Annotated in this window: 49 protein-coding genes (1 of these 49 running past the window's edge); 9 read left to right on the top strand and 40 right to left on the bottom strand. The window is 47.5% G+C overall.

Annotation, left to right across the window (positions count from 1 at the left end; genetic code table 11):
* Nucleotides 1-312: 312 nt before the first annotated feature.
* The 11 genes from MH144_RS25240 to MH144_RS25190 form a co-directional block, all read right to left on the bottom strand.
* The gene (locus MH144_RS25240) at nt 313-771 is read right to left on the bottom strand and encodes a GNAT family N-acetyltransferase (RefSeq protein ID WP_239305059.1); all 459 of its coding nucleotides are present in this window, start codon (nt 769-771) and stop codon (nt 313-315) included.
* On the bottom strand, nt 761-1,948 hold the full coding sequence (gene purT / locus MH144_RS25235; RefSeq protein ID WP_239305058.1) for a formate-dependent phosphoribosylglycinamide formyltransferase: 1,188 nt from the start codon (nt 1,946-1,948) through the stop codon (nt 761-763). Before purT ends, MH144_RS25240 begins: the two co-directional genes overlap by 11 nt.
* A gap of 136 nt (nt 1,949-2,084) precedes the next feature.
* A complete protein-coding gene (locus MH144_RS25230) occupies nt 2,085-3,935 on the bottom strand; it encodes an ABC transporter ATP-binding protein (RefSeq protein WP_239305057.1) in 1,851 nt (616 codons plus the stop codon).
* Nucleotides 3,932-5,704: an ABC transporter ATP-binding protein gene (locus MH144_RS25225; RefSeq protein ID WP_239305056.1), complete on the bottom strand. Its 1,773-nt coding sequence runs from the start codon at nt 5,702-5,704 to the stop codon at nt 3,932-3,934. Before MH144_RS25225 ends, MH144_RS25230 begins: the two co-directional genes overlap by 4 nt.
* 268 nt (nt 5,705-5,972) lie before the next feature.
* The gene (locus MH144_RS25220; RefSeq protein WP_239305055.1) at nt 5,973-9,647 is read right to left on the bottom strand and encodes a dynamin family protein; all 3,675 of its coding nucleotides are present in this window, start codon (nt 9,645-9,647) and stop codon (nt 5,973-5,975) included.
* Between the two features lie 313 nt (nt 9,648-9,960).
* Entirely contained in the window at nt 9,961-10,233 is a 273-nt protein-coding gene (locus MH144_RS25215) for an NAD/NADP transhydrogenase alpha subunit (protein ID WP_095292936.1), read from the bottom strand.
* 23 nt (nt 10,234-10,256) lie between these two features.
* Nucleotides 10,257-10,952 carry an endonuclease III gene (gene nth, locus MH144_RS25210; RefSeq protein WP_239305054.1) on the bottom strand — a complete coding sequence of 232 codons (696 nt, stop codon included), beginning with the start codon at nt 10,950-10,952 and terminating at the stop codon, nt 10,257-10,259.
* Nucleotides 10,953-11,114: 162 nt separating this feature from the next.
* Nucleotides 11,115-13,853, bottom strand: a complete 2,739-nt coding sequence (locus MH144_RS25205; RefSeq protein WP_239305053.1) for an S-layer homology domain-containing protein — start codon at nt 13,851-13,853, stop codon at nt 11,115-11,117.
* Nucleotides 13,854-13,925: 72 nt separating this feature from the next.
* Entirely contained in the window at nt 13,926-14,627 is a 702-nt protein-coding gene (locus MH144_RS25200; protein ID WP_239305052.1) for a GerMN domain-containing protein, read from the bottom strand.
* A gap of 34 nt (nt 14,628-14,661) precedes the next feature.
* Nucleotides 14,662-16,071, bottom strand: a complete 1,410-nt coding sequence (locus MH144_RS25195; RefSeq protein ID WP_239305051.1) for an N-acetylmuramoyl-L-alanine amidase family protein — start codon at nt 16,069-16,071, stop codon at nt 14,662-14,664.
* A gap of 258 nt (nt 16,072-16,329) precedes the next feature.
* Complete coding sequence (locus MH144_RS25190; protein WP_239305050.1) at nt 16,330-17,736, bottom strand: N-acetylmuramoyl-L-alanine amidase family protein; 1,407 nt, start codon at nt 17,734-17,736, stop codon at nt 16,330-16,332.
* 327 nt (nt 17,737-18,063) lie between these two features.
* Between MH144_RS25190 and MH144_RS25185 the strand changes: the two genes are divergently transcribed.
* Nucleotides 18,064-18,633, top strand: coding sequence for a hypothetical protein (locus MH144_RS25185; protein WP_239305049.1), 570 nt, complete (start codon nt 18,064-18,066; stop codon nt 18,631-18,633).
* Between the two features lie 141 nt (nt 18,634-18,774).
* Here MH144_RS25185 and leuD read toward each other — a convergent pair whose 3' ends face one another.
* Nucleotides 18,775-19,377, bottom strand: a complete 603-nt coding sequence (gene leuD, locus MH144_RS25180; protein WP_095292742.1) for a 3-isopropylmalate dehydratase small subunit — start codon at nt 19,375-19,377, stop codon at nt 18,775-18,777.
* A 31-nt stretch (nt 19,378-19,408) separates the two neighbouring features.
* Nucleotides 19,409-20,830: a 3-isopropylmalate dehydratase large subunit gene (leuC, locus tag MH144_RS25175; RefSeq protein WP_056696989.1), complete on the bottom strand. Its 1,422-nt coding sequence runs from the start codon at nt 20,828-20,830 to the stop codon at nt 19,409-19,411.
* A 340-nt stretch (nt 20,831-21,170) separates the two neighbouring features.
* Between leuC and MH144_RS25170 the strand changes: the two genes are divergently transcribed.
* Nucleotides 21,171-22,115: a LysR family transcriptional regulator gene (locus MH144_RS25170; protein ID WP_239305048.1), complete on the top strand. Its 945-nt coding sequence runs from the start codon at nt 21,171-21,173 to the stop codon at nt 22,113-22,115.
* 191 nt (nt 22,116-22,306) lie between these two features.
* Here MH144_RS25170 and MH144_RS25165 read toward each other — a convergent pair whose 3' ends face one another.
* The 4 genes from MH144_RS25165 to MH144_RS25150 form a co-directional block, all read right to left on the bottom strand.
* Nucleotides 22,307-22,492 (bottom strand): hypothetical protein, encoded by a 186-nt coding sequence (locus tag MH144_RS25165; RefSeq protein ID WP_095292751.1) that lies wholly within the window; start codon nt 22,490-22,492, stop codon nt 22,307-22,309.
* A gap of 86 nt (nt 22,493-22,578) precedes the next feature.
* On the bottom strand, nt 22,579-23,400 hold the full coding sequence (locus tag MH144_RS25160) for a carbon-nitrogen family hydrolase (RefSeq protein ID WP_239305047.1): 822 nt from the start codon (nt 23,398-23,400) through the stop codon (nt 22,579-22,581).
* 112 nt (nt 23,401-23,512) lie between these two features.
* Nucleotides 23,513-25,135, bottom strand: a complete 1,623-nt coding sequence (locus tag MH144_RS25155; protein WP_239305104.1) for an AraC family transcriptional regulator — start codon at nt 25,133-25,135, stop codon at nt 23,513-23,515.
* A gap of 188 nt (nt 25,136-25,323) precedes the next feature.
* Entirely contained in the window at nt 25,324-26,346 is a 1,023-nt protein-coding gene (locus MH144_RS25150; RefSeq protein ID WP_239305046.1) for an ABC transporter substrate-binding protein, read from the bottom strand.
* Between the two features lie 255 nt (nt 26,347-26,601).
* Here MH144_RS25150 and MH144_RS25145 point away from each other — a divergent pair, with 255 nt between their 5' ends.
* From MH144_RS25145 to MH144_RS25115, 7 genes are all read left to right on the top strand, one after another.
* On the top strand, nt 26,602-27,810 hold the full coding sequence (locus MH144_RS25145) for a pyridoxal phosphate-dependent aminotransferase (RefSeq protein ID WP_239305045.1): 1,209 nt from the start codon (nt 26,602-26,604) through the stop codon (nt 27,808-27,810).
* A gap of 364 nt (nt 27,811-28,174) precedes the next feature.
* Entirely contained in the window at nt 28,175-29,278 is a 1,104-nt protein-coding gene (gene proB / locus MH144_RS25140) for a glutamate 5-kinase (protein WP_239305044.1), read from the top strand.
* A 60-nt stretch (nt 29,279-29,338) separates the two neighbouring features.
* Nucleotides 29,339-30,586, top strand: a complete 1,248-nt coding sequence (locus MH144_RS25135) for a glutamate-5-semialdehyde dehydrogenase (protein ID WP_239305043.1) — start codon at nt 29,339-29,341, stop codon at nt 30,584-30,586.
* 36 nt (nt 30,587-30,622) lie between these two features.
* Nucleotides 30,623-31,483 carry a pyrroline-5-carboxylate reductase gene (gene proC, locus MH144_RS25130; RefSeq protein WP_239305042.1) on the top strand — a complete coding sequence of 287 codons (861 nt, stop codon included), beginning with the start codon at nt 30,623-30,625 and terminating at the stop codon, nt 31,481-31,483.
* Entirely contained in the window at nt 31,480-32,703 is a 1,224-nt protein-coding gene (locus tag MH144_RS25125) for a 2,3-diketo-5-methylthiopentyl-1-phosphate enolase (RefSeq protein WP_239305041.1), read from the top strand. Before proC ends, MH144_RS25125 begins: the two co-directional genes overlap by 4 nt.
* A complete protein-coding gene (locus MH144_RS25120; RefSeq protein ID WP_239305040.1) occupies nt 32,700-33,377 on the top strand; it encodes a 2-hydroxy-3-keto-5-methylthiopentenyl-1-phosphate phosphatase in 678 nt (225 codons plus the stop codon). The genes MH144_RS25125 and MH144_RS25120 overlap by 4 nt, the downstream gene beginning before the upstream one ends.
* Nucleotides 33,378-33,379: 2 nt before the next feature.
* On the top strand, nt 33,380-34,033 hold the full coding sequence (locus MH144_RS25115) for a methylthioribulose 1-phosphate dehydratase (RefSeq protein ID WP_239305039.1): 654 nt from the start codon (nt 33,380-33,382) through the stop codon (nt 34,031-34,033).
* Between the two features lie 120 nt (nt 34,034-34,153).
* On the opposite strand, the gene MH144_RS25110 is transcribed toward MH144_RS25115, so the two are convergent.
* From MH144_RS25110 to dapB, 23 genes are all read right to left on the bottom strand, one after another.
* Nucleotides 34,154-35,443, bottom strand: coding sequence for a multi-tm2 domain protein (locus MH144_RS25110; RefSeq protein WP_481857394.1), 1,290 nt, complete (start codon nt 35,441-35,443; stop codon nt 34,154-34,156).
* A gap of 27 nt (nt 35,444-35,470) precedes the next feature.
* A complete protein-coding gene (locus tag MH144_RS25105; RefSeq protein WP_239305037.1) occupies nt 35,471-35,923 on the bottom strand; it encodes a hypothetical protein in 453 nt (150 codons plus the stop codon).
* Entirely contained in the window at nt 35,916-36,554 is a 639-nt protein-coding gene (locus MH144_RS25100; protein ID WP_239305036.1) for an RNA polymerase sigma factor, read from the bottom strand. The genes MH144_RS25105 and MH144_RS25100 overlap by 8 nt, the downstream gene beginning before the upstream one ends.
* 129 nt (nt 36,555-36,683) lie before the next feature.
* Nucleotides 36,684-37,385 (bottom strand): DnaD domain-containing protein, encoded by a 702-nt coding sequence (locus MH144_RS25095; RefSeq protein WP_239305035.1) that lies wholly within the window; start codon nt 37,383-37,385, stop codon nt 36,684-36,686.
* A 17-nt stretch (nt 37,386-37,402) separates the two neighbouring features.
* Nucleotides 37,403-38,698 carry an asparagine--tRNA ligase gene (gene asnS, locus MH144_RS25090; protein WP_095292784.1) on the bottom strand — a complete coding sequence of 432 codons (1,296 nt, stop codon included), beginning with the start codon at nt 38,696-38,698 and terminating at the stop codon, nt 37,403-37,405.
* Between the two features lie 101 nt (nt 38,699-38,799).
* Entirely contained in the window at nt 38,800-40,005 is a 1,206-nt protein-coding gene (locus MH144_RS25085) for an acetate kinase (RefSeq protein WP_239305034.1), read from the bottom strand.
* Nucleotides 40,002-40,874, bottom strand: a complete 873-nt coding sequence (locus tag MH144_RS25080; protein WP_239305033.1) for a 3-hydroxyacyl-CoA dehydrogenase family protein — start codon at nt 40,872-40,874, stop codon at nt 40,002-40,004. The genes MH144_RS25085 and MH144_RS25080 overlap by 4 nt, the downstream gene beginning before the upstream one ends.
* Before the next feature lie 133 nt (nt 40,875-41,007).
* The gene (locus tag MH144_RS25075; RefSeq protein ID WP_239305032.1) at nt 41,008-42,510 is read right to left on the bottom strand and encodes an AAA family ATPase; all 1,503 of its coding nucleotides are present in this window, start codon (nt 42,508-42,510) and stop codon (nt 41,008-41,010) included.
* Nucleotides 42,503-43,030 carry a hypothetical protein gene (locus MH144_RS25070; RefSeq protein WP_095292793.1) on the bottom strand — a complete coding sequence of 176 codons (528 nt, stop codon included), beginning with the start codon at nt 43,028-43,030 and terminating at the stop codon, nt 42,503-42,505. Before MH144_RS25070 ends, MH144_RS25075 begins: the two co-directional genes overlap by 8 nt.
* A 302-nt stretch (nt 43,031-43,332) precedes the next feature.
* Nucleotides 43,333-43,863, bottom strand: a complete 531-nt coding sequence (locus tag MH144_RS25065; protein ID WP_239305031.1) for a hypothetical protein — start codon at nt 43,861-43,863, stop codon at nt 43,333-43,335.
* A gap of 44 nt (nt 43,864-43,907) precedes the next feature.
* Nucleotides 43,908-45,212 (bottom strand): amidohydrolase, encoded by a 1,305-nt coding sequence (locus MH144_RS25060; RefSeq protein ID WP_239305030.1) that lies wholly within the window; start codon nt 45,210-45,212, stop codon nt 43,908-43,910.
* Nucleotides 45,199-45,852 carry a redox-sensing transcriptional repressor Rex gene (locus MH144_RS25055; protein WP_095292800.1) on the bottom strand — a complete coding sequence of 218 codons (654 nt, stop codon included), beginning with the start codon at nt 45,850-45,852 and terminating at the stop codon, nt 45,199-45,201. The genes MH144_RS25060 and MH144_RS25055 overlap by 14 nt, the downstream gene beginning before the upstream one ends.
* Nucleotides 45,853-46,039: 187 nt before the next feature.
* Complete coding sequence (gene dinG, locus MH144_RS25050; RefSeq protein WP_239305029.1) at nt 46,040-48,910, bottom strand: ATP-dependent DNA helicase DinG; 2,871 nt, start codon at nt 48,908-48,910, stop codon at nt 46,040-46,042.
* 160 nt (nt 48,911-49,070) lie between these two features.
* Nucleotides 49,071-49,748, bottom strand: coding sequence for a tetratricopeptide repeat protein (locus tag MH144_RS25045; RefSeq protein ID WP_343226115.1), 678 nt, complete (start codon nt 49,746-49,748; stop codon nt 49,071-49,073).
* Nucleotides 49,749-49,789: 41 nt separating this feature from the next.
* Complete coding sequence (gene panD, locus MH144_RS25040; protein ID WP_095292807.1) at nt 49,790-50,173, bottom strand: aspartate 1-decarboxylase; 384 nt, start codon at nt 50,171-50,173, stop codon at nt 49,790-49,792.
* Complete coding sequence (panC, locus tag MH144_RS25035; protein ID WP_239305028.1) at nt 50,166-51,062, bottom strand: pantoate--beta-alanine ligase; 897 nt, start codon at nt 51,060-51,062, stop codon at nt 50,166-50,168. The genes panD and panC overlap by 8 nt, the downstream gene beginning before the upstream one ends.
* On the bottom strand, nt 51,059-51,934 hold the full coding sequence (panB, locus tag MH144_RS25030) for a 3-methyl-2-oxobutanoate hydroxymethyltransferase (protein WP_127540457.1): 876 nt from the start codon (nt 51,932-51,934) through the stop codon (nt 51,059-51,061). Before panB ends, panC begins: the two co-directional genes overlap by 4 nt.
* Before the next feature lie 334 nt (nt 51,935-52,268).
* A complete protein-coding gene (locus MH144_RS25025) occupies nt 52,269-53,246 on the bottom strand; it encodes a biotin--[acetyl-CoA-carboxylase] ligase (protein WP_239305027.1) in 978 nt (325 codons plus the stop codon).
* A complete protein-coding gene (locus MH144_RS25020; protein ID WP_239305026.1) occupies nt 53,233-54,564 on the bottom strand; it encodes a CCA tRNA nucleotidyltransferase in 1,332 nt (443 codons plus the stop codon). The genes MH144_RS25025 and MH144_RS25020 overlap by 14 nt, the downstream gene beginning before the upstream one ends.
* A 34-nt stretch (nt 54,565-54,598) precedes the next feature.
* A complete protein-coding gene (gene bshA, locus MH144_RS25015; protein WP_239305025.1) occupies nt 54,599-55,759 on the bottom strand; it encodes an N-acetyl-alpha-D-glucosaminyl L-malate synthase BshA in 1,161 nt (386 codons plus the stop codon).
* 96 nt (nt 55,760-55,855) lie between these two features.
* Nucleotides 55,856-56,554: a bacillithiol biosynthesis deacetylase BshB1 gene (bshB1, locus tag MH144_RS25010; protein ID WP_239305024.1), complete on the bottom strand. Its 699-nt coding sequence runs from the start codon at nt 56,552-56,554 to the stop codon at nt 55,856-55,858.
* On the bottom strand, nt 56,551-56,991 hold the full coding sequence (mgsA, locus tag MH144_RS25005) for a methylglyoxal synthase (protein ID WP_239305023.1): 441 nt from the start codon (nt 56,989-56,991) through the stop codon (nt 56,551-56,553). Before mgsA ends, bshB1 begins: the two co-directional genes overlap by 4 nt.
* An 11-nt stretch (nt 56,992-57,002) precedes the next feature.
* Nucleotides 57,003-57,671: the 3' portion of a 4-hydroxy-tetrahydrodipicolinate reductase gene (dapB, locus tag MH144_RS25000; protein WP_239305022.1), read on the bottom strand. 135 nt of this gene lie beyond the right edge of the window; the window shows 669 of its 804 coding nt (coding positions 136-804); its start codon lies off the right edge, out of view; the stop codon is at nt 57,003-57,005.

The raw sequence follows: 57,671 nt of genomic DNA, 5'->3' as shown, positions 1-57,671 counted from the left end.
GGTTTAAATGTTTAAGTCATGTTTTAAGGCATGATCATGTATCCGTAGGTGCAGCAGTATTTGAATTATAGCTGTGAAGCGTACCAAATACCTGTTAACCTCGTCGCCTGTATATGTTGAATAAGGCTTAATAGGTTTTTTCATGTGCAATGCCTACTACACTATCATATAGGAAAACCATACTTTGAGGGGCGTCCTTATTTAACCAAAAAAAAGACATCCGGGATCAATAGATCTTGTCCGAATGTCTCCAGTTACCTGTACTTCAACGATCTGGTTGAGGAATAGGTACCTTGTTTTGAAGAATCTTTTCTATAGAAGGACTTTACTAAAACGATATCCTCTCTTTTGAAAGCCAATATGCTCATAGAAAGAATACGTTGATGAAGCAACTTCACGATTCGCACCGGTGACAAACAATTGTTTCCCACCTTGCTGTCTGCCCCAGTCCTCAGCTCGAGCCATAAGACGACGGCCAATGCCGCCTCCACGGTACTCTTGCCCTACAATCAAGGACGTAATTTGAGCGGCAGGTTCTGGATAGGCATGACTTTGCACACATTGCAAGCCGATCATACCAATAATTTGTTCATCCACTTCGGCAACAAGCATGCACGCGTTTGGATTACTTTCCAAACCTTCAATGCGCTCTTTCATAACATTGGCTGTTGTCGGATAGCTGACCTCTCGCATCAGTCCCGTTACCGCTTCAGCATCTCGCAGTTCACACTCTCGGATCATCAGTACAGGGGCCTGGGCATTATTGGACATGATTTACCTCCACTTTCAGCATATTTGCGGCTTGAACCGCCGTTTTTCGAGCTTCTTCCACATCGTGGCCAGCACTAAGTGCCACAGCCATCCGGCGTCCCACTTTGACCTCAGGTTTGCCAAATACACGAACCTGCGTACGTGGAAGAGCCAGTGCTTCTTCAATCCCGCCTATAGTAAAGTCGGATGTTTCATGATTTGCTTTCAGCGTAGCTGAAGCTCCAGGTGTAAGCAGATGTACATCTGTCACAGGGAAACCCAGAATTGCACGCACATGCAGCGCAAACTCGGAGCTATCCTGCGTTACCATGGTAACCATACCTGTATCATGCGGACGAGGTGATACCTCGCTGAACACAACTCCGTCCGAAGTCAAGAATAGTTCGACACCGAACAGCCCATAACCACCTAGCTCATCGGTCACAGACTTGGCAATATGACAAGCTTGCTCCCATTGCTGTGGAGTCATTGCATGCGGCTGCCATGATTCGACATAATCCCCATCCTTCTGAATGTGACCAATCGGAGGACAAAATACAGTTCCTGATACGGATCTTACAGTGAGCAGCGTTATTTCACTCTCAAACTTCACAAAGCTCTCCACGATGACACGTACAGATTTGCCACGCGCTCCAGACAGAGCGATATCCCAGCAATTCTCTACGTCATCCGGCGTGCGGCATACACTCTGCCCTTTACCGGAAGAACTCATCAAGGGTTTGATCACACAAGGTGTACCCAGTTCACGAACGGCTTCTTGAAGCTCTTCCAAGTTGTTCGCGAAAAGATAGGCTGCTGTCGGAAGTTTCAATTGTTCTGCCGCCAAACGCCGGATGCCTTCGCGATCCATGGTTAAACGGGCAGCTCGTGCCGTCGGCACAACACAAAATCCCTCTTCTTCAAGCTCCAACAAGGCTTCTGTCGCAATCGCTTCGATCTCCGGTACGATGTAATGAGGTTTTTCCTTGCGGATCAATTGTTTCAAAGCTTCGGCATCTAACATGTCGATGCAGTAAGACCGGTGTGCTACCTGCATGGCAGGTGCATTGTCATAACGATCAACAGCAATCGTTTCAACTCCCAGTCGATGGGCCTCAATAACGACCTCTTTTCCCAATTCTCCGCTACCCAGCAGTAGCATTTTTTTGGCTTGAGCCGTAAAAGGAGCACCCCACATGTTCTTTCCAATCCTCCCAAAGAGAAATCTTCTATATCTGTCTCTCTATTTTCGGGGTTTTGGTTAAAGATTGCAAGGGTGCTCCCTATTTTTCTTGTGAATTTTACAAGATTTTTTGTGTTTTTTCGATCATTTTTTACAAAAATCTGTATTGAGCTTCTATTAATCCATTATAAACTCCTTGTTTCTGGATAAGTTGCTCATGGTTTCCTTCTTCCTTGATTTCACCGTGATCGAGCACAATAATGTTATCTGCATTCCGAATCGTCGAGAGTCGATGAGCTACCATGAAAGAAGTTCTTCCTTTAAGCAGCACTTTCAATGCTTCCTGAATTTTGAGCTCTGTCTCGGTATCAATGCTTGCTGTTGCTTCATCCAGAATAAGAATCCGTGGATCCGCGAGCAAGGCACGGGCGAAGGACAACAGCTGTCGTTGTCCCATGGACAGTACGTTTCCTCTTTCTTCAACCTCCGTATCATATCCACCGGGCAACTTCATAATAAATTCGTGGGCGTTGACTGCCTTCGCAGCCTCCTCCACTTCTTCATTGGTTGCATCCAGTCTGCCAAATCGAATATTGTCACGAATCGTTCCGGAGAAGATAAAGGTATCCTGCAAGACAATGCTTACCTGACTGCGCAGACTCTCAACCGTAATATCCTGTATATCACGGCCGTCGATCATCAGTCTTCCTCCGGTAATATCATAGAAGCGGCTAATCAGGTTGATAATTGTACTTTTTCCTGAGCCGGTGTGACCAACCAGTGCAATGGACTCGCCTGCTGCTGCCGTAAAGCTGATTCCTTTAAGCGCCTGTCTGCCCTTCTCGTATTCAAATACGACATTGTCAAAAACGATATCGCCTTTAATAGAAGGAATCGGCTTCGCACCCGGTTTGTTCGCAATGCTTGGTTCCTCATCCATGAATTCGAAAATGCGTTCGGAGGAAGCCATAGCTACCAGCAGTTGATTGTACATCTGGCCCAGACGGTTGATCGGATCCCAGAAGTTACCGACATAGTTGGCGAAGGCTACAAGCAAACCAACAGTTAACTGACCATCTTGAATCAGATAAGCACCAAACCAGAACAGGATCAATGTACCAAAACCGCCGGTAATCTCAATGAGCGGTCCAAAGCCCTGGTTCATTGCCGATGCTTTGTCCCATGATTTTTTGCTGGACAGGTTCATGTTGTCAAAGTATTTCATGTTTTCTTTTTCCTGTGTATACGCCTGAGTCACGCGGATCCCCTGAATGGATTCATTCAAGTGGGAGTTGATGCGTGAGTTCTTCATGCGTACATCCTGCCAGGCACGGCGGATCAGTACCCGCAGCTTGGTGGAGATGATAAACATGATCGGTACCGTAATAATAACGGCCAGACCGAGTTTCCAGTTGATGAGCATCAATATGACGATAATCCCCAATAACTGCACGCAGTCGATCATGACGTTGACCGCACCATTGGTGAACAAATCCTGCAATGAGTTGATATCATTCGTGACACGAACGAGTACGGACCCCGCCGGTCTTTTGTCAAAAAAGTTAAAGGACAGCTTTTGAATATGTTTGAACAGATCCGAGCGAAGGTCATAAATGACCCGCTGTCCTATAATGTTGGTTAATTTGATTCGGTACGTATTGGCGGCCCATTGAATGAGATAGAGCAGGAGTACCGAACCCCCAATGATATATAACAGGGTCATGCTTGGCAGGCCGGTCTCCGGCGCTATGGCTCTGTCAATCGCCAAACTGATCAAAAAAGGAACTGACAATTTCGTGATCGTACCCAAAATCATCATTAATATGATCAGCGGTAGGAGCTGCCTTGCGTAAGGTTTCATATAGCCGAACAAACGTCCAAATTCTTTCCAGTTAAACGGTTTTTCAATGATCTCATCATCCTGATAGACGAATCGTTCATTTATATTCTTCTCAGAGGTCCCTTTGACCTCGCGCCTGTCTGCTACCGTTTCGGCACTCATGAGTTCACCTGCTCCCCAGCCTCCCGCTTGCCGCGGGCGATGTAGTCTGCGTATTGAATTTTGTAAACATCCTGATATGGTCCAGGTTCTTCAATAAGACGTTTGTGTGTACCGCGCTGAACGACACGTCCTTCATCCAGTACCAGTATTTCATCTGCATGTCGCAGTGAGGAAATCCGGTGTGCAATGATAAATGTCGTTCTTCCTCGCATGACCTCCTGGAAGCCGGATTGGATTTCATGCTCGGTCTCCATATCCACTGCACTGGTCGCATCATCAAGTACCAGAATTTTTGGATTTTTGAGCAGAGCTCTTGCAATGGCAATCCGTTGTTTCTGACCACCGGAGAGACCCATGCCTCGTTCACCAACAACTGTGTCATATCCGTCCGGAAACTCCATAATGAAATCATGTGCTTTGGCCAGCTTCGCTGCCCGAATAATGTCATCCATGCTTACGTTTTTGAGACCATACGAGATATTGTTGCGTATGCTGGAGGAGAACAGGAACGTTTCCTGAAATACGGAAGCGATCTGGCTCCGCAAGCTGCGTATCCCCATGTCCTTAATATTTTTGCCATCCAATTTGATGGTTCCCGAATTGACGTTATACGCACGCATCAAGAGCTGAATAATGGTGGACTTACCCGAACCTGTGCCTCCCAGGAAACCGATAACCGAGCCCGGAGGTGCATCAAAATTGATATCGGTCACTGCCGCCATTTTATTGCCATACGCAAAGGTTACGGAATCAAACGTTACATGCCCCTTAACCTGATCAGCCTCAACAATGATTGGATCTTCTGTCTCCTGCACGTCCACCGGTGTATTCAACAGTTCAAGCACCCGTTCACCCGAAGCTTTGGATTGCGTATAGTTGTTGATATGGAAACCAAGGTTCCACATAGGTCCGATTATGTACCAGATCAAACTGAAAAAGGCAACGAGTTCACCAAGTGACAATGTCTGATTGATGACCATTCTTCCGCCAATGATGAGAAGCAGTACAACGCTTACAGAAGCAAGAATCTCCATGATGGGAAAATAGCGACTCCACAATGTTGCAGCATGAATCTGATTTGTTTTGTAACGCTCGTTGCGTGTGGAAAACTTCTCCACTTCGTAAGGCTCACGTGCAAAAGATTTTACGGTACGCACTCCAGTAATATTTTCCTGTACGGCTGTCGTCAATGAACTGAGCGCCAGTCGCATCTCCTGGAATGCAGGGTGGATCTGGGATTCAAATCTTAGCGCAACAAAGGCAAGCAGAGGAATACATATGAGCGTCAGCAAGGTAAGCTGCCAACTCATCGTCATCATCATGATTGCGCCGAATACGACCATCAAAACCATGTTGAGAATCTGTGCAAAGCCAAATCCGATAAAGTTGCGGATGGCTTCCAGGTCTCCCGTGAGGCGGGACATCAGATCACCCGTCTTGGCCGTATCATAATACCGGAAGGATAAAAATTGAAGCTTTTCGTAACATGCGTTACGTAGTCGGTACGCCAGAAAGTTACCAAGGCGTCCTCCATAAAACCCGTGTAAAAACTGCATTCCCGCTTTCAAAATGACAACACCTAACACGGTCAAAGCAAGTATGGGAACGTCTTCAAAATTGCGCGGTATAATTACGTCATCAATCAGTATCCTGAGCAAATTCGGATACACCAGCCCGAGCGCGGTCGCTATGGCGAGGAACAAGATTGATACAAATAAATACTTGCGCTTTTCCCAAAAAAAGGTTTGCAGTTGCCTGAGAACATCCATGTTTCTCCTCCTCTTGTCTCGTTCAAAAACAGTATGAACATTTATGAAGTTTATCACCGTCCCCCATTCGCGGCAAAGCGAATAACTGACCATATTCAGGCTACTTTCTCCTTAATGCGTCATTAACAGGAATAAAAGACCACCTATCAATCAAATGTTTGAATATTCTCTTTGTTTCAGGTTGTTCGGACAAAAAAAGGCTCCCTGTATGACCTGGTCGGTCAGGAGCCTTTTTGCAGATACATATGCATACACTTTGCGTGTATACTTATTCGTGTACGAATTGCTGCACTTGGGCTGAAAGACTGTGCCATTCCTCTGCTGGAACGCCACTTGTCATGGTCTCATTCAATGCAGCAACAGCTTCTTTCAGTCGATCTTCCAACTGGCTGGCTTGATGCTGCAGCGACTGATGCAGCTGGGCATCATAGAACTGAACCAGTTTTTCCTGTGCAGCAGGAAGGGCACCAGCCACCATTTGTTTAATGACTGGATCCAGCGCTTCCTGGAGTCGCTGTCTTCCATCACCTTCAAAGAATTGCTTGGGGTTGCGGAAGTAACTGAGATACGATTTCCATCCTGTCGGTTCCTCCAGCCGGATTTCCTCCAGCACAGGTGTGCTCCAGTTTTCATTAAAAGCAAGCGAAAGATCCATTCCCCCAGATCGTTGTTTAAGCTCCTGAACGCAATCATCGATCTGCCTCAGTAACCAACTCTTCCCTGCCTGCTCCAGTCGGAGTGTCGTCGCAAGCAATTCCTGTTCCAGCTCTACAGCGATCATACGCAGCAATTCTCGCCCGCATGCTGCAAATGCACCTTTTAGATTACCACGGTCTTCCCGCAAAACAGAGGGATGGAACGCTTCTGCCATAAACAGCCCCAATCGATAACCCAGCCGCTGTCTGACATGAAAGAGTAATTCAGTCGTCTCCTGTGCAAGCTCTTCTCTCATGGATCGCTCGGCAAGGGTTCGGATTCGTACGAGGGACTGATCCATGACGGCATGCAGTTCCTGCCTGCGCTGCTGCAGCACTTCTTCACCCTGAACCGCATCTCTTGCACGCTGATCTAACCGCTGAATAACCCTCGACAGTTCTTCGGCAGCACCTCCAACAGCAAGGTCAGCAAGTTCTGTGCCAGCGAACCGATTAAACTCTTCCTCAAAACGGATGAAACCCGATTGCTCAAGCATTACCGTATCTCCCGTGCTCTTGCCTTCCATGGCCAGCAGGCTGGAAACCGGAAATAACCGTGGGGCCCGAATCCCATTGGTTCGAAGCTGAGTACTGACATGCTCCAGTACCTGTTCAAGTTCATCTTCGGATGACGATAAGTCACTGGCATTCACCACAAAGAACATCTGGTCCATGGCCGAGCTGTCTTTCACCCGTCCCAGTTGGTTGAGAAACTGTCGATCTCCCTGGGAGAAGGCATGGTTGTAATAGGTTACAAAGATAAGCGCATCCGCATTCTTCATATAATTGAATGTTACCCCCGTATGACGGGCATTCACCGAATCGGCCCCAGGCGTATCCACCAGCACAATGCCTTGTTCCGTAATGTCACAGCTGTAGTACAGATCAATGCTGTCGACAAAGCAGGATTTTCGTTCATTGGCCACAAAATTCCGGTACCCATTCAGGTCCACCTGAACATCTTGACCAAGCTGATCCATCGTGTCATCCCAGCCTGCAGCTGCCGCCTGCAGGAAGCTATAGTGCGGCCGTCCTGCGGGATGTACATCTTGTGGCGATAAGGATTGCACCCGTTTCTGCCAATCCGCTCCCGGTTCGCCCAATCCGAGCAGACGGAAGGAATAGGCCAGATCTTCCTGAAACGCGGCCAGGGTCTTCATACGGACCCGGGCCGTTCCATGCTCCGCGCCTCCCGCTGGAGCCATGATCCGGTTAATCGCCGCTGTCGTTGGATGCGGCGATACGGGGAGTACAGCTTCGCCCAGCAACGCGTTGGCGAACGAGGATTTGCCCGCGCTGAAGGCTCCGAACAGCGCCAGGGTAAACGTGCCGCCCGCAAGCGAAGCCGCGCGTGCACGCAAATCGCGTACCGCCGACCCCATGGCGGGGTACGGCTCTACCAGTGCAGCTGCTGCTTCCAGCCGTGCCGCAGCTGCATCTAGGCGCCGGCGGCGCTGTGCGCCAGCCGCCGGCTGCATAAGCGCCGCAGCTTTGCGCGGCGGCGCTTCCGTCTGTGGCTGCGCAGCCACAGACGTGGATGTGCCCGGGTCAGAGCCGTGAGCTTCGCTCGGCTCTTGCGCGGGCACATGCGGGCCCTGCACCTCCGGCAACAGCCCGGAGGTGAGAGGGCCCGCAGGAGGCAGCAGGCTGCGAAGCCCTGCTGCCTCCGCGGCGGCGGTTCGCTGCAGCGCTGTATAGCGCGCCGCCGCCGCGGATTGCGCCAGCACCGCTGCGCGGCTGGCGTCCAGCGCCTGAAGCGCGGCTTCGCCCTGCGCGCCCAGCACCTCAAGCATCCGATCGGCCAGCATCATGGCCGACCTACGGTAGCGTGCCTCGATCTCGCCCCGCACCTCCTTACTGAATTGAAGCACATACTCGGGAGATACCTCTGCGCCAGCGCTCCGTTTCATCTCCAATAGTGCTTCATCCAGAACAGGCAGTTCGGCATTCAATGCCTGTTCCCAATCCGGACTCCACAGCTGATGTGCTTCTCCCAGCTTGCGAAGCATAGTGCGAATATGCACTTCCACTTGACCCGAAGTTTGATCCTGCAGCATTTTAACGAGCTCAGCAGCACGGCGCTGCTTTTCCTGCTCGGTCTTCCCACCTGTGAAGAGCAATCCTACCCGAAACCCAGGTTTCCGGCTCTCAAGATAGGCTGCCGCCGAGGTACGTATATCTGCGGGAGTAAGGTTTGCATTCGCTAACAGGGACTCGAGCTCCCCCCGGAACTTCTCACGCTCCCGTGAAGGCTTTGCACGAATCTCGTCTTCATCAGCCTTTAACTTATCCAGCTCTTGTTCAAGCCGTTCAATACCTTCCTGTCCTCCGATTTCCTCCAGCAGAGCTGCCTCTTCGTCCTCACGCTGTTCAGCCTGTCTGATTAAGTGCTGCTCGGTAATATGCCTCGCTGAACTTGCAAGACTATGACGAATTAGTGCCTCCTTCTTTTTCAACATGTGTTGAATCAAATCAGGGAGCACATTCCATTGGTTATAACGATGATCCTTATCACGAAGCGAAGTGAACAAGAGCCCATCATACCTGACTTCCCACGCGTCAAAAATCGCCTCTACGCCTTTCACATACTCGTCAAACGCTAGCTCCCGTTCCCTATGCTTATCAATCTGATTCACAATGAGAAACAACGGCTTCCCCCAATCCGACAAGCTTTTGGCGAAAGACAAATTGCTCTCAGACTGAACATGGTTATAATCCATCACATAAAACACTACATCAGCAAGGTGAAGCGCCGAATGTGTTGCCAAACCATGTCCCCGGTCAGTCGAGTCCACACCTGGTGTATCCAGAAGCACAGCTTCATCCGCCAGTAAAGGGATATCATCCCACACTTCAATGGAACGATACGCACCACCATTCTTGCAGTACTCTTCCAATTGTTCAGGAGATACCTCAAGCGGATCTGCCAGTCCTCCCTGATTGTCAGCGCTTTCGTTAGTCGCCGTATAAATCAGCGCTCGAGGCGCGCCATTACGAATGGACACCACATTGGCACTTGTCGGAACAGGGCTTGATGGTAGCACCCGCTTACCACATAAACTATTGATCAAACTTGATTTTCCTGCAGAGAAGTGTCCACAAAACGCGATCGTCAATTGCTTCATCTCTGCCTTGCTCATCAGATCTGTTAAAGCATGTACAGCAGTATGGTCTCCTGTTTGCTCCATTGCCTTGCGCAGTGAAAGCAGTGGTTCAGCCAATTCTACTGGGTAATCTGTTCTGGTCATGTCTGGCCTTCCCCCTGGCTCCTCTTAATTGGCATCTGCATCATGCCTTTATCTCATAATAAATGTATTTTAACATTAGACGAACCGAATTTGAACGGTTTACACCCATTTGAAGGTAAGCGATGCAGAAGAAATGCTCATTTTTGCTAAAAAAAATAAAACCGATCTGTCGGTTTTATCTAAGTTGTGGTTCTATTGATTACACAAAGTTCACTGTGCATAGCTATGTATGTCGCATTCAATGCCCGCATGAACTTATGTGATAAGCTCGATGCCAGCATTGATGCAACATGTCTTGCGTTTACCAGAAAAATTAGGAAACAGCATTCTCCAGGGATGGCAGCAAAATCTCAAATACTTGGCCATGCTGCAAAATTGTAATGTCTCTTCCTTTGTCTCTCATAACCACAACTTCCGGTTTTGTAGACATACGCTCCAAATAGTGTTCAGGCACGTCGCCAGAGTGGCTTACTGTGATGCCTTCGACTTCTTTCTCTTCGTTCTCAGCCATTTCCTGTTCAACGATTTGTTCAAAAATATCGGAGAAGGCCTCAAAATTGTCAGTGTACACGGAAATGCATTTCATGATTACTCATCCTCTTCTGGTCATTAATTTATTTTTCGTTTTGGGGTTGTAGCACGTTCCTTATCTTTCCTGATTTGGGACGTTTTCATACGCTTTTTCCCTTCCCGGCATACGTCCAGCAATGGACAAATATGACAACCGGGATTTTGCGCCTTGCAATGGTAGCGTCCAAAGAAAATAATCCGGTGGTGAGTTAAAGTCCACTCATCCCGGGGTACGCGCTTCATCAGTTTTTTCTCGACTTCAAGTACGGAGTCGTCCCAGCCTGCCAGCCCGAGCCGTTTGGATACACGTTCAACATGCGTATCCACCGCAATGGCCGGTACACCAAATGCATTGGAAACAACCACATTCGCGGTTTTCCGCCCTACACCTGGCAGCGTCACAAGCTGATCATGTTCCTGCGGTACATCACCGCCATACTGCTCTATTAAAATACGGCACATGTTCTGAATATGCTTGGCCTTGTTCCGGTACAAGCCAATACGCCGGATGTCCTGTTCCAACTCTTCGAGTGGAACCGCCAGATAGTCGGCAGGACAGGTGTACTTTTGGAACAAGTCTGCGGTCACCTTGTTTACCGTTTCATCGGTACACTGGGCAGACAACAGGACAGCTACAGTCAATTCAAACGCATTGCTGTGATTTAATTCGCAATGTGCATCAGGGAACATCGCTTCCATCGTATCGAGTATGTGCCTAACCGTCGCTGCATTCATGAAGAGCTACCTCCCACAAAATCACCACACCGTGTGGAGACTTACTTTCAAGCTTATTTCGAGTGCTCTGCGGGGACGCCAAAAAGCTTGCAAAAAAAACGTCCTGATGGGGGAAAGATCCCGCATCAAGACGGTCATTCTTTTGATCCTCGAAAAATACGATTACTGTTTTTGAATCTCCATCACTACGTTATTCAGGAGATACAATACAATATTATCATTATCTTTGAGAGATTGCACGCTTAAAGTGTTGTCACCCTGGTGAACAAATACGCCTGTACCAAGTGCAAAACGGTAATTTGTGTCTGAAGTGGACTCACGTTTAACCAGGATTTGGTTACCAACTCCATCATAAGACCAGAACTGCTTACTCATAATGGTCATCACTCTGAAGCGAGTGGAATTATCCGTATCCTTGGTCATTTCGACACGGTCACCCACCGTAAGGCTGTTTAATGTGGTCAATGTAGAGCCGGACTTGATCACTTTTACAGCACCGCTAACAGCTACGGTTTCACTCTGTCCATTAAACAACTTCAGTGTTACCGAATTCGCATCAACAGATGCCACTTCTGCCAAAGTCCGTTTCACGACCTGCACCGCTTTAGGAGTAGTTCCCTCGAAAGTCACGTTAATCAGATTGCCGGCAGTCAGTTGAGAAGCGGTAATAGTTTGTCCACTTTCACCTGTCAAAACTGCCTGATCCACGTAAAACTGGCTTGTCAGTGAGTCCGATTTCACACGAACACGACCATTGGTCTCTACAGATACGACTTCAAATTGGGCCACGGTGTTCAATGACACTTTTTGTACATAATCCTGATTGGAACCAAGCGTAACGGTTACTTTATCACCAATCTTCAGGTCACTCAGACCTGCTCCAGACTTGTTGTAGATCTCTACTGCCGGAACAGTAGAATAAGGAACCGTGATGGTTTGATTACCAGACAATACGCTGATGGTTTTTTTATTTGTATCCATTCCGCTAAGCGTACCTTCGTATTTGTAAATGACTTTTACGGACAACGCTCTAGTTCCGACATACGTCAGATCGAGTTTGCGGCCTTCATTCAATAGCGATTCCAATCCTGCAAGCGTAGGCTTGGTTGTATTGTAGTCCAGTTTCGTTTTGTCATCCAGCGTAAATACAAATGGTTTTTTATTGCTGTCCAGCACAGTCAGCACTTTGGTTTTGCTGTTGTAGGAAACTACAGAAGCTCCGTTCATCGGTTCCATCTGACGTCCAATAACCTGAATTCGTGTTACACGATCTTCCCCATTCAGCGTCAGTTCAACCTGATCACCATTCGTTGCATCCGTAATCAGATCTGACAATGATGCGTCCTGGATTCCGTTGATTACTACCTCCGGATTCTCAGCCAGCAGTTTTGCTTCGAGAGAGCCACCTTCACGTTTAAACGTCAATGTTGACTGATTGCCACCAATCTCCACCAAGGTGCCGCGCACAGACTGCTCTACACCCTGAGACAATTCGATGGTTTGCAAAACACTGTCCTTCACCGTGTATTTCACGGTACTGCCTGCTTTAAGCTCAGCCAAAGACAGAATTCGATCCTGATAACGAATGATCAGGTTATCACCATACGTAAACTGCTCTGTGGTTCCAGCAGCATTCGTGAACTTGATCGTTTTCCCGGTTGTGCTCACTTCCGCAATCACACCACTGTCACTTTTGTTGACAATGCCGGACTTCACACGGATTGCAACCGTCTTTTTGTCAGCGGAGAAGGTTTCGCGCTGCACTTCAATAATGCTGTCTGCTGTAATATCAGCCAACTTAATAGTATTTCCGTTCTGGTCGATAAAAGCCGTTGCTTCATCATACCCGTATGTTTCATAGTTCTCGCCAACAAAGATCCCAATTTTATTGCCTGACAACGAACGCGCAAATGTGCCTTCGACACTCTCCACCTGCGGTGTCGCATCGATCACTTCCACATAAGCTGCATTTCCAGCAGCTCCAACCACTTGTACTTTGGTATAGAGCTTAACATTTGGTTCTGTCACACGTGTTTCACTATCTTTTGTGAAATATGGAGTGCTGCTGTTCACCATAAAGTTTGTTACTTTCCCATCAACCAGCAGGCTGATCTGACCATCTTTTAATCCAGTTACATAACCCGTGTACGTGTTCGGATAAGCTGTATCTGTTAACGCTTCTCCTCTGCTGAAGAAAGTCGCTAATTGGGCCCTTGTAACCGATCCAGTTGGATTAAATTTGTTACCTTCCACACCTTTGGCAAGCTCCAGGCTCACTGCCAGATTGACGTAACCTTTGCCATCTTCGGAGATGCTTGCATCATCGGCGAACCCAGTGGATTGACTGTTCTGAGCTTTCGCTTCAGCTTCTTTGTTTAATGAACGGATCAGCAGTTTGGTAATCCACTCACGCGATGCTGGCTTTTGTCCCCATGTTGTTTTAGTTACGTCTGCTGTAGATTCTTCCGTTTTATCAATCAGTCCCAGTTGGAGCGCCAAAGCCACATATGGCTTGAAATAATTCCCCACTTCCATATTTGTCGGTAATGCCGTAGCCGTGCTGTCGTTCAACTGGCCTTCCTGGTTCATAAAACGGATCGCCATGGTTACAGCTTCCTGTTGTGTCACCGCATCTCCAGGACGGAACAGACCATTGTTACCGAGAAGGATCCCTTGGTTTGCCAGCTTATATACATGCTTCTCAGCCCAGTATCCAACCTTGATATCACTGAACAAACCTGCAGGTGCAGTCGTATTGCTTACAGCCGCAGTCTGGCTCTGCTCCGCTTCTGTTGATTCTGCTGCCATGGCAGCTCCGCCAGCGCTAAGGGCCATCATGCCTGCAAGCACGGCTGATACTACTTTTTTAGAGTGTGATGGATTGTTATATTTAAAAGTCACCTATGATTTCCCCTCTCATGTAAAACGGTCGATATCCATTGGAAAACGGTAAAACAACAGACTGCAGCGAAACTATTCGGATCTTGTCATTGGATGCTCAAGATCAACATGGCCCATCAAGCTCTCAGATTGCTGCCCGTCCACTAGCAAATCAAGCGATTTGACTTCATCAAACTGGAAGAATGTTTTCTTCAATGCATCAATTGCATATGCTTCTCCACCTGCACCAAGACGCGCGGTATCAGGCATATGAATATCCAATGTAAGTGCACCTGCATCAAATTTTACGGACTTCAATTCAATCTCTTTGGCCCACAGTGGTACAAGTTTGTCATCTGCCGTTTGCTGTAAAGCCGCAAATGCTGCCTTGTATTTATCATCATCTGCTGCGTAGGAGATACTTGCAGTGGCTTCATGCAGATCCAGCTCTTCCGGATCGGTATAAAACACCTTGATTGTTGTTTGCTCCGTACTCTGTGAAGTGCTGCTGGAATCCGTGGAAGTTCCTCCCGAGGAAGTTGTTCCTTCCGAACCTGAGCTGGAAGGTGTCGAATCCGGTGTAGATGTCGTACCTTCTGTTTCCACAGTTACAGGATCTGTAATTTCCGTATCATTTGTCTCATTCTCATTATTTTGATCCTCAGGGACACTAACTTCCGTACCTGCCCCTTGAGTCTGACTTGGAGCAGGAGCTGCTGTTGGCTTGCTTCCGCATCCGGCAGCAACTGCCATAACCGTTACCAACAGTGCTGCAATCCATATTTTTTTGTTCATTCTAACTCCGCCTCCTGATCATAAGGGTTAACCCTTATTTAATTCCCAGATACTCCTTGATTCCTGCAACAATACCCTTCGCAACACTGTTTTGAAAACTTTCAGTGAACAGAGCTGCTTCATCACTCTTATTGCTCAGGAAACCGCCTTCCAGCAGAACGGCTGGCATTGTCGTTTCACGGGTTACATGGAGGCTTGCCGTTTTCACGCCACGATCCTTTAATCCGGAAGATTGCAGAAGATACTTGTGCATGATGGTAGCCAATTCCTTACTAGTGGATCGAGTATAGAAGGTTTCTACACCGTTCGCAGCAGCAGGCCCACTATTAGCATGAATGGAAATGAAAATATCCGCGTTTACCTTTTCGGCTATTTTCACACGTTCACTCAAAGCCAGAAAAGTATCATCGCTGCGGGTTAACACAACGTCAATTTTAGACTCTTTTTTCAGCAGTGCTTCCACCTTCAAAGCCATCGCCAAGTTAAAATCTTTTTCCCGTTTTCCGGTAACACCAATTGCTCCAGGATCCTGGTCCCCGTGTCCTGCATCAATTACGACAACTTTCTTGCCATTATCTCCAACTGGAGGGGTAGGTGTCGCGCCTTGTTTGTTCAGATCAACCATAATCAAACCCGAATCGTTTTGAACGTCATAACCTTTGGCACTCGAAAGGTCAATGACAAAACGAACAGTAGAAGGACTGTTACTGTATAACGAATACCGAATCTTGGAAACATCGGGATAACCGCTGACTACAAGCTGTCCATTCTGGTTGCTGTCAAGAGCTTGTCCCTCACTGAAAGAATCAGCAAATGCTGTATTAGGTAAGTCGATAACGATCCGATCCGGTCCTGTCATCGTGAAGACGTTCGGCTTCGTATCTCCGCTTGTTGCAATAAAGAAGCGGTTGTCACTGAAGCTGATGCCGTTCACCAGTACAAGACCTTCCTCATTTGAACCTCCGCCATTATTGCCGGAATTCGGAGGAGTTGTTGTTCCGTTTCCGGAACCTGAATTCTGGGTAACTAATGTTACCGTCTTCGTGGTGTTGTTCCAACCCACCTTAAGACCCATTTGTTCACCGACAAATCGGAGTGGCACAAGAGTCGTACCATTTTTTACGAGTGGCGGGGCATCTAGGTTCACGTTACTGCCGTTCACCGTTGCCGTCTTCTGTCCAACAATCATCTGCATGGCAGTGTTGTCTTTGCTTATCGTCACGGTGCTTGTACTTTGCTTCCATTCCACACCGTACCCCAGACTTTCGGAAATAACCCGAATCGGTACCATCACTTTGCTATTGATGATTTCCGCTTTGGCATCCGATGGCTGCACAATTTCTTTCCCGTCTAGGATAATTTTCGTATCCACAGCTGCATGACTATAGCCCGGGAAAACGAGCCCAAAGACAAATAACAGTACCAAAAAACCGAACTTCTTCATCCTTCACCCCTACCATTCTCATATTTTTTCGCCGCATGTTGTGACTTACAGCTCCGACTGACCACGAGGGCATTACCAGACACCTATTTAGACGCCCCATACTCTCAAAAGTTGCGAATATATTCCAACATAACAGAAAAAAAACGTTGTCAAATCAAGCTTTTTCTACATTTTAATGTCTTTTTATTTCCTTTTTTATCAATCAAACATCTGAAAACAACGAACTGTCCTAAACTGCGTATTTACGAATAACCGGCCTTAGAGCCCTAAAAATTCTATAATTCCATCTACAATTGCTTCTGCACACCGTTCCTGATAATCTTCCGTCAGCATGAGTGCTTCATCTGTTGGATTACTCATAAAACCTAGCTCGAGCAGAACTGCAGGCATGGACGTCTCACGAGTTACATGCAGGCTGACCATCTTCACACCGCGATCCTTAAGCCCTGTAACTGGCATTATATGTGTGTGAAGCATATCGGCCAGCGTTTTGCTCTCTATCCGACTATAGAGCGTTTCTATTCCGTTCGGATCAGGAGTCGTAAATTTGTTGCCGTGAATGGATATGAAAATGTCCGCCTGATTAAGTTCCGCCATCTCGACTCTCTGCTGCAAGGAAAGCTCAGTATCATCCTGTCGCGTGATCACGGTTTGAATGTCGTCATGCTTCTGCAGCAGTGCCTGTACTTTCAAACCCACGGCAAGATTAAAGTCCTTCTCATACTTTCCGGAAATACTTACTGCTCCCGACTGCCTCCCGCCGTGCCCGGGATCAATAATCACCACTTTCTTGCCATCAACGGTTGGTAAGGCTGGCTGACTGGAAGAATCCCCACTACTTGCTGTCAGATCGACTAGCAGTACATTGTTATCTCCAAGCGACCACTGGGCTGTAGCGGATTGTTTCAAGTCAAACACAACACGAACCGTGGATGGTGAATGGCTGAACATGGCATAGCGCACCTTGGATACCACAGCGGAATCTGTAACCACAATGCTGCCACTGCCATCAGAGTTGAAGGCATGTCCCTGCATAAAAGAGTCAGAGAACGTCGTTTCAGGCATATCCACAATAATCCGATCCGGTGCACCGAGAGTGGACAGCTTCGGCTTGACTTCTCCATTTGTCGTTATCATCAATCGATTACTACTGAAACTGATACTCTGAAGCTCAGCATTCAAGCTGGGAGAAGGAGTTTCGTTAGCCTCATCCTCTTCATCTTGTTCTGCCACTGGTGAAGCAGTGCGTAGGCTGACCATCTTGGTTCCATTGTCCCATCCTACTTCAAGCCCCATGCCTTCTCCGACGAAGCGCAAGGGGACCAGCGTGGTTCCTTGTTTGACCAAAGGTGGGGAATCCAGCTCTACAGGGCTCCCATTGACTGTTGCTGTATCTTCACCAGCGGTCATCGCTATACTTTGGCTCCCTTTCTGCACCAGAACAGACTTGGATTCCTTTTCCCACTTCACCTGATAACCGAGGCTCTCTGACACAATGCGGATTGGAACCATCACGGTATTTCCGACATTCTCCGCAGGTGCACCCGATCGCTGATCAATGGTTACACCATCAAGAACAATTGAGGGCACGACGCCTGCATGAGCTGCGACAGGAAATAAACACATGAACAGAAAGATAACGACTGCAGCCGACCATTTCTTCATAGATCATCCACCATTCTGATGTGTTCTGTTCCTTCGAATAGCCCTCTATGTAACTTTCCATAATATACTAATCAGTTTATCAGATAATGGCTTTTCATCCGGTTACAACGTTGTCATATTTAGTCGGAACCAAGACGAAAAAAAGAGATCATATCGGGGAAATGTCTTCTTTTAATCGAGATGAATTGAATATCTTGTCAAAAATATCAACAATTGATGTTATTATATTTTATGAGCTATTTTAAGAAGATCCTTATTCATTGGAAGTGTCCAATCTTTTTTTATCGTTTAGAAAGAATGAAAGTTTTTTTCATAGGAGGGAAAATAGTGATCACATTGTATAAACAAGTATCCAATGACAAGCTGCTCTACGCAGAATACTGGATTGAAGAGGATCAGGTTGTGGAGCATATCGGCGAAGTCGGTACGGTTGGTACAACGACCAGAATGGATTTTCCAGCCTCGTTTAACAATGAGGACGAATTCAAGATTGATTTTCTTAATCGCTATTCAGACCAAGGTTACAAACAAGCTTCAGAAGACGATGGTTACATGCTGGTTATCCAATATCCGATGAAGAGTCTGACAGGCAGTAAACGTGATCTATGGCTCAAGGATAAAGCCAGTGAAGCACTGATACATGAGCTGGGTTGGAAAGGTCTGGGAATTGTAGATGGACACGATATGGGCAAAACGGCAAATCCAGTTACCCAGTACGCTTTGAATATTTACTGCTTTGTAATGGATGAGACACTTGGGATACAAGCAGTTAAACGTGTGCTTAGAGAGACACGACTGGACTATACCAAGATCAAAATCGCATCAAGAGATTTAAAAAATGACGGGGATTACATATTGAAGTATTCAGCAAAAAAGAATCAGGAATTCTACCTATAGATGATGACTTGATTGAAGCGTAAAATTTCAGCAAGATGACAAGTTTTAAATGGGCACTGGATAATAGAAAAAGCTTCTGTCTCTGATCGGAACGACGTTCCTACGGAGAAACAGAAGCTTTTTTATTAGCTATATTAGGTATTATCCAAACAATTTTGCAGCATGACGCTGCTCATATGCTGTAATCTCATCATCATGTTGCAATGTCAGACCGATATCATCCAGACCTTGCAGCAAGAATTGACGACGGTGTTCATCCAGATCAAAATCGATATGCAGTCCGTGTGCATCGGTAATCGTTTTGTTTTCCAGATTAACATTCAGTTCATAGCCCTCATGGGCAGCTGTCCGCTGGAACAGATCTTCTACCTGCTCTTCAGACAATTTAATTGGCAGGATGCCGTTTTTGAAGCAGTTGTTATAGAAGATATCCGCAAAAGATGGTGCGATGACACAACGGAATCCATAGTCCATAATCGCCCAAGGCGCATGCTCACGGGATGAGCCACAGCCAAAGTTCGCACGGGAAATCAGAATGGATGCTCCTTCATAACGGGATTTGTTCATTTCGAAGGAAGGATTGTTATTCCCCTCTTCATCGAAACGCCATTCGTAGAACAAAAATTGTCCAAATCCGGTACGTTCAATCCGCTTCAAAAATTGTTTTGGGATGATCGCGTCTGTATCTACATTGACCCGGTCTACCGGTGCAACGATGCCTTGCAGTGTTTTAAATTCTTCCATGTGATCCGTTCTCCCTTCTGTCCGTTACCTGTTAGATAACTGCTTCCGTTTTAAAATTCCAGTCACGTACGTCGACAAAGTGACCTTTAACCGCTGCAGCTGCAGCCATTGCCGGAGATACCAGGTGGGTACGTCCTCCGCGTCCTTGACGTCCTTCGAAGTTACGGTTGGATGTCGATGCACAACGTTGTCCAGGTTTCAACACATCCGGGTTCATTGCAAGACACATGCTGCATCCTGCATCACGCCATTCAAATCCTGCTTCCGTGAAGATTTTGTCCAAACCTTCTTTTTCGGCCTGAATTTTTACACGGCCTGAGCCAGGAACCACGATTGCCGTAACATTGCTGGACACTGTATGGCCTTTGGCAACTTGAGCTGCCGCACGCAAATCCTCAATCCGTCCATTCGTACAAGAACCGATAAATACATAGTCTACCGGAATTTCTGAAATCGGTGTTCCAGGTGTAAGACCCATATATTCAAGCGCTTTTTCAGCTGCTTTACGTTCATTTTCAGTTGGCAGTTCTGCCGGAACAGGCACTTTGGATGAGATATCTGTTCCCATACCCGGGCTGGTACCCCAAGTTACTTGCGGAATCAGGGACTCCACATCGATCTCTACAACACGATCAAACTCGGCACCCTCGTCTGTAACAAGCTCTTTCCAAGCCGCAACAGCTTCATCAAACTTGGCATCAGCAGGTACATATTCACGTCCACGCAGATACTCAAAAGTCGTTTCATCCGGTGCGATCATACCTGCTCTTGCTCCACCTTCGATAGACATGTTGCATACTGTCATACGCTCTTCCATGCTGAGTTCACGGATCGATTCGCCCGTATACTCAATAACATAACCTGTTGCAAAGTCTGTGCCATATTTGGCAATCACTGCGAGGATCATGTCTTTTGCTGTTACGCCCGGATTACGCTTCCCGACGAAGCGGACTTCCATCGTTTTTGCTTTTGCCTGCTGCAAACATTGAGTAGCCATTACGTGCTCCACTTCACTGGTTCCGATTCCGAATGCCAGTGCACCAAATGCACCGTGTGTGGACGTATGGCTGTCACCGCAAACAATGGTTTTACCTGGGTGAGTCAGACCAAGTTCTGGTCCCATTACGTGTACAACACCCTGGTCAATCGTATCCAGATCATACAGTTTTACGCCAAAGTCACGGCAGTTTTGAGAGAGTGTATCAATTTGTTGCTTGGAGATTGGATCTGTAATGTTGAAACGATCCTTGGTAGGAACGTTATGATCCATTGTCGCAAACGTTAATTCCGGGCGACGTACCTTACGTCCTGACAAACGCAAGCCTTCAAAAGCCTGTGGAGAAGTTACCTCGTGCACAAGGTGGAGATCGATATACAGAATGCTCGGTTTTCCTTCTTCCTGATGAATTACGTGATTTTCCCAAATTTTCTCAAACATTGTTTTTTTACTCATCATTTTCACCTCATCATAAGTTCGGTCCTTGGAAGAGCCTCTGGTGTTTGTCTAAACTGTGAAGCTCTTGAATGACATAAATATATCACCCTGTCCTTCATTGTTCCAAGATATACTATCTATAGATGTAATAGGTTTGACCTATAATGAGTTGAACGACAATAAACCACTGTATTCACAGCGGCTCTTAATTGATAACAATTATCATTATCATATAATGCTTATACTACGTTGCTTCACTACCAGTGTCAATGCTTTTTCTATATATTCATAACAGAAAAATGATTTATTTACCCATGATGATATAATGGTGGCATAACGAAAGGAATGACAAGTGCAAATGGAATTCAGACAACTTCAATATACACTGCAGATTGCTGCAGAACGGAATTTTTCCCGGGCTGCCGAGAAACTTCATATTGCCCAGCCTTCGCTCAGTCAGCAATTGTCTAAACTTGAGAAAGAGCTTGGCGTTCTGCTCTTTCAGCGCAATACCAGCACGGTGGAGTTGACACATGCTGGGGTCACCTTTGTGGAGCAAGCCCAAAAAATTGTGGATGCTGTGGAATTACTCAGACAGGAAATGTCAGATATCTCCCAGCTGCGGAAAGGTAAAGTCGTTGTGGGCAGCATGCCGATTACCGGTTCCCACCTTCTGCCGCATGTACTCCCCGCTTATCAGCAAGCCTATCCGGATATCGAAGTTACGTTGCTTGAAGACGCCGGTCTAACGCTGGAGAAACTGACAGCCAGCGGCAAAGCTGATCTCAGCCTGCTCTCCTTACCCTTGCAGGAACCAAGCCTGTCATATGTTGCAATCGGCGAAGAGCGAATCGATCTGGCGGTACCTCCTCATCACCCCCTTGCCGTCAGAGGAAATACGGATCATCCGATCCCTGTGCATATGGAGGAGCTTAGGGACGAGTCATTTGTTGTACTGAAAAAAGGACAAGGCTTCCGCAAACTGACCTTTGATCTGTGTGAGCAGGCTGGATTCGATCCGAATGTCGTATTTGAGAGCAATAACATAGAAACCGTGCAATCGCTTGTAGCTACAGGCATGGGTATTACACTTGTTCCACGCTTCATAGCCAGGGCACCACGCAGTGAGTTTGTGCCTGTCTATGTACCACTTGCTGAACCTGTCCCAAGTCGTACCCTCGTCGTCGCTTACCGTCAGGGACGTGTTCTGTCCAAAGCGGCAGAAGCTTTTATTGATACGTTTAAACAGACGGTTGCCAAGCTTACCGAAGGAGACTATGAGAATCCTACCTCTGTAGATTAGTCATTACGATGAAACAAATAAACAAAGGCCTGACCCATACGGGCCAAGCCTTTGTTCTATACTCTTCTCCCGCATAAGCAGAATCAAGTTCTTGCATGAAATCGCAGTGCATCGTTACATCACAATGTTGCTGATATCATGATCTAAAGTTAACGTAGAAACGTACATAAGAGATATTCATGTCATGTTGTTTATTTTCGCAAATTACGTTCACTCGTCAGCCTATTCTGTTGATTGACCAGTCGGCCTTCATCCTGAACAGCTTGTTCAGGCGGTGATAGCCCTCCTGCACCATTCTCTAAGAATGGCCTCAAGTGATCTTCCCTTGTGTTTTCCTGTTCCAGTCTCCTGAGCGTATCTTTCACATGGTTGTCCATTGATTGATCATCCTCCTTGGTGACGGGATAGTTATCATTACCCTCCTCCTGGAAGAATAAACACTTTACTGGAATTATTCTTTTAATTATTTTGCACCAAAATAAATACCAGGTCTACGGTCTTCAAAAACCGGAATGCGTCCCCGCACTTCATCTACAAGGGAAGGACGAATCAGTCCGGTCACGATCTCTTCCCCTTCTCCACCCTCAGCCACAATTTCGCCCCAAGGATCAATAATGAGAGAGTGTCCGAAAAATTCGGTGTCTCCCCCTTTACCGACTCGGTTGCATGCAATCACATACATCTGATTTTCAATAGCTCGTGCTGTCAGCAGCGTGCGCCAGTGATGCAAACGCGGATTCGGCCATTCGGCAGGTACGATCAATGCTCTGGCCCCATTCAAAGCAAGCGTACGGGCTAGTTCAGGAAAACGGATATCATAACAGATAGAAGCACCCGCTGTCAGACCGTTCTCCAGTTCGAAAATCTCAGGATCAGCTCCAGGCTGCAAATATTTCTCCTCATCCATCAGGCGGAACAGATGTAATTTATCATAACGTGTAACCTGCTCTCCGTCTCTGTTGTAGGCATACATGGTATTGTAAATTTGTCCATTTCGCTTCTCTGCTATGGATCCACCGACAATTGAAATCTGATGTTTCTCGGCAAATGCCGATAACCACTCCCGTGATTTTTGCCCTTCAGGGTCAGCAAGCTCATGGATTTGTTCCAAAGCGTAACCTGTATTCCACATTTCCGGCAGCACGGCCAGCGCCAGATCCGGATATTGTTCCACTGCCTGTTCAAGCAGGGTCTGCATATGTTTATGATTGGCCTCAGGATCACCAAGCTGAATATCACCCTGAATCAGGGCAACACGCATTTCCCCCTGTTGTTGTTTTGTCATGACTTGCACTCCTCCGAACTGTAATACCTGTTATCATAGCTTGATCCGCGCGAAGCCTGCAACAACGTTTTGATCAACCTTATTTATGACTTCAACGGCTGCAAGTGGACGATTAGAGAGGATGGGCCAGTTCGTTCAGCAATTCAGGGAACAGACTCTGCAGTCTGCTGTTCGATAAGGCATCTCCCATATTCCACACCTGCTCATCCAACGTGTACACTTTTCCATTTCTAACGGCGGGCAGTCCCTTCCACTCATCACTTTCAAACAGCTTCTCCGTTGCTGCCCTGGCTGCGTCGCTCTCTGGCATCATGACAAAGATGTGGTCACCCGCATACTGGCTTATCGACTCCGTTGAAATCTCCTTGTAAGCCCTCCCTGCTGCTAGAGCTTCTTGCACTTTGCTTACAGGAGCAAAACCCTGCGGGTGATACAGAAACGGAGCCAGTCCGATATTGCCCATGACAAACAAGCGGGCACCTCGATGATGCACAAGCACCGAAGCCGTTTCGCCAAGCTGAATCCAAGGTCTTATGCTGCTCCACATCTCCTCTGTTCTTGTATGATAAGATGCTATCCACACCTCTGCATCCATCTCCATGCCAAACCAACTTCCCACTTTGCGGATGCGCTCTTCCAAGATCGCATGGGAGTTGTATATTAAAGTAGGAGCAATACGGGCAAGCCGTTGGTACAACTGTTCATTCGTACTATCGAACAAAATCAGATCCGGTTGCTTCTGCACGGTCCATTCCAGATCAATGGAAGGTAAAACATCATACGCTTTGCCATCAAGCACGGGAAGCCCTAACGCGAGTAAGTCCCCCGCCGAATCTCCATAGAATAGAATCCGCTCAGGGTGCCCAGGAATGTTTACTTCATGTCCAGCCCAATCTTGAACAAGTGTATGTCGTTGAAGGGATCGATCATATTGCCGGGGAGCCAGTCCGGTGTGCTGCCTGAAGCGTCTGCTGAAATAGTACTCATCCCGGAAACCTACACGGCCAGCAATATCGCGCAGTGGTTCATCGGAGAGCGAAAGCCATTCCTTCGCCTGTTCAATGCGTACATGGTTAAGGTATTCAAGGGGCTTGCGGCCTGTAATTTGCCTGAACAAAGCTGTAAACTGAGCTGGTCGAAGATTCGCGAGCCGTGCTAATTTCTGTACATTTATATTCTGAGCGTAATGCTCGTCCACGTATTGAATTGTGCTCTGTACTCTGACATCCGGGCTTTGTTCTGTTTTGGGCAGTGTATAGCGGGACACCACTAGTTCCATCAATTTTTGAAAATGTACATTCAACCGGCTATATTCCGCATCCGTTTGATAGAGACTAGCCGATTCCAATAAATCCAGCATGCCGAATAACGCGCCAGGTGAAAAGTCGTTCATCTGCTCCCTTTCTTCAAATAGAGAACGAGTGTAAAGTTCCGGATCCCCTGTTACCATGTGCACGGCATCGTAATGAAGCACCGTATATTTCATGTCATCCGAACGGTTATGCTCCAACTGATAATTCTCTCCTGGAGCCATGGGGTATATCTTGCCGGAGATGAACGGGTATAACTCAGATCCTATATATACAAGACCTTCGCCCTGTTCGCAGAACAGCAGCACATGCCGATCACAGTTGACTTCAAGCATAACCTGTTCAGAAGGTTCGACATGACGCTCGATATGAACATAGCGGAACAGGAATGCAGAGAAAAATAAGAGATTACCGTTTGCGATCATTTGTAACACTTCCGTTTCACCTCATACTTACTCTGAATGAGAATGGTTATCACTAATGTATTCTGATTATACGCCAGCAAGCCTCAATATTCCAGCATATATACAAACACACTTATAACTGATCAGAAACGTGATTAAGAGCCCTCAACGATACGTTGAAGGCTCTGTTCAGGATAAGAAACGGTCTTTTATTGAATCATTTGTTTCGGCAATTCCTGCAGAAGCCACTCTCTTGATGTAGCATCGCTCGATGCTTTGACGATATCGAAACGATAAACCTTGCCCTCCTTGACTGCAGGCAGATTATTCCACACCACACTATTCATCAATTCTTCTGTGGATTGTTGTGCCCCTTGATCTACTGCATTCAAAATAAATATGCGATCTCCAGCGAAATCTGCCATTTTTTCCTGTGATATCTCAACAAATCCTACTTCTTCATCCAGTATCTTTTGGATTTCAGGAGTTGGCTTCATACCGCCAGAACCGTACAACAGCTGGGGCAGTCCTGCACCCGCCATCACGAACAGTCGATTACCTGGATACATGGTAAATACCGATGCGGTTTCGTCTTCCTTCAGCCCATTTGCATGCAGCTGATCCCACATTTCCTCTGTTGCCTTGGCATGTGCAGCAAGCCAGTCTTCAGCCTCCTGTTTTTTGCCGAGTAAATCTCCCAGGAATCGCATCCGTTCTTCGAGTGGCCAGAAGGAATTGAATGTGACCGTTGGAGCAACTTTTGAAATCTGCTCATATTGCGTTTCATCATCATTCGAGAAAATGATCAGATCGGGATTGAGTGATAGAGACTTTTCAACACTGATTGGAAAACCAACATCTTCTGCGTCTGCCACCTGATCATCGAATACCGTGCCTTCATTTTTAAGAATACCTACAGGAACTACCCCGAGAGCCAGTAGATCCCCGGTAACCTCGCCGTGGTAAATGACACGTTGCGGATTGGTCGGAACTTCCACTTCGTGCCCGGTCCAGTCTTTAAATATTTTGGTTTCACTCGCGTTGTCTGCCTCTGCCACTTCTTCTTGCCCGGTGTTCTCTGCTGCTGCCTGCGAGTCATTGGATGTTGCTGCAGCAGTTGTCTCTCCGTCACCTGAACCGTTAGTGGATGAATTGCCACAAGCAAGCAGCAGTACGGATAACGCTGCAATCATGAATGTCGTGCTCATCACACGAAAGCTGTTTTGTTTCATTTTTTTTCTTTCCCCCTAGATAGATAAGCGTTCTCTCAATGATATTGATTATCATTATCGTAAATGATCATAAGACAAAGGCTCTTCTTCGACAATGGACAAAAACGAATCCGGTCAATTCGGTTTTGTACAAAATCCCATTTACACTGTAAACAAAAAGACCTTATTTAACTTATCCCCTCTATACAGCTCGGGATTAGCGTGATAAATTAATGAATACTATTCCCATTTATATGAACCGGAGTGATGAAACTAATGAGCAATCAACAGCAATATTCGGGTCGTTCCGCCTTTGATATACCTACCTCAGACGTCATGACACAGCTTCCAACGCAATTTTTTGCAACTCTCGTGCAAAATGTTAACCGTGAAATCGCAAGTGGTCACGACGTGATTAATCTTGGTCAAGGGAACCCGGACACTCCTACACCACCTCATATTGTAAGAACATTGCAGGAGTCTGCCGAAAATCCGCTTTATCATAAATATTCACCCTTTAGTGGACATGCCTTCCTGAAGGAAGCAATCGCCAAACGTTATAAAGAAGATTACAACGTTAACCTTGATCCGGAGACTGAAGTTGCGATTTTGTTTGGTGGGAAAACGGGGCTTGTACAGCTGCCGCAAGTGTTGCTTAATCCCGGGGACGTATGTCTCGTTCCTGATCCGGGTTATCCGGATTACTGGTCCGGGGTAGCTCTTGCCAAAGCGCACATGTCCTTTATGCCTCTTTTGGAGTCAAACGCATTCCTTCCTGATTATGAGGCAATTTCGGATGAAGTTCGCGATAAGGCCAAGCTGATGTATTTAAACTATCCCAACAATCCAACATCCGCGATTGCCCCGCTGTCATTCTATGAAGAGACCGTGGAATTCGCCATCCGGAACAAAATTGTAGTTGCCAGTGACTTCGCTTATGGTGCGATTGGGTTCGACGGACATCGCCCGGTGAGTTTCCTGCAGGCGCCTGGCGCCAAGGAAGTCGGAATTGAATTCTATACGTTATCCAAAACCTACAATATGGCAGGCTGGCGGGTTGGGTTCGCCCTTGGGAATGCGGAGATCATCTCCAAAATCAATCTGCTGCAGGATCATATTTATGTTAGCCTATTTGGCGGCATTCAGGCTGCTGCAGCTGCTGCCCTCACTTCATCCCAAGAATGTGTTACCGATCTGGTTGCGCGGTATGAATCCCGCCGTAATGCATTGTATGAGGCACTTTCCTCCATCGGATGGCAGGCTTCGAAGCCAGGGGGTTCTTTCTTCAGCTGGCTGCCAGTGCCTTCCGGGTTTACCTCAACCGAATTTGCAGATTTGCTCCTTCGGGAAGCCAAAGTCGCTGTGGCACCGGGTATCGGGTTTGGTACACATGGGGAAGGCTACGTTCGCGCAGGTTTGCTGAGTGACGAGAAGCGATTGGAGGAAGCTGCCAGGAGGATTGGCAAGCTGAACTTGTTTAAGTAATTTTAAAGGCCGCATACCCCTTTGCATCTGCCAAGTTTCCATGGTATGTTATTAACAAATATCGAACGAAACGTGATGACGGGACCAGTACGAGAGAACAAGCCGCGCCCAGAGAGTAAATTCCACCGGGCTGCAAGAATTTACCGCGGCTTCTCTCCGAAACCTACCCCTGAGCGGCCTGTTTATGCAGGACAGTGCCTTCTGTTACAGGGCGAGAGAGAGCCGGATGATGCAATCATCAATAAAGGTGGTACCGCGGAAGTAACAAACTTTCGTCCTTTTTACAACAAAGGACGGGAGTTTTTTTTGTACCTGGATACCTGTCCATTGGTATCTCATTCATTATGTTTAAGGAAGTGAAAGCATGTCTTCACGAATAGTAGTCAAGATTGGGAGCAGTTCTCTTACCACCGAGGAAGGCGGCCTTGACCGCAGTTCCATTTCATTTTTTGCCAGTGAGATCGCTTCGCTCTATGAACAGGGCCATGAAGTTCTTTTGGTCACTTCCGGAGCCGTTGCTGCCGGATTCCGTGAAATTGGTTACCCTCAGCGTCCCAAAATGCTGCATGAGAAACAAGCGGCAGCCGCAGTGGGTCAGGCATTGTTGATGCAGGCATATCAACAGGCTTTTGCAGCGCACCGCGTTACTACAGCACAAATTTTGCTAACCAGAACCGATTTCCACAGTCGGAAACGGATGGGGAACGCAGGCATGACCGTGGAAGAACTGCTCAGACAACGCGTCATTCCCATTTTTAACGAAAATGATACGGTTTCAGTAGACGAGTTGAAATTCGGGGATAACGATCTGCTCTCTGCGCTCGTTGCCAATTTGGTGAAAGCCCAGCATCTTGTTATTCTCACGGATACCAACGGACTCTATACGGCAGATCCCCGCAAGGATCCGAGTGCTGTTCGTTATGATCGAATTCCTGAAATTACAGAAGAAATCTATGCGTATGCCGGAGGCTCAGGTTCATCGGTTGGTACAGGTGGCATGCGGTCCAAAGTCGATGCAGCCAAAGTGGCAACACGCGGAGGCGTCCCTGTCTTTGTGGGCAGTGTCAAGGAACCCGGAGACTTGCAAAATGCGGTTGATGGCTGCGGCAAGGGGACATATTTCGAGACTCGTCTGGCTGCACTCTCCCGCAAGAAACAATGGTTAGGCTTCATGTCAACACCTCTCGGTACAGTTGTCGTGGATGCCGGTGCCGAAGAAGCCCTTGTTCACGGCGGACATAGTCTGCTGCCTGTAGGCGTCAAAAGCGTGCTTGGCACATTCCACGCAGGTGACGTTGTCGAGGTCATTGGGTTGGACGAAACACTGCTTGGCCGAGGCATTGTCAATTATGATGATGATCAGCTTCGCCTTATCGCAGGTTTGCCAAGCGGAGAAGTCATGAAGACACTGAACGCCATTCATCGGCTTGAGGTCATCCATCGAGACGAGTGGATTACGTTAAAATAACAAGTAATGTATTGGATTGGATAGGGACATCGTCTTGCATTAATGAAGGAGGAATTTCAGATGAGTGAAGTAAGACAAAAAGCCAGCCAAGCTCAAGCAAGTGTTCCACAGTTAAACCGTTTGAGTACAGATCAGAAAAATAAGGCCTTGCTTGCCATGGCGGATGCGCTTATTACGGAATCGGAATCCATTATTACGGCCAATGCGGAAGATCTCGAACGTGGCAGAGAGCAAGGGACACCAGAATCCATGCTTGATCGTCTCGCTTTGAACAAAGAGCGTATTGCGGGAATTGCGGAGGGATTGCGTCAGATTGTTGAACTCCCAGATCCTGTTGGCGAAGTACTGGAGTCATTTACGCGTCCAGATGGACTTCACATTGAAAAATTGAGAGTGCCAATTGGCCTGATTGGCATCATCTATGAGGCCCGTCCTAACGTTACGGTTGATGCAGCAGGGCTATGCCTCAAGACTGGTAATGCCGTTCTGCTGCGCGGGGGTTCTTCTGCCCTCTCTTCCAATCGTCGTATTGTGGAAGTACTCCACCAGGCACTAACCAAAACAGACCTGCCGCCTGATGCGCTGCAGCTCGTGGAAGACGCTAACCGCTCTTCAGTCGATGAAATGCTTAAGCTGAATGGACTATTGGACGTCATTATTCCAAGAGGCGGTGCTTCACTAATCCGCAACGTGGTAGCCAATGCAACGGTACCTGTCATTGAAACAGGCGCAGGCATCTGCCATACGTATGTGGATGAAACGGCGGATCCGGTCATGGCCGCAGAAATTGCGATCAACGCAAAAGCACAGCGCCCATCCGTATGTAATTCCATGGAAACCTTGCTGCTTCACGCTGCTTATGCAGAACAGCATTTGCCTGCCTTGGCCGAACAATTCCGTGAGGCGAATGTCGTATTGAAGGGTTGTGACACGACTCGTCGTCTGGTCCCTACTGCCCTTCCCGTGACGGCAGAAGACTATGGTACAGAGTATAATGATTATATTCTGAATATACGAGTTGTGCAGGGTCTGGAAGAAGCCATGCAGCATATTGCAACTTATGGCACCAAACATTCCGAATGCATCGTCACCCGTGATACAGCACATGCGGAACGCTTTTTGCATGATGTGGATGCTGCAGCAGTTTATCACAATGCTTCCACACGCTTCACGGACGGATTCGAGTTCGGTTATGGAGCCGAAATAGGAATAAGCACACAGAAGCTGCATGCTCGCGGTCCGATGGGACTGCCTGCCCTTACTTCTACCAAATACCGCGTTACCGGCAATGGACAAATCCGGCAATAATATCGCAGCTACAGCCATATAGGAGGAACGATAACCATGAGTCAAGAACAACAGACGTTATTACAACAAAAGATTACTTTCCACGGAGCAGGTGCCATGGCAGAAGCCATTGTGCGCGGACTGATCTCCCGCCTCGTTGTACGCCCGCAGGATATTACGATGCTGAACCGGAGCAACCAGAAACGTCAGGAAGAGCTGAGTACCCGTTATGCCGTTCATACAGGAACGGCCTCCCAATCATCGGAAGTGCTCTCCGCTTCTCCCGTTATTGTACTGGCCATGAAACCGAAAGACGCTGCAGCAGCTCTTCGTGAGCTTGGTCCCCTCCTGTCACCGGACCAGCTTATTGTCTCTGTCATCGCCGGATTATCCATCCGCACGATGCAGTCTCTGCTCGGCCGAAAACAACCGATCGCTCGATCCATGCCGAATACATCCAGTACGATTGGACTTGGTGCAACAGGGCTTGCCTTCTCCGCCGAAATTACTGATGAGCAGCGCAGTACGGTCATGACGATGTTTGAAGCAGTGGGCATCGTAACCATTGTTCCTGAAGAGAAACTGGAAGTGCTCACGGGTATTTCCGGAAGCGGCCCGGCTTATGTATACTATTTGATGGAAGCCATGATTGCTGCGGGGATCCGCGGCGGACTGTCCAGCCAGCAATCCCGCGACCTGACTGTTCAAACTGTACTTGGTGCGGCAAGAATGGTTCAGCAAACGGGAGCGGAGCCCATGAAGCTTCGCAGTGATGTTACCTCACCTGGAGGCGCCACACAGGCAGCACTCAAAACACTGGATGAGGGCGATTTCTTTGAAAACGTGATTGCAGCCGTCAACCGCTGCGCAGAGCGCTCACGGGAGATGGGAGCTGCTTTGGAAGGAGATTTACGATGAACAACATGTGTACTGCCACATATCGTCTGCACGATGATCGGGCAGATTTCCGCAAGAAGGCGGAATCCATCGCGGTCGGCATGACTGTAGGCAGTTGGACTGAATTGCCGCAAGCCAAGCGTGAAGCCATGCAGAAACATCTTGGCGAAGTGATTAGCGTAGAAGTACATGAACAAGAGGATATGGCTCCAGGAGAACGATATGCAGATATTACGATCGGATATCCTGATGTAAACTTCAGCCGCGATATTCCGGCTCTGCTCGTCACCGTCTTCGGCAAAATTTCGATGGATGGCCGGATCAAGTTGACAAGACTGGGCTTTTCGGACGGATTCCTTAGCGCATTCCCTGGTCCCAAATTCGGACTGAATGGGGTTCGTGATCTGCTTGGTGTGCATGATCGTCCCTTGTTAATGAGCATCTTCAAATCGGTCATTGGTCTGGATGCAGATGAACTGCGCGAACAGTTTATCCGTCAGGCTCTTGGCGGAGTTGATCTGATCAAGGATGACGAGATTCTGTTTGAGAACAAGCTGACACCTATTGAGAAAAGAGTGGAGGTTTGCATGAAGGCTGCTGAGCAGGCCCGCCAAGAGACCGGCAAGAAATTACTTTATGCCGCCAACCTGACCGGCCCAACTTCACGGTTGAAGAAGCAGGCTGAACGAGCGATTGATGCTGGTGCCAATGCCTTGTTGTTTAACGTTTTGTCGTACGGATATGACGTTCTACACGAGCTTACAAGTGATCCAGACATTAATGTGCCGATCATGGCGCATCCTGCGCTTGCTGGCGCACTGTACCCGTCACCACATTATGGGATATCCGCCTCGGTGCTGCTGGGTCAACTGATGCGTCTTGCCGGAGCGGATCTCGTTCTCTTCCCTTCGCCTTATGGTTCAGTGACTATGCCAAAAGAAGAGAATATGGCCATTACGGAGCAGCTGCTCTCCAAAGAACTCCCAGTCAGAACCAGCATGCCGGTTCCATCCGCGGGGATTCACCCAGGTCTTGTACCATTAATTCTCCGTGATTTTGGCACGGATGTCATCGTTAACGCCGGTGGAGGTATCCACGGACATCCAATGGGTACTGAGGCGGGTGGACGTGCATTCTTGCAAGCCATCGAAGCGGCACAGCACGGAATTCCGCTAGCAGATTATGCACTTGAGCACCCCGAATTGAAAAGTGCACTGGACCTGTGGGGTGGAGAACGATGAGAAGTGACAAGAAAACGGTCATTTTCTGTGATTTTGATGGCACGATTACCCTCTCAGACAATATTGTGGCGATCATGAAACATTTTAAGCCCGAAGGTATTGATCCGATCATGAGAGACACCGTCGAACAGAAAATATCACTGCGTGAAGGCGTCGGGGCCATGTTCGCTCTGCTGCCTGCATCGCAAAAGGATGAAATCGTGGAATTTGTGCTTGGACAAGCCGGCATCCGCGAGGGATTTGGCGAGTTTCTGGAATATGTCCGGAACGAGGGCATTGAATTTAATGTAACCAGTGGTGGTATGGACTTTTTTATCGAACCACTGCTTGCACCTTTTAACATTCCACAAGATCACGTCTATTGTAACGGAGCAGACTTTACAGGTGAATTCATTCAGATAGAATGGCCTAATCCGTGTCAGCCCCCTTGTGAGAACGGCTGTGGTATGTGCAAAACGACGGTAATCCGCACATTCCCGGAAGAACAATATAATCGGATTCTGATCGGAGACAGTCTAACCGATTTTGAAGGTGCCAAAATTGCCGATCTGGTATACTCCCGTTCCATTCTGACGGACAAGTGCATAGAACTTGGTGTAGACCATGTGCCCTTTGCTACCTTTTACGATATTATGGAAGACATGAAACAGAAGCAAACACAAGGAGTGCTGTAAAGATGGGTTTTGAAAAGATTACATTGGAACACAAACGTCAGGTGCTGGAAGAGCTTGCTGATATTAAAGCCCTCTTTGCCAGTCGCAACTGGTTCCCTGGAACAAGTGGCAACCTGTCGATGCGTGTGGGAGAGTTTGATCCCGAGCAGTTTTATTTTGCAGTTACGGCTTCAGGCAAGGATAAATCTCTTCGTACGCCGGAAGATTTCCTGTTTGTGGACAAGCATGGCAAAGCAATTGAAACAACAACCCTGAAACCAAGTGCAGAAACGCTGATTCACTGCGAAATCTATCGTTTGACTGGCTGCGGGGCTGTATTCCATGTACACACAGTATTTAATAACCTGATCAGCGAGTTTTTTGGCGCAGAAGGTCATGTGCCGATCCAAGGCATTGAACTGATCAAGGCTTTTAACATTTGGGAAGAAAATGCCGAGATTCGTGTGCCGGTACTGCCTAACTTTGCTGATATTCCATCCATCGCCGAATTGGTACCAGGTGTACTTGACTCAAAAGTCCCAGGAATTTTGCTACGCAATCACGGCATCTATGCCTGGGGCAAAGATGCATTTGAAGCCAAAAGACATCTGGAAGCATTCGAGTTTTTGTTCGAAGTGATGTATCGTCAGCTGCTGCTGAAAGGTATTTCGAAATAGCCATCATTTCCTCTCTACTATTCAGGAAAAATTAAAAACACGCTATGACTGATTGTTCAGCTCATAGCGTGTTTTTTGGTTTGGAGCTCCGACTAGCGCAAAATTAACCTTAATTTACAATCAATTATCCCGATCCTTGAACAGGAACAGATTAGCTGAATCGTCTTCTTTTCCGCTTAGTCCACTATGCTGCGCAATCGGACGCTGCTTGCCGAAGAGCAGCTTCAATCCGCCAAAGATTAGCAATAGCGAAACAATAACCGTGTTCACATAGGAACGGATTTCATACGTCATAAACAGATTAGGGAACATCTCATTCAATTGCGGAATGACAAGCCGGATCGCCAGATAATACACGCCAAGTGCTGCAATCCCGAATCCAATCAAACGCTGATGCTTAGCCCAATCCTTAAATATCGGTTGATCCGTCAGCGGTTCCCTGCCATATCGGCTTGAACACTGAAGCCCATCAAAGAAGCTGTAGAACCAAACGAGCGGAATCATGAACAGGAAGACGGATAAATGCAGCAGGTCCAGAATATAAATGCTGCCGAGGAACAGGAACATTAATTGCATTCCACGCTTCTGAAGACCCAAGTACAGATGACCTGCCCCTGGAAAAGCCGACAAAAGGGTAGCTAACACCTTGCTCCGACGTCCTGATGCTCTGCCCATTTCCAATTCTTCGAACAACGTCCGGTCCTGCAATACTTCCCCTGCCTGCTTTCGATGTGCATGCTGCACAGCGTCAAACATGCAGTAAACCCAAATAACAGGCAGTATAAGCAGAAACATCAGAAAGGTCTCTTCATTGGTAATGGATGCAACAAAGACCATCATCGCGAAGGAGCCAAAGAATGCGATCAGAAACGATAGTCCCCGATGCAGTAGCCCCAGATGAAGATGCCCCAGACCAGGGATGAATGACAGTAATATGGTAAAGAAGCGTTCACCTTCACTGCCTTTGCGATACATGGGTTGGCCATATGTACCTTCAGGAATACCATAGCCATGGGCAGAATGCTGATGCATCTCTTCCCCATCCATTGGCTCCACAACGCCATTTTGATCCGGATAGCCCTGTTCGTATGGACCTCCCGCATATTGACCGTAGTGAGCCTCGTAGCCTCTGTAATGAGCATTACGTGCAGAAGGGGTTCGCAGCAGAACAATGATGATGTCCAGCATGTTGATGCACCAGAAGAAAAAGGCAGCGAGTGCTCCGAATATCATGAGATCATTCTCATTTGTAACCACCATCAACATGAAGGCACCAATCAAAGAACCAAACACGAGAAATGGATAAATCATGGCCTTAGCGGTTCGACCCCAATAGAGAAAACCAAGACCTGGGACCACATTTAATAAAAATGCAAATATTTTGTTACGATCTGATTGCACAGTCGTCATCCTTTCTTTTCAGGCAATGCGTATGATTTATGGTTTAGGCTTGAAGTTATCCAGCCATGTGGTGGCTGCTTCCGTCCATTTTTGTGTGAATGATCCCCTCTGCTCGCCGTCATGGAACTTGTGATAGGGTGCTACTTTATCAAACACCCCGGAAGAGAGGAAGATCAACGTCAGGCAAGCCGCTACAGCATAATGAAACACCTTGTTCTCCAGCCAGCGTCTGCTTCGGCCTGAACGTGATTTGCGCTTGCGTCCTGAATGGTTCAGGTCCGTAATACGCTCCATGATGGAATCAGCAAATTCATTCGGGTTGTCCAGTTGTGGCAATGTTTGATGAATACCCATCGCTTCCAGGTAGTTATCCATGGCTTCCGGATCTTCGATTATGGCCTTTTCCATGCTTATGGCTTGTTCTCCAGTAACTCGTCCTTCGATATAATCCGTCCAGTCCTGCACACTGTACATCTCGTTTTTACTCACGCCACTCATCCTCCTTCCAATGACTTCTGATCCACTGCCGGGCACGGTACAAACGGGATTCCACGGTTTTGACAGCCACCTGGGCATCATGTGCAATCTGCTCATAATTCTTTTCGCTTAGATAATACGCAGTAATGATGTCCCTATGCTGGGCAGGCAGTTGATTAATTCGTTCACGCAGTGTTTCCTTGCGTTCTTCCCGAACGAGACGGGCCAGAATATCTTCCTCGCTTCCAGGCAGGTTGATTATTCGTTCTTCTCCACCCAGATCTTCACTGCTGCGCCGGCCTAACTTGCGTTTTGCATCAATGGCTTTGTGAAAGGCAATTCGGGTAAGCCACGTTTTGAAGCCTTCGGAACGGTAATCGGGGAGAGATTTATACATCTGAATGAACGCCTCCTGAGCTGCATCCTGCGCTTCCTGATCGTTCCTGAGTACGGAATATGCCACATGGTATACATGCTGGCTGTACTTATCGATCAATAAGCGAAACTTGGATGCATCTCCTTGACGGATTTGTTCGATTAAGCGCGCTTCGTCAATGACTCTCCCCTCCTCTCCACTACAATAGACGACAACGTTCTGGGCTGCCCCTGCGTATTTATTTAATTTTTTTAAAATTCTTATCATAACATTGCCTGAATAGGTGATGAGTTCATCAATCACTTCATTGTAAACATCTATATTTCCGTCCAAAATCCAAAAAACAGGCTCAGAATGTTTTCTGGCCTGTTCCTTGATTTTCCTTCGTTACCTGGACTAGCGTCCACCGCTGCGAAAACGCTGCGTGTATGCCTTCGCGTCCTGAACATTCTTCACCCGATTGCGACTCCACTCCAGCAAAATGCGGTCGATATAGCGGAAATGTACTTTACCGGCAAATACGGCTTCCTTCAGGGCCATCAAGATCAGTTCTTCCTGATAACGGTCCTGATCCAGCCAACTGGAGATCGTTTCGCATTCCATCGGTGAAAGCGGACGACCAAATTCTTTTTCGAAAATGGAAAACATATTACGTTCTTCCTCTTCTATTTGAACACTGTTCGAATTAGGACGTGCATTCATGCTCATTTGCTGCTGCCTTGCTGCTGCCGCATCTTCAGCGACACACGTTGCGAGTTTGGCATACAATCCATGCAAATCGTAACGCTCATACTGAATATCCCGCTCTTCGTCCCGATGTTCATCAATGGAAATATATCCATCCCGCATTAACCGCTGGAGCATTCTGGCGATGCCTTCGGGGGCAAGTCCCATTCGTCCTGCGAGCTCTTCCAGGGTAGGAAACTCATTGAATTCTGCCTGACGGTAGCCGAGCAATTGAATCAGCAGAAGCACTTCGGCATCTGATAATCCGAGTTGGTGATAAAAACGCAACAAAGCATACGGGAGCTGTGCTGTCCCAGACGTTAACCCGTAAGCTACTCCACTGAGCCACGCTTTGGAGCCGGTTTCTTCCATAGACTCGCGATTAATCATTAAGGGTACAGACGGTAGAGCATACGCGGGAATGCAATTGTCTCACGTACATGATCCAACCCGCAGATCCATGCTACTGTCCGCTCCAATCCCAGACCAAATCCGGAGTGAGGTACCGATCCGTATTTACGCAAATCCAGGTACCATTGATACGCCTCGTCAGACAACTTGTGCTCTTCAAAGCGCTGCTGCATCAACTCGGGATCATCGATACGTTGGGATCCTCCAATGATCTCGCCGTAACCCTCTGGTGCGATCATGTCAGCGCAGAGAACCACTTCAGGACGATTCGGATCGGGTTTCATGTAAAATGCCTTGATGCCAGCCGGGTAATGTGTAATAAATACAGGTGTATTATACTTCTCCGCAATCGCTGTCTCGTGAGGGGCACCGAAATCTTCTCCCCAAGGAATATCGAAGCCTTGTCCATTCAAGAACTCAATCGCCTCATCATACGTGATACGCGGGAATGGAGCTACGATTCCTTCGAGTTTGGATACGTCACGCCCGATGGATTCCAGTTCGGCACGGCAGTTTTTCACGACAGATTGAACCACGTGTGCAATGAACTTCTCTTGTACTCGCAAACTTTCTTCGTGATCCACAAATGCCATTTCCGGCTCAATCATCCAGAACTCGATCAGATGGCGGCGGGTTTTGGATTTCTCGGCACGGAACGTTGGTCCGAAGGAATATACTTTACCCAGCGCCATTGCAGCAGCTTCCATGTACAATTGGCCACTTTGAGTAAGATAAGCATCCTCATCAAAGTATTTGATGTGGAACAGGTTGGTGGTACCTTCGGCAGAAGAAGGTGTCAGAATCGGAGGGTCAACCTGAGTGAATCCGTTACCATCAAAAAACTGCTGAACTGCACGGATGATCTCTGCACGAATCACCATTACAGCGCGTTGTTTCGTAGAACGCAGCCACAGATGACGATGATCCATCAAGAAGTCCACACCATGTTCTTTCGGTGTAATCGGATAGTTTTCAGTCAAATGAATGATCTCAACGCCCGTAACCGTCATTTCATATCCGGATGCGCTGCGCGGTTCTTCACGAATAATACCCGTTACATACAAGGAACTTTCTTGCGTGAGGCTTTTGGCATCATTCCATACCTCTTCGCTAACTTCACTCTTTACGACAACCCCTTGAATATATCCGGTTCCATCGCGCAGCTGCAAAAATTGAATTTTACCGCTGGAACGTTTGTTATTAATCCAGGCACCGATCTTCACGGTTTCGCCCACATGCTCATTCACATTACGAATTACACAATCCGTACTCATGCCCATATCTCCCCTTGGTTCCTAAATTTGAAAATGCAGCGGGCAGGCCTCAGCCTGTCCCCTGCACTTCCTTGACATGCTATATTCACTTTACAATTAGATTACTTAGAATTCAATACGATTCGGTGTGTATCACGTGCAATCACCAATTCTTCATTGGTAGGTACAACGAGAACCTCAACCTTGGAGTTTGCTGTTGTGATACGGCGTGGTTCGCCGGAACGGATGGCATTGAGTGCTTCATCCACTTCCACACCCAGGTAAGTAAGCTGTTCGCATACTTTTTGACGAAGAACTACAGAGTTCTCGCCCACACCTGCTGTAAATACAATCACGTCCACACCGTTCATTGCTGCTGCATACGAACCGATGTATTTACGCAAACGATATTCGTACATTTCGAATGCAAGGGTGGAGTTCGCATCACCGTTCTCCATTCCTTCGGTAATCTCACGCATGTCACTGCTGATGCCCGAGATGGCAAGCAGTCCGCTATGTTTGTTCAACATGGAGTTCACTTCGCTCACGCTCAGTTCTTCCTTGTTCATTACGTAAGGCACGATGGCCGGGTCAAGGTCACCACTGCGCGTTCCCATCATCAGACCTTCAAGCGGAGTCATACCCATGGATGTATCTACGGATACGCCACCTTTTACTGCCGTTACGCTACCACCGTTACCAACGTGGCAAGTGATGATTTTGAGGTCTTCTACTGGACGGCCTAAATACTCAGCTGCAGTCTTGCTTACGTAGTCATGGGAAGTACCATGAGCACCGTAACGACGCACTTTGTATTTTTTGTACAGTACACGCGGAATCGCGTAGAGATATGCTTTCTCAGGCATCGTCTGATGGAATGCTGTATCAAATACCATGACCTGAGGTACACCTGGCATATTGAGTTCAGCCGCACGAATACCCATCATTGCTGCTGGGTTGTGAAGTGGTGCCAAATCGAACAAGCGGCGAATTTCGGCCTTCGCTGCATCGTCAACCAGTGCGGATTCCTTGAAGGCTTCCCCGCCGTGTACGACACGGTGTCCAACAGCCTGAATCTCATCGACTGAACCGAGCACGCCGTTTTCTTTATCTGTCAGAATATCGATAACTTTACGAATTGCCGTTGTATGCTCCAGAATTTCACTGACTTCTGTAACATCCTCACGGCCAGTCGGTTTGTGCGTAAGAATGGACGAATCCATACCGATACGCTCTACCAGTCCTTTAGCCAGTACGGACTCATCCGTCATGTCATACAATTGATATTTAAGCGAGGAACTCCCCGCGTTGATTACGAGTACTTTCACAGCCGATCACCATCCTTGTCGTACTTGAAGAATCCTTCTCCCGATTTCACTCCGAGATGTCCTGCACGCACCATTTTTTTCAGTACGGTGGAAGGACGATATTTCAACTCTCCGAATTCACGGAACATTCTTTCCAGTGCAGCTTCAACGGAATCCAATCCGAAACGGTCAGCCATTTCAAGCGGACCATGCTGGAAGTTGTATCCGATACGCATTGCATCATCGATATCTTCAGCAGAAGCCACGCCTTCTTGAAGGACATGAAGAGCTTCATTGATCAAAAGGCAGATCAGTCTGGACGTAACGAATCCAGGGGATTCATAAATCATTACACCTTTTTTATCTACAACCTCTTCCACAAATCTTCTTGTTTCATCGAAAGTGGAATCGGATGTTTTCAAACCACGAATAATTTCTACAAGGTCAACCCGGGAAACCGGGTGAATAAAGTGCATACCAATAACACGCTCTGGGTATTTGGTCGAGCTTGCAAGCTCGGTCAAACTCAGCGTGGATGTGTTACTTGCAAGAATAACGTTGCTCGGGCAAACTTGATCCAATTGGCTAAATACCGCCTTCTTGGCTTCCAGATCTTCCGAGATCGTTTCAATAACCATATCGCATGATCCCAGTTCTGCCAGATGAGCTACTTTGGTGATACGGGATAGAATCAATTTTTTCTCGGCTTTGGTAATAGCCCATTTCTCCAATTGCTTATCGAGGTTTGTTTCAATCATGTCATATGCATGGTTAAGCTTCTCCGCTGTGTGCTCCACCAGAAGCACATCAAGTCCTTTGGCTGCAAGCATCTGGGAAATGCCTTGTCCCATGGTGCCGCCGCCGACAACTCCTATTTTTTTAAAAAACATGGTTCTGCTCCATCCTTTCGGTTCTCTATTTCTCTATTGTACCCTGTTCGCCGAAAATTACAAATTTCGACCCAACATATAATAATATCTTAGCACGAGTGAAATGTAAAAAAAAATAACCGGCATAAATAAATTATGCCGGTAAAAGGGCGCTGTCACGAAATTGACAACGAAATTGCTCCCCAGACAAAACTTCTTCTCTCATCAGTGTATCCAATGAATTGTCGAATATTGTCCGTTGTTCTTCGAGCAGACGTTTGGTCTGATCCATCAGATCCTGTAGAATCATTTTATTCTCGCGCATGAGCTCTTCCGTTGTAACCATATCCATGTTGACAATACCAAGCGAGGTCAGACCAGAAGCCATCATCGTCTGTACAACATTGGTCGCCTGTTCAAAGTCATTGCGTGAACCGGTACTGCGACCACCATAGTACATTTCTTCAGCTGCTGCACCGCCGAGTGCAATCATGATCTGTTCTTCCAGAAAGCGCTTGGTGTATAGGAATTGCTCCTGCTGCGGGTTGTGACGTACATAACCGAGTGCCTGTCCACGCGGGCTTAGAGCAACCTGGCTAACACTGCCAGGACGTACGAGCTCTGCCATGATGGCATGTCCCAATTCGTGAATAGCTACCCGTTTCTTCTCTTCGACACTGGATTCACGATCTGTCTTCTCACCCATCATGACTTTATCAATCGCCAGAGACAAGTGGCGCTGTTCAATATTGAGCAGTCCATCTCTCATGGCATAGATTGCTGCTTCGTTCATGACACTTTCCAGCTGTGCACCCGAGAAGCCGTAGGATTCCTCCGCTGTTTTCTCCAGGCTTACCCCTTCCATCAGAGGTTTATTTACCGCATGGAGCTCTAAGATATGTTTTCTGCCTTTCTTGTCAGGCAGGTCTACCTGGATATGACGGTCAAAACGTCCCGGACGGGTTAATGCACTGTCCAGCATTTCCTTACGGTTTGTAGCCGCGATAACCAGAATCCGCGGTGTATCGGATGTATAAATTCCGTCCATTTCCGTTAACAGCTGATTGAGTGTCTGGTCATATTCTCTCTGCTGACCACCTTCACGTTTACCACCGATAACATCAATTTCATCAATAAAGATAATGGCGTTCTCTTTGTTTTCTTTAGCAGCACGTGTTCTAGCATCACGAAACAAATCGCGAATTCTTCCTGCACCGACACCGACGTACATTTCTACAAACTCACTGCCTGAAGCGGCAACAAATACGGAGTCGGTATAATGTGCAGCCGCTTTGGCCATCAATGTTTTCCCTGTTCCCGGAGGGCCCGTAAGCAGGATCCCCTTCAATGGGCGAATCCCGAACTTCTGAATTTCCTCATGTTTTATGAGAAAATCAAGCGCTTCCCGCAGCTCCTGCTTGGCACTGTCCTGGCCGCCAATTTCTTCAAACGTCAGTTTGGAGGGTCCTTTTTTCTTCCGCTTGCGTTCCTGACCCGCTCCAACTGTAATGCCACCACGCATCTGCATCATAAGCAGCAATCCGCCCACAACCGCTGCTGCGATCAGAATCGGGAAGATATTCACACCGGTAAAAGCAAGAAAGATCATCAACACGGGGACAAAACCAATGGCAACTTCCTTCGTCCATTTAGGCATTAGGCCACACTCCTATCTGGCCGGGTACACGCGGCAGAATAATAAACTTGCTGGCATCTCCGTCTCTAAGACTAACATATACGTTATTGTCATCCATGGCTGTATTCACTTGAATACCATTGGTCGCCATCTTGGATAATGTTGGTGTTATTTCGGTGTATTGCTTGTTCTCCATCGCTTGAGCAACGGTAAACATCGCATCGCCCCACCAGTTCTCCAGGGCTTCGTTCGAATGATCAACCACATCGAGTTTCAATGAGCGCGAGCCGATCAGGGTCTGTCCTTCTTTCTGAATATATTGAACCAATCTGCCCAAATCTACATTTGGCTGCAAATCAAGTTTCAATTGTACATCATTGCGGTTAATAGTTAACTGAACATCATTAACCCCTTCATACTGGGTTACCATTTTTTCAATCGGATTCTGCATGGCCACCTGACGATACACAAACCAACCTCCAAACAACACAACGGCTGAAATGACGGCAGTTAAAGCAATAGGCAATACTTTTAGCTTCAAGTGAGTTTCCCCTCCCAAATTTTTGGCCCATCCCTATAGCTTATAGGCATAATATGAATTGTGTACGAATGACCTGTGATGTGCCCAACAGGTTTGTTTCCTGTTTGATGTAACCTTGAATACATATTTGAGTATATCACATCGTATATACAATTTCGAAGGCGAAAATATGAATAAATTATTAATTTTAACTATTCAAATCCAGAATAATTCTTGAGATACGCCAAAAAACCGGATCAGGCGGGGTTCCGTCTGCCGGTTCTTTGAAGAATTTACCTAAAAAAGATTCTCTGAATCTATATTTAGCTGTTTGGAATAGTATAGACCAAATCAACCTGTTCTCCATTGCTGAAGCGATAGAATCGATAATAGTTATGCGTATCGTCATTATAATAAACTTGCCATACATAGACGCCATTGACGACTCCAGGCATAATGCGCTTGATCTCTCCGCCCGGTACTTCAGAGCTGAATCGATTGCGAACTTGTGCTTCCGATAACCCGTTCTGCAACAATTCACTGTGCACAGCGTTGCTTCCTGTGACTGGTTTATTGCTCGCATCAAATTTAACCCAGACCGCAATGTCCTGATTATCTTTATTTTTGGCCATCATCGTCCAGTAAATGTTATCTTCGCCTTCTTTTTGACCCCAAACGTATTTTCGGAGATCCTCATAAGACGTTATCCCGAGCTGCTCCTGTGCCGCTTGAATAGCTAGCGCTTCTTCGTTGCGCTGGTCCTGGGTAATATAAACATAGAAGCGCTGCAGTCCAAACAGAATCAAAACTAGGATGAGCAGCGAGATCCATATCCATTTCTTTTTTCTTTTCAAAAGCCGAACTTCCTTTCCCCTATGACGCTGCTGCTATTCTGAAATTAACGGGCGAGCAGTCCGTCAAATGCAAGTTGAGACTCGCGCAGAATGCGCTCTTCATCCATAGTAAGACATTCACCATGTTTCACCAGTTGCTTACCGTCGACCCATACATGCTCCACATCCTTGGCCGAAGCCGAGTAAATGGTATGAGAGATCAGATCCGTGTGCGGATAGAAGTGTGCTTGTTCAATATTTAGCGCAATGAAATCAGCCTTCATGCCTACTCGAAGTGCTCCTGTATCGTTCAAGAAGATGGATTTGGCACCATACCCCGTTCCGAGTAGCAGTGCTTCTCCCGCTGGTACCGCTGTTGGGTCACCGGATACTCCCTTATGAATCAAAGCAGCAAGTCTCATCTCTTCAAACATATCCAAGTTGTTGTTGCTCGCTGGTCCGTCTGTTCCCAGAGATACGGTTACTCCAGCTTTCAGCAGATCCGGAACCCGCGCAACACCCGAAGCAAGCTTCAGGTTGCTTCCCGGATTGTGAGAGACCGCTACATCATGGCGTGCCAGAATTTCGATCTCCTCATCATTCAAATGCACGGCGTGTGCAACGAGGGAAGGTCGAGAGAAGAAACCGAGCTTTTCCAAATGTGCTACTGGACGCAAACCATAATCAGTCACATTCTGTTCGACTTCGCGGAGAGTTTCCGACATATGGGTGTGCAGCGGCAGATCCAGATCATGTGCAACCTGTACCAGCTTCTCTATGTAATCTGGAGGGCATGTATACGGCGCATGCGGTGAGATGATCGTCGTAATTCGACCACCAGCTTGTCCATTCCACTCGCGTGCAAACGCAGCCGATTCTTGCAGTTTACGCATTTGCTCTTCTTCGGAACAGAGACCAATGACACCACGTGCCAATGCTGCACGAATACCGGATTGTTCAACCACTTTTGCCACCTGGTCCATATGATCATACATATCCAGGAATGCAGTCGTTCCGCCTTTCAGCATTTCTAATACAGAAAGAGAGGTGCCCCAATACACGTCCTCAGACGTCATTTTCGCCTCCATAGGCCACATTTTCTCCTGAAGCCATACTTGTAGGGCCAAATCGTCCCCGTGACCTCTCAGAAGCGACATGGCTGCATGACCATGCGTATTGATCAGACCCGGCAAAAAGACCAGTCCTTTGCCATCAACCTTCGGCAGGCTCTCATCTCCATCCGGCAGTGTCTCACCAATATGCACAATCTTGTCGTCTTCAACGACCATATACCCTTGAACCACTGTCCACTCTGTACCGCTATTTACAGCAAATTTGCCGTTATGAATTACCCATCTATTTGTCGTCATCTTCCTCGTCGTCCTTTCCGTTCTCCAGATAATAAGCCAGGCTAAGCAGATCCGTTGTAAAATCAGCATGATGAATACGGACGTGCGGTGGTGTTTTTAGGATGGTTGGTGCAAAGTTCAGAATTGCTTCAATGCCGGATTCCACGAGCTGATCGGCTACGTTCTGAGCTTCGGTATCTGGGACGGTAATGATACCGATACGAATATTATCTTTTTTGACCGAATCCGTTAGTTCATTCATCGGCTGTACTTTCAAGCTGTTAATCTGACTGCCAATCTTGGGGCCGTATGCATCGAAAACAGCAACAATTTTCATGTTGTCTTTCAGATAGGCGTTGTAATTGGACAATGCATGTCCCAAGTTACCAGCTCCCACCAGAGCAACATTGATTTGCTGATCAATCTTCAAGATATGACGGATTTTCTCAATTAGATACGATACGTCGTATCCAATGCCTTTGCGACCGAAGTCCCCAAAGTATGCAAGGTCTTTACGAATCTGGGCAGGATTAAGATCCAGGCGCAGTCCAAGTTCCTGTGATGACACTGTGCCTACCTCACGTTGATGAAGCTCACTCAAATAACGTAAGTAAACAGGCAATCTGCGCACCACAGCTTCCGAAATTTTATCTGATTTCATTACATTACTCCCCCTTACCAAGGCCACATAGATAAATAAAAATGTAGCATCCCGCATAACCGTTTTCGTCTCCGAATGAAATTATGCAAGATGCCTTATGAAATATAAAGTTAAAAGTGCTTCAAGAATGAATCACACTCTAATAAAGTTTACAGCGAGAAGCCCTTATTACGCAACGACGTCATACCTAATTCACAGTAGATTCATCCTGTGCTGGTGTTTCCAGCCACTCGCTAATTCGGGGAACCATCTGTTCAGTCAGCATATGTTCCATTTTGGGACCAGGTAATGAATATAGGAAATACTTTCCGTAATAGGACTCAATCACCCGTGTATCGTAAACGATGACAATACCCCGATCCTTGGCTGTACGAACAAGCCTGCCGAATCCCTGCTTGAAACGGATGACAGCCTGTGGAACAGACAGCTTCATAAACGGATTCTTTTTCTGTTCCTGCAGCAGTTCACTCTTCGCCTCAACAAGCGGATGGTTCGGAGGCTGGAAGGGCAATCTCACAATCGCCAGACAGGTTAGCGCCTCTCCAGGGATATCTACCCCTTCCCAGAAACTGCTGGTGCCCAGCAGAACCGTCGCTTTCGCATCCTGGAACCTGCGGGTTAACTTGGAACGACTGCCACTATCAACGCCTTGACCGAGCAGCGAGATATCGTTACCCGACAACGCTTCTTTTAATGGATCATAGACCTGGCGCAGCATTCTGTATGAAGTGAAGAGCACCATCATGCGGCCCCGTGTCGCAATAGCCGTTTCGGCCAGAGATCTTACGAGCATGTCGACAAAGTGAGCATCACCCACACTGCCTTTTACACTTGGGAAATCACGAGGTATGACTAGCAAAGCCTGATCCCTGTACCGGAATGGTGACGGCAGCATGGACGTCAGCAAACGGTTATTATCGGCTGCTTCCTGCAAGCCAAGCTGTTCAATCATGAACTGAAATGACTTATCAACAGAGAGCGTAGCCGAAGTAAGAACAACGCTTTTCTTTTTATCGAAGAACATGTCCTTCAGCTGAGCACTAACATCGACAGGAACAGCATAGAGCTGCAGTGATTTGCTGCGGAATTGGCCGCTTGCCTCCATCCAGTATACCGTTTTGGCATCATCCATTCGCATGAAGAAACGAAGGTTTTCTTTGAGCGTCGCCAAATCCTTAAGCAGACCTGTAATGTCCGTGATCAAGCTATCCGATTGGTAGTCGTCCTGGTCTTCTTTCACTTCAAGAAGCAGCTTGTCTCCCTTGCGGATCAAGTCCCCCAGTGTGACATAAATCTGGTTCTCGTAATCCTGCAGCTCCTGCCACTTCGCCGGTTTCATTGAAGGCTTCAGTCTGAGGGAAAATTGCCCCGTTTCCCCTGGAGAAGCATCACTTCGCTCAGGCAGCAGGTTAAACAGAGCATCGCTCAAGCGATCCCACATCTCTTTGACTTCAACAGCAAGCGGGAACATCTGGTCAATGACTGAGCCCCACTGCACCGAATTTTCATGACCCGCCAGTTGGGTACGCAGCATGGGAAGCTGACCGTTCCGACTATCCTTAAACAAACGGGTCAGAGTATGAACCAATGTGAAATATTTCATGTGAAGACCCAAGTGCTTACCTGCCACATCCTCGAGATGATGAGCCTCGTCGATTACGAGACTCTCGTAAGCCGGCAGCAGCTGATGAGCTGCTTTTACATCCGTAAACAATTTGGAATGATTCGTAATGACGATATCAGACAATCCAGCTTCATGCTTCGCCCGATGGTAGAAACACTTCCTGAACCACGGACAAGAACGTCCCAGGCAGGATTCGGATTCGCTCTGTACAGTTTCCCAGAAGTCCCCACCACGTGCACTGAGGTTCAGCTCCTCGTCATCTCCGGTCTCTGTCTGGGTGAGCCACACAATCATTTGTGCCGCTGTAAAATAATCTTCTTTCGGTGTAGCAAACTCACGTTTGTTGATCTTGTGCTCAAATTTCCGCAGACACAGGTAGTGACCGCGACCTTTGAACACGGCAGCCTTAAACGGAAAAGGCACCACTTTGGTCAGAAGCGGGATATCACGCTCCCGGAGCTGTTCCTGCAGGTTGATTGTATGCGTGCTAACCATTACTTTTCGTTCCTGCTTCACACTCTCATATATGGCCGGCAGCAAGTACCCCAGGGATTTACCCGTACCCGTACCCGCTTCGATTAACAGATGCTTTTCTTCGTCCAGCGCTTGCCTTACACTGCTAAACATCTGTGTCTGTGCCTCGCGTTCTTCATAGTGATCCAGTGTATCCTGCAGATTGGCCCGGACCTGATCCATATACTGCTCAAAACTTACGCCTTCAAGCGGATTACCTTCGCGTTCATCGCGTGGTGCACCGATCTCGGTCCAGTCACTCACATTCAAGGCCAATTGGCGGTAATACGTATGTCCATCCAGATCCTGTATAGGCTCTGCTTCCTTCTCACTGCGCATGCCATCGAAGAACCAGCCCAGATCGCTGTCCTCAGGTGCAAACAGATCGCTGAGGCGCTGTATCGTAATCAATGGCAGTTGACGCAGCTCATCCAAACACTTCAGGAGCACATAGGCTGTCGCCAAGGCATCACTGTCTGCCTGATGAGGACGGTCATGCTGGAATCCGAATTCTGAAGATACATACCCCAGTTGATAAGAACCAAGTGAAGGAAATGAAATTTTGAGAAAATCAATGGTATCCAGAATACGTCCGGTGAACGGTAAGTAGCCGCATCGGTCAAGCGCATTCTGAAGGAAATGAAAATCAAAAGCGACGTTGTGTCCCACAAGGACAACATCGTCTAGCAGCGGAACCATCTCCATCATCATCTCTTCGAGTGAAGGAGCGCCCGCTACATCTTCGTCAGTAATCCCGGTTAATCCCGTAATAAACGGAGGAATAGGCACACCAGGGTTTACATAAGAACTATATATTTGAGTTATGCTGTAGTCATGATCTATGATGGCAAGTCCGGCTTGTATAATCTCACCATCGGACTGCGTGCCGGTTGTTTCGAAATCCAATACGGCAAATTTCATTGCAATGTACAAGTCCCTTCCATTCCAGTCTATGTTACAGCATAGCAAAAAAACGGGCATTTGAAAATTAACTGACAAAAAAGGCGGTGTTCCCTCCATAATCTTAAAGGAGAAAACACCGTCTTAATGCCGCTTCACTGCACTTGAATTTCGAGTACGATCAGCTTATTCCATATTGCAGTTGTCCGCTGTTCAGCCTGCAGGCTTCCATATTATACAACGGTTCGGTCAACGTTGGGTCATGCTGTAGTGCCTGTGCAAACAAGGAACATGCTCCTTTGGGGTTCGCGAGCTTGGCTTCGAGGCAGCCCAGCGCATTGCAGGCTAACCCCTTCAGCCTCGGAGAACCATTCAGGTGCACGATGAGCCGCAGGTGACTTCCCGCTTCCGCGGTTTGATTGAGGTTCATATGCGCAAGACCCAGGTAGTACCGAGTCAGTGCACTGTCCGGATATTCGGCAATAATTTGTGAAAATTGCATAATCGCCTGCGGAAACATTTGTAACTTGAAGTATCCCTGACCGCGACTAAAGGATTCCAAATGGATTTCAGGCAGAGCAGTGACTGCTTCCTGTTCCGGTTGGAGTGCTACCGGTTGTTCCAAATCCCTGACCTGACTCATCTTCTCCTCAAACATCAGCCACTCATCAATCATCCCGTCACTCATCCGCTTCAGCAAGTTCCACTTTTGCAGCAGTTCCTGTTTGTTCAGACCTTCAGCGGAAGGGTAGCGCTTGATAATTTCATCTAACATGTCGTTCATTTCCGCGAAAACATGCTGGAACATCGATGCATCCCCACCCTTGAAAAAATGGATTAGTGCGTGACCTGTACTCATTTTTTGCAAGGTGGACCGATTTCATTCCCCTTACCAGTGGATTACATAATTGTCGCGTGAACTTCCTGCTTCATGGTCTGTACAGGTTTGTTTTGACCGTCCACAAAGACGACAGTAGGTTTGTGCGTATTCGCTTCTTCCTGAGACATCATCGCATATGAAATGATAATGACCGTGTCTCCAGGCTGCACAAGCCGTGCGGCTGCACCATTAAGACAGATTACTCCGCTCCCACGTGGTCCGGGAATTACGTAGGTCTCAAGCCGTGCACCATTGTTGTTGTTTACAATTTGCACTTTCTCATTTTCCATCAGATCAGACGTTTCCATCAGATCTTCATCAATGGTAATGCTCCCCACATAATTCAGGTTGGCTTCCGTAACTGTGGCACGGTGTATTTTGGATTTCATCAATGTTCTAAACATGGGACAGTACCTCCGCTCTTTGCAATCTTGTATTATCAATCAGTCTCGTTTTGCCAAATTTCACAGCAAGTGCAATCAGTATATCATCTCGTCCGTGCACTTTTTCCTGATCAGCAAGCGGCTCCAGACTCGGAAAAGCCTGAACCTCTGCATAATCAATAACAGCACGGGAGGAACGCCCGATGTTCTCACGCAAAATACGGCGTATATCCGCAGCTGTTGTGTCAGCACTTGTATCCACCGCTTCTTGAGCCGCACGCAGCGCCTTGGACAGGACCAGAGCTTCCTGACGATCTTCAGCACTCAAATAGACATTACGTGAACTAAGTGCCAAGCCATCCTGCTCCCTTACGATAGGACATGGAATAATCTCAACAGGCATATTCAGATCATTGACCATTTGCTGGATGACTGCAACCTGCTGTGCGTCTTTCATTCCGAAAAATGCGCGCTGTGGCTGCACGATGTTGAACAGTTTCGATACCACTGTTGTGACACCGTCAAAGTGTCCGGGACGGGAAGCACCGCATAGCCGGTCAGTCAAACTTGAGACGGATACCGTTGTTTGTGTCTGCTGTGGATACATCTCTTCAACGGAGGGAATAAATACGATATCCACTCCCTGCGCACGTGCCGTCTCCACATCCCTGGCTTCATCCCTGGGATAGCTGTCAAAGTCTTCATTTGGTCCAAACTGAATCGGATTTACAAAAATACTTAATACGACAATATCACTCTGCTGTTTGGCAGCATACATCAGGCTTGCATGACCTTCATGAAGATAACCCATCGTAGGTACCAAGCCTACAATAGTCTCTTTGGATTGCGTGGCTTGACGCTTCAAACCAATTTCTTGTCTAAGTTCTGTGATGGTTCGAATCACTTTCATGAGTTGCTCTCCACCTTTTCTTTGCGATGTCCGTACAGCTGCTCTACAACGCCGTCTGCGGCAGTAAATACATGCTCCTCCGCAGGGAAGGAACGGTCTTTGACTTCTTTAACATAAGCTCCAATGCTGTTACGAATCAGAGTACCTACATCGCCGTATGTTTTGACAAAGCGTTTCGGCATGTAAGGAGAGGCATACTGAACCACATCATGGAATACCAAAACCTGACCGTCACATCCACGTCCTGCGCCAATACCAATTGTGGGAATGGACAGTTCCTCCGAAATAGCTCTTGCCACTTCTTCGGTAACGAGTTCAAGAACAATGCCGAAGGCTCCCGCAGCTTCGAGTGCCTTCGCTTCATCCATTAGTCTTCTGGCATCCGCTGCATCCTTACCCTGAATCCGATATCCGCCGATCTGATTCACCGATTGCGGTGTCAGTCCGATGTGTCCCAGAACCGGCACGCCGGCCTGCACGACAGCCTTAACGGTATCCGCGATCTCCACGCCACCTTCCATTTTGACTGCATGCGCATGACCTTCCTGCATCAAACGACGAACACCCTTCAGCGTTTCATCCACGCTGCCGTGATAGGTCATGAACGGCATATCCGCTACGATGAATGTACTCCCTGCACCCCTCACAACGGAGCGGGTATGATATACCATATCGTCTATCGTCACAGGCAGGGTGGAATCATAACCCAGCACTACATTACCGAGCGAATCCCCGACCAATATCATGTCAATGCCTGCTTCTTCCGCAAGCAGAGCCGTGGGGTAATCGTAAGCCGTAATCATGCTGAGCGGCACGCCATCCTGCTTGTATTTTTTCATTTTCACAATATTCAACGCTTGTTTGTTAGCCATTTTCTTCATGGCTCCTTTCTCCTTTTCATTTCAGAACGCAACAAAAAAACCTTTTAGTTTTCCACTAAAAAGTCCCGAAAAGTCAAAAAAGAGTCACTTGCGATCGTCCCTTCTGTCTCGGTCCTCTTCGGCTCAGAGCAGAATCCAACAACTCACTTAACACATTTTCCATTTTGCTATGCATCTGTTCATCATCAAGCCAATCAGGCATACTGTTGCCGGAGTGCAATTCGGTCTGCAATAGCCGATATCGCCTCACGAACACAGTATACCAAAGATCAGCCCAAACTTCACGTGTTATGTTCATTATTTTAGTGGAAATTCGACAATTTCCTTAATCGATCAATGATATTTCTCCCGATACCACGGTTATACGTTCGCCACTTCTCTTCTCTACAATCAAAGCCCCTGAAGGGTCTAGCCCAATGGCTGTTCCCTCAATGTCTCCCTGCGGGTTCGAAACCTTCACTTCACGATGAATCGAGACAGAGAGAGCTTCCCATAAGGACGCGATTACACCGAAACCTTCCCTTTGATACAAAAGGTAAAGATGTTCCATTTCATTCAAAATCGCAGCAGTTAACTTCGTTCGATCCACCTGCTGCCCAGTCTCGACTTTAATTGAAGTCGCAATGGACGTCAGATCTTCCGGATAATCCGTAAGTTCAAAATTAACATCTACCCCGATACCAGCAATACAGTATCGCAATTCATGATCTTCTACCGCTGACTCCAGGAGGATACCACACATTTTGCGACCATTAATCAAAAGATCATTCGGCCATTTGATGCCTGCATCGGCCCCAGTATGGGCCCGGACAGCCCGGCAGACGGCTACCCCCGTCAGTAATGTCAGCTGGGGCGTATTCCGAAGTGGCTGCTCTGGACGCAGCAATATGCTCATCCAGATCCCCTTGCCAGGAGGTGAGAACCATTTGCGCCCGAATCTTCCCCGTCCACCTGTTTGTTCCTCGGCAAGAACTACCGCCCCCTCTGCCTGACCCTGTTCAGCCATTTGCTGAACATCGCCTTGCGTAGACAAGGTTGAGTCTAAGATGAGTGCTTTACGCCCAAAGACAGATGTTTGCAGAGCCAGTTGAAGGCCTGCTGCATCAATACTGTCAGGTCTCGTAAGGAGGCGGTATCCTTTGCGGGAGACAGCCTCGAATTCATATCCAAGATCGCGTAGCTTGTTCACATGTTTCCAGACTGCTGTTCTGCTAATGGACAGGTTCCGGCTGATTTCTTCCCCTGACACAAATCGTCCATCCGCATTCATGAACATATGTAACAGTTCTTCATGTTTGGTCATCTGCAGCCACCCGCTTCACTTCCGCAGTCAGCGCTTCAGGCTGATTCGCTATATTTCCAATCGCTGTTTCACGTAACAAATGCTTCATCAACTGGCCCAGCCAAGGCCCACCCTTGCGCTGGAGTAGTCCAAGAACATTCTCTCCGGTAATATGAAGATCTTTCAGTTCATGCACCGGCATGGATCGACTCCACTCAGCTGCATTAGCAAGAATCGCTTGGTAAGACTCCTCTGCTGAAGCGGAATGGAGGTTGCCTACTGGCAGCAGAGGTTGGATCTTGAGCCAGTCCGCAGCGGCCTGACGTCCGCACGTCAGTACAGCAACAATCCACTCCGATCGCAATAACACTTGATCCTTATGATTCTGCACTACCGTCTTCATTAACTCCTCAACCTGTAGAACCCCGGTGATCCGCATACGATCATCGTTGGAAAATGTCCACTTGCGCAGTAAAGCATCAGCTTCATCCTTCTTATACTGACCTGCGATCAGCAGCAGCGACCAACGAAGCAAGACATCATCATCTGTCAAATTCCCAATTTGGGGTAGTAGATTCCTATTGAAGCGGCTACCTTGCACAGGAGCCTTAATATATTCCAGTGTCTTACTGCGCAGCAGCAATTCCAAACCTCTCAGCGGATGAGGACCAGCCATCATTTTCACCATCTCGGTACGTACTCGTTCCATGGCGATATGTTGCAGCAAGTCTCTCTGCCTCACAAGACCTTTCCACGTGTTATAGGCAATTTTGAAGTCAAAAACCGAAGCAAACCGGACACACCGAAGCATGCGAAGCGCATCCTCACCGAACCGCTCACTCGCTGCGCCCACACATCTGACCCGCTCTTCACGAATGTCCTGCTGTCCACCAAACGGATCAACGATTGTACCCCTTCTGTCCATGGCCAGAGCATTCATCGTAAAGTCACGACGCTGCAGGTCTTCTTTGATATCCTTGACAAACTGGACTTCAGACGGTCTTCGATTGTCTTTGTATTCCGATTCCGTGCGGAATGTTGTGACTTCGAAATAATACCCACCTGAACGTACAGTAACCGTCCCGTGCTGTAGTCCTGTCGGAATACAGTCTGCAAACAGTTCCATCACTTGTTCAGGAGATGCCGAGGTTGTAATATCCATATCATCTACATTGCGTCCCAACAGCTCATCCCGAACACAGCCACCAACCCAAAAGGCATCATAGCCCTCTTCATTCAACTTGAGCAGCACCTGTTCACTCTGCTCAGCCATCTCGAGATCTACCCTCGTCCATTGCACCAAACCAATCACCTCATTACTTGCCTGTTGCTTGATCACTCTGTATCGCTGCTTCTATCGAATATATGGCAGTTCAACCGCAAACGGGTTTTAGATTGGGAACTTCTCTTCCCAGTACCCGGTAGTATATTTGTTCATATTCATGACGGATGGCATCATTGCAAAAATCATGATGTGCCCTATGAAGACAGGCTTCTCTGAAATCTGCTGCCAGTCGATCGTCAGTCAACAAACGAATGGCATTCTCAGCCATGGACTCTGTATCGCCGATCGGTGATAAAAAGCCGGTTTTCCCGTGTAATACGAGCTCAGGAATTCCTCCTGCCTGTGATCCAACGGTCGGCACACCGCAGGCCATCGCTTCCAGGGCCACAAGTCCGAAGCTCTCTTTCTCCGAAGGAAGCATTAGGATGTCTGCCATGGAAATGACTTGTGCAATGTCATCCTGTTTGCCCAGAAAATGAACTTTGTCATTCAAGCCCAATTCATTAATTTTCCATTGAATTTTAGGCAAATCCGGCCCCTCTCCAACAAACAGCAATTTGGCTGGAACCTGCTCCTGAACCTTACGGAAAACTTCAACAACGTCCTGTGTCCGCTTCACCGGGCGGAAGTTGGAGATATGCATCAATATTTTCTCGTTTGGAGCAGCAAAATCCCTGCGCAGACTGGCCGCGTCCCGAGGATAATAAATTCGCTTATCAATAAAATTATATGTCAAATCAATTGGACGTTGAATGTCCAGAAGCTCAACCGTCTCCCGAATCAAATCCTGTGAAACCGCGGTTACCGCATCACTTTCGTTGATCGCAAGCCGAATGAGATCTTTCAGGGATTCATCCTGTGCTAGTACGGTAATGTCTGTACCATGCAGAGTCGTGACAACCTTCAGATCATCGCCAACCATCTGTTTGGCCAAGAAAGCACATACTGCGTGCGGAACTGCATAATGCACATGCAGCAAATCAAGCTGCTGGGCTTTCGCCACTTGAGCCATCTTGGTTGCCAAGGACAGGTCGTATGGCGGATATCGAAATACATAATAATCGTTTACTTCAACTTCATGATAAAAAATATTTTTCTGAAAAGTACCCAGTCGGAACGGAATACTATTCGCAATAAAATGAACCTGATGACCCTGTTCGGCAAGCAATTTGCCGAGCTCCGTTGCGACAACGCCAGACCCTCCGAGGGACGGATAACAGGTGATACCAATCTTTAGCTTTTGATCCATCCGGTGGACGCTCCTTTAATCTCCCGCGTGTGCGAGTTGATGTAATGCAACGGAATTTATAATTTATATTAGGGTAAGAGCTTGCGCAGCAAGGTATTATCTATCTGCTGCGCCAAACTGCCCAACGACATAAGGTGTAATACTCGCAAACCCTTCTGCGAATGAAATCAAACTCCGCTGACCCAGCAAGGAGTCCCGAGCTCTTACGCGTTCGATATACCCCTGATTCAACGGGGTAGAAACCGTTCCTGCCCCTATCTCAAATTGGGAACGATAACTGAGCAGCGATTTTTCCTTTTGCTCATAGTGTTCCGTAATATCGACAATCAAATCCACCGGTCCCATATCGTTAATGAAGTAAAAATACAACTCCTTCACTTGGGTGGCAGGCATGTCCGGCATATAATTACGCAGCTTGGCATTGAACACCGCTTCCTGCACAAGCTTGCTGCACATGACATGATCCGGATGACGATCTTCCCAATAGGGTGCAAATACAATTTTCGGGGCATGCCTTCGAATCTCAGCCGTCACTGCCTGTATGTGCTCAGGGGTTATGTATAAACCTCGATCTGGCAAGCCCAAATTGGTTCGACACGAAAGACCGAGGACGCGGGAGGCTTCCTCCGCTTCCTCGGCTCTGCGCTCTACAGTCCCGTTGGACGACATTTCTGCTTTTGTCAGATCACACACGCCTACTTTCATTCCCGCTGCAGTATGTTTGGCGATCGTTCCCGCCATTCCAATCTCCGCATCGTCTGCGTGTGCCCCGAAAATCAGAATATCGAGACTCATTCAGAATCACCTTTTGTGACTCCGGCTTCCGGTTTGTATTTATGCACAAGCTCTCTCCACCCGAAATCGCCGCGATCCAATGCCTTAACCAGAATTTCAGCCGTTGCAATATTGGTTGCGAGCGGAATGCCCTGTACATCACACAAACGAAGCAATGCATTAATATCCGGTTCGTGCGGCTGAGCCATCAGCGGATCACGCAGGAAAATAATTAGATCCATCTCATTCTGTGCTACTAAAGCACCAATCTGTTGGTCCCCTCCAAGAGGACCTGATTCAAACCGGTGAATCTTCAGTGAAGTTCCTTCCATAATGCGAAGTCCGGTTGTGCCTGTTGAATACAATTGGTGGTCTGTAAACACCGGTTCATAAGCTGTAACAAAGTTAACCATCTCTTCTTTTTTGCGATCATGGGCAATAAATGCAATTTTCAACATGACAATCTCCTTTAGTCGATAAAGTGATCAAATCCATAGATGAGTCCTGTATATTCCATAACCTTCTGTACACCGATTTTTACACCAGGCATGTAACCTGCACGTTCGTATGAATCATGACGAATTTTGAGCGTTTGACCAAAATCGCCAAATACCACTTCCTGCTGCGCAAATACGCCTGGTAAACGAACACTGTGAATCCGGAATCCGTTATAATAACCTCCCCGTGAGCCTTCAATAGTCTCCTCTTCATTAGGGTTACCCTGACGGAGTTCCTCACGGTTGGCTGCAATCAGTTCAGCCGTTTTAATCGCTGTTCCTGAAGGCGCATCCAGTTTTTGATCCCCATGATACTCAATGATTTCAACGTTAGGCATATGTTTGGCCGCTTGAGCCGCGAATCTCATCATCAAAATGGCACCAATGGAGAAGTTCGGGGCAATCAGACCTCCGATCCCTTTGTCCTGACACTGCTTGTCCAGTTGTTCGATCTGCTCCGTCGTGAAGCCGGTAACTCCCATGACGGGTCTGACTCCATAACGGATCGCAAGTTCTGTATGAGCGAAAGCATATTGAGGTATTGTAAAATCAACCATGACCTGCGGTTTCGTCTCTGCAAAAGCCATTTCGATATCGTCGGTTACAAGCACTCCGCATTCCGGAAGACCGACCAGGGTTCC

It is taken from the genome of Paenibacillus sp. ACRRY (assembly GCF_022346995.1).
GTDB lineage: Bacteria > Bacillota > Bacilli > Paenibacillales > Paenibacillaceae > Paenibacillus.
The sequence above is the reverse complement of the archived record's forward strand: the minus strand, read 5'-3'. Positions and strand labels throughout refer to the sequence as shown.

What these genes read in the sequence shown, in the direction of transcription:
- panD (WP_095292807.1), bottom strand. Translation starts at nt 50,173, where the DNA reads ATGTTTAGAACATTGATGAAATCCAAAATACACCGTGCCACAGTTACG.
- proB (WP_239305044.1), top strand. Translation starts at nt 28,175, where the DNA reads ATGTCTTCACGAATAGTAGTCAAGATTGGGAGCAGTTCTCTTACCACC.
- MH144_RS25095 (WP_239305035.1), bottom strand. Translation starts at nt 37,385, where the DNA reads ATGGAAGAAACCGGCTCCAAAGCGTGGCTCAGTGGAGTAGCTTACGGG.
- MH144_RS25160 (WP_239305047.1), bottom strand. Translation starts at nt 23,400, where the DNA reads ATGACAAAACAACAACAGGGGGAAATGCGTGTTGCCCTGATTCAGGGT.
- MH144_RS25135 (WP_239305043.1), top strand. Translation starts at nt 29,339, where the DNA reads ATGAGTGAAGTAAGACAAAAAGCCAGCCAAGCTCAAGCAAGTGTTCCA.
- mgsA (WP_239305023.1), bottom strand. Translation starts at nt 56,991, where the DNA reads ATGTTGAAAATTGCATTTATTGCCCATGATCGCAAAAAAGAAGAGATG.
- MH144_RS25220 (WP_239305055.1), bottom strand. Translation starts at nt 9,647, where the DNA reads ATGACCAGAACAGATTACCCAGTAGAATTGGCTGAACCACTGCTTTCA.
- MH144_RS25215 (WP_095292936.1), bottom strand. Translation starts at nt 10,233, where the DNA reads ATGAAATGCATTTCCGTGTACACTGACAATTTTGAGGCCTTCTCCGAT.
- MH144_RS25045 (WP_343226115.1), bottom strand. Translation starts at nt 49,748, where the DNA reads ATGAGTACAGGTCACGCACTAATCCATTTTTTCAAGGGTGGGGATGCA.
- MH144_RS25200 (WP_239305052.1), bottom strand. Translation starts at nt 14,627, where the DNA reads ATGAACAAAAAAATATGGATTGCAGCACTGTTGGTAACGGTTATGGCA.
- MH144_RS25125 (WP_239305041.1), top strand. Translation starts at nt 31,480, where the DNA reads ATGAACAACATGTGTACTGCCACATATCGTCTGCACGATGATCGGGCA.
- leuD (WP_095292742.1), bottom strand. Translation starts at nt 19,377, where the DNA reads ATGGAAGAATTTAAAACACTGCAAGGCATCGTTGCACCGGTAGACCGG.
- MH144_RS25060 (WP_239305030.1), bottom strand. Translation starts at nt 45,212, where the DNA reads ATGACGACAAATAGATGGGTAATTCATAACGGCAAATTTGCTGTAAAT.
- MH144_RS25025 (WP_239305027.1), bottom strand. Translation starts at nt 53,246, where the DNA reads ATGACCAAACATGAAGAACTGTTACATATGTTCATGAATGCGGATGGA.
- purT (WP_239305058.1), bottom strand. Translation starts at nt 1,948, where the DNA reads ATGTGGGGTGCTCCTTTTACGGCTCAAGCCAAAAAAATGCTACTGCTG.
- bshA (WP_239305025.1), bottom strand. Translation starts at nt 55,759, where the DNA reads ATGGATCAAAAGCTAAAGATTGGTATCACCTGTTATCCGTCCCTCGGA.
- MH144_RS25225 (WP_239305056.1), bottom strand. Translation starts at nt 5,704, where the DNA reads ATGGATGTTCTCAGGCAACTGCAAACCTTTTTTTGGGAAAAGCGCAAG.
- MH144_RS25155 (WP_239305104.1), bottom strand. Translation starts at nt 25,135, where the DNA reads ATGATCGCAAACGGTAATCTCTTATTTTTCTCTGCATTCCTGTTCCGC.
- MH144_RS25080 (WP_239305033.1), bottom strand. Translation starts at nt 40,874, where the DNA reads ATGTTTTTTAAAAAAATAGGAGTTGTCGGCGGCGGCACCATGGGACAA.
- MH144_RS25240 (WP_239305059.1), bottom strand. Translation starts at nt 771, where the DNA reads ATGTCCAATAATGCCCAGGCCCCTGTACTGATGATCCGAGAGTGTGAA.
- MH144_RS25120 (WP_239305040.1), top strand. Translation starts at nt 32,700, where the DNA reads ATGAGAAGTGACAAGAAAACGGTCATTTTCTGTGATTTTGATGGCACG.
- MH144_RS25115 (WP_239305039.1), top strand. Translation starts at nt 33,380, where the DNA reads ATGGGTTTTGAAAAGATTACATTGGAACACAAACGTCAGGTGCTGGAA.
- MH144_RS25170 (WP_239305048.1), top strand. Translation starts at nt 21,171, where the DNA reads ATGGAATTCAGACAACTTCAATATACACTGCAGATTGCTGCAGAACGG.
- MH144_RS25100 (WP_239305036.1), bottom strand. Translation starts at nt 36,554, where the DNA reads ATGATAAGAATTTTAAAAAAATTAAATAAATACGCAGGGGCAGCCCAG.
- MH144_RS25110 (WP_481857394.1), bottom strand. Translation starts at nt 35,443, where the DNA reads ATGACGACTGTGCAATCAGATCGTAACAAAATATTTGCATTTTTATTA.
- MH144_RS25190 (WP_239305050.1), bottom strand. Translation starts at nt 17,736, where the DNA reads ATGAAGAAATGGTCGGCTGCAGTCGTTATCTTTCTGTTCATGTGTTTA.
- dinG (WP_239305029.1), bottom strand. Translation starts at nt 48,910, where the DNA reads ATGAAATTTGCCGTATTGGATTTCGAAACAACCGGCACGCAGTCCGAT.
- MH144_RS25075 (WP_239305032.1), bottom strand. Translation starts at nt 42,510, where the DNA reads ATGCCTAAATGGACGAAGGAAGTTGCCATTGGTTTTGTCCCCGTGTTG.
- MH144_RS25165 (WP_095292751.1), bottom strand. Translation starts at nt 22,492, where the DNA reads ATGGACAACCATGTGAAAGATACGCTCAGGAGACTGGAACAGGAAAAC.
- leuC (WP_056696989.1), bottom strand. Translation starts at nt 20,830, where the DNA reads ATGAGTAAAAAAACAATGTTTGAGAAAATTTGGGAAAATCACGTAATT.
- MH144_RS25055 (WP_095292800.1), bottom strand. Translation starts at nt 45,852, where the DNA reads ATGAAATCAGATAAAATTTCGGAAGCTGTGGTGCGCAGATTGCCTGTT.
- MH144_RS25145 (WP_239305045.1), top strand. Translation starts at nt 26,602, where the DNA reads ATGAGCAATCAACAGCAATATTCGGGTCGTTCCGCCTTTGATATACCT.
- MH144_RS25195 (WP_239305051.1), bottom strand. Translation starts at nt 16,071, where the DNA reads ATGAAGAAGTTCGGTTTTTTGGTACTGTTATTTGTCTTTGGGCTCGTT.
- bshB1 (WP_239305024.1), bottom strand. Translation starts at nt 56,554, where the DNA reads ATGAGTCTCGATATTCTGATTTTCGGGGCACACGCAGACGATGCGGAG.
- panC (WP_239305028.1), bottom strand. Translation starts at nt 51,062, where the DNA reads ATGAAAGTGATTCGAACCATCACAGAACTTAGACAAGAAATTGGTTTG.
- panB (WP_127540457.1), bottom strand. Translation starts at nt 51,934, where the DNA reads ATGGCTAACAAACAAGCGTTGAATATTGTGAAAATGAAAAAATACAAG.
- proC (WP_239305042.1), top strand. Translation starts at nt 30,623, where the DNA reads ATGAGTCAAGAACAACAGACGTTATTACAACAAAAGATTACTTTCCAC.
- MH144_RS25150 (WP_239305046.1), bottom strand. Translation starts at nt 26,346, where the DNA reads ATGAAACAAAACAGCTTTCGTGTGATGAGCACGACATTCATGATTGCA.
- MH144_RS25230 (WP_239305057.1), bottom strand. Translation starts at nt 3,935, where the DNA reads ATGAGTGCCGAAACGGTAGCAGACAGGCGCGAGGTCAAAGGGACCTCT.
- asnS (WP_095292784.1), bottom strand. Translation starts at nt 38,698, where the DNA reads ATGAGTACGGATTGTGTAATTCGTAATGTGAATGAGCATGTGGGCGAA.
- nth (WP_239305054.1), bottom strand. Translation starts at nt 10,952, where the DNA reads ATGAATGCAGCGACGGTTAGGCACATACTCGATACGATGGAAGCGATG.